The organism is Rhodococcus sp. H36-A4, from assembly GCF_027158005.1.
Lineage (GTDB): Bacteria > Actinomycetota > Actinomycetes > Mycobacteriales > Mycobacteriaceae > Rhodococcoides.
The window spans coordinates 173015-230685 of record NZ_JAPVLQ010000004.1; the positions used below are offsets into that span (position 1 = coordinate 173015).

General features: G+C 62.1%; 56 protein-coding genes and 1 riboswitch (2 of these 57 running past the window's edge). Of the genes, 24 read left to right on the forward strand and 32 right to left on the reverse strand.

Annotated elements, in window-relative coordinates:
* The 6 genes from O1W68_RS12635 to O1W68_RS12660 all read right to left on the reverse strand — a co-directional run.
* Positions 1 to 1273: the 5' portion of a peptidoglycan D,D-transpeptidase FtsI family protein gene (locus tag O1W68_RS12635; RefSeq protein ID WP_269304503.1), read on the reverse strand. Its footprint begins 563 nt before the window's first position; only the first 1273 of its 1836 coding nucleotides appear in the window; the start codon lies at positions 1271 to 1273; the stop codon falls past the left edge of the window.
* Between the two features lie 110 nt (positions 1274 to 1383).
* A complete protein-coding gene (locus O1W68_RS12640; RefSeq protein WP_269304008.1) occupies positions 1384 to 2112 on the reverse strand; it encodes a hypothetical protein in 729 nt (242 codons plus the stop codon).
* Positions 2109 to 3071 (reverse strand): 16S rRNA (cytosine(1402)-N(4))-methyltransferase RsmH, encoded by a 963-nt coding sequence (rsmH, locus tag O1W68_RS12645; protein ID WP_269304504.1) that lies wholly within the window; start codon positions 3069 to 3071, stop codon positions 2109 to 2111. The genes O1W68_RS12640 and rsmH overlap by 4 nt, the downstream gene beginning before the upstream one ends.
* 325 nt (positions 3072 to 3396) lie before the next feature.
* The gene (gene mraZ, locus O1W68_RS12650) at positions 3397 to 3828 is read right to left on the reverse strand and encodes a division/cell wall cluster transcriptional repressor MraZ (RefSeq protein WP_269304009.1); all 432 of its coding nucleotides are present in this window, start codon (positions 3826 to 3828) and stop codon (positions 3397 to 3399) included.
* A 454-nt stretch (positions 3829 to 4282) separates the two neighbouring features.
* A complete protein-coding gene (locus O1W68_RS12655; protein WP_136172024.1) occupies positions 4283 to 4723 on the reverse strand; it encodes a DUF3040 domain-containing protein in 441 nt (146 codons plus the stop codon).
* Positions 4724 to 4966: 243 nt separating this feature from the next.
* Positions 4967 to 5416, reverse strand: coding sequence for an SAV_6107 family HEPN domain-containing protein (locus O1W68_RS12660; RefSeq protein WP_269304012.1), 450 nt, complete (start codon positions 5414 to 5416; stop codon positions 4967 to 4969).
* A gap of 227 nt (positions 5417 to 5643) precedes the next feature.
* Here O1W68_RS12660 and O1W68_RS12665 point away from each other — a divergent pair, with 227 nt between their 5' ends.
* From O1W68_RS12665 to O1W68_RS12685, 5 genes are all read left to right on the forward strand, one after another.
* A complete protein-coding gene (locus tag O1W68_RS12665; protein ID WP_269304013.1) occupies positions 5644 to 6237 on the forward strand; it encodes a GNAT family N-acetyltransferase in 594 nt (197 codons plus the stop codon).
* A gap of 23 nt (positions 6238 to 6260) precedes the next feature.
* Positions 6261 to 7871 (forward strand): phytoene desaturase family protein, encoded by a 1611-nt coding sequence (locus O1W68_RS12670; RefSeq protein ID WP_269304015.1) that lies wholly within the window; start codon positions 6261 to 6263, stop codon positions 7869 to 7871.
* A gap of 11 nt (positions 7872 to 7882) precedes the next feature.
* On the forward strand, positions 7883 to 8719 hold the full coding sequence (locus O1W68_RS12675; RefSeq protein WP_269304016.1) for a carotenoid biosynthesis protein: 837 nt from the start codon (positions 7883 to 7885) through the stop codon (positions 8717 to 8719).
* A gap of 97 nt (positions 8720 to 8816) precedes the next feature.
* Positions 8817 to 9467 (forward strand): LppM family (lipo)protein, encoded by a 651-nt coding sequence (locus O1W68_RS12680; RefSeq protein ID WP_269304018.1) that lies wholly within the window; start codon positions 8817 to 8819, stop codon positions 9465 to 9467.
* A gap of 72 nt (positions 9468 to 9539) precedes the next feature.
* Positions 9540 to 10757 carry a glycosyltransferase gene (locus O1W68_RS12685; RefSeq protein ID WP_269304020.1) on the forward strand — a complete coding sequence of 406 codons (1218 nt, stop codon included), beginning with the start codon at positions 9540 to 9542 and terminating at the stop codon, positions 10755 to 10757.
* Between the two features lie 24 nt (positions 10758 to 10781).
* Here the strand turns inward: O1W68_RS12685 and metF are convergent, their stop codons facing one another.
* On the reverse strand, positions 10782 to 11750 hold the full coding sequence (gene metF / locus O1W68_RS12690; protein ID WP_269304022.1) for a methylenetetrahydrofolate reductase [NAD(P)H]: 969 nt from the start codon (positions 11748 to 11750) through the stop codon (positions 10782 to 10784).
* Between the two features lie 191 nt (positions 11751 to 11941).
* On the opposite strand from metF, the gene O1W68_RS12695 reads away from it, so the two are divergent.
* The 4 genes from O1W68_RS12695 (at position 11942) to O1W68_RS12710 (ending at position 17457) form a co-directional block, all read left to right on the forward strand.
* Positions 11942 to 13012: a polyprenyl synthetase family protein gene (locus O1W68_RS12695; RefSeq protein WP_269304506.1), complete on the forward strand. Its 1071-nt coding sequence runs from the start codon at positions 11942 to 11944 to the stop codon at positions 13010 to 13012.
* An 80-nt stretch (positions 13013 to 13092) separates the two neighbouring features.
* The gene (gene crtI, locus O1W68_RS12700; protein WP_269304508.1) at positions 13093 to 14682 is read left to right on the forward strand and encodes a phytoene desaturase family protein; all 1590 of its coding nucleotides are present in this window, start codon (positions 13093 to 13095) and stop codon (positions 14680 to 14682) included.
* Between the two features lie 206 nt (positions 14683 to 14888).
* Positions 14889 to 16430: an alpha-(1->6)-mannopyranosyltransferase A gene (locus O1W68_RS12705; RefSeq protein WP_269304510.1), complete on the forward strand. Its 1542-nt coding sequence runs from the start codon at positions 14889 to 14891 to the stop codon at positions 16428 to 16430.
* Positions 16423 to 17457 carry a phytoene/squalene synthase family protein gene (locus O1W68_RS12710; RefSeq protein WP_269304024.1) on the forward strand — a complete coding sequence of 345 codons (1035 nt, stop codon included), beginning with the start codon at positions 16423 to 16425 and terminating at the stop codon, positions 17455 to 17457. Before O1W68_RS12705 ends, O1W68_RS12710 begins: the two co-directional genes overlap by 8 nt.
* Here the strand turns inward: O1W68_RS12710 and O1W68_RS12715 are convergent.
* Positions 17429 to 17800 (reverse strand): Rv2175c family DNA-binding protein, encoded by a 372-nt coding sequence (locus O1W68_RS12715; RefSeq protein ID WP_269304026.1) that lies wholly within the window; start codon positions 17798 to 17800, stop codon positions 17429 to 17431. The genes O1W68_RS12710 and O1W68_RS12715 overlap by 29 nt on opposite strands.
* 170 nt (positions 17801 to 17970) lie before the next feature.
* Between O1W68_RS12715 and pknB the strand changes: the two genes are divergently transcribed.
* Positions 17971 to 19962, forward strand: coding sequence for a Stk1 family PASTA domain-containing Ser/Thr kinase (gene pknB, locus O1W68_RS12720; RefSeq protein ID WP_269304028.1), 1992 nt, complete (start codon positions 17971 to 17973; stop codon positions 19960 to 19962).
* 51 nt (positions 19963 to 20013) lie between these two features.
* Here the strand turns inward: pknB and O1W68_RS12725 are convergent, their stop codons facing one another.
* Both O1W68_RS12725 and O1W68_RS12730 read right to left on the reverse strand, forming a co-directional pair.
* Positions 20014 to 21399, reverse strand: coding sequence for a class II 3-deoxy-7-phosphoheptulonate synthase (locus tag O1W68_RS12725; protein WP_136172012.1), 1386 nt, complete (start codon positions 21397 to 21399; stop codon positions 20014 to 20016).
* A gap of 82 nt (positions 21400 to 21481) precedes the next feature.
* Positions 21482 to 21967: a polyadenylate-specific 3'-exoribonuclease AS gene (locus O1W68_RS12730; protein ID WP_269304031.1), complete on the reverse strand. Its 486-nt coding sequence runs from the start codon at positions 21965 to 21967 to the stop codon at positions 21482 to 21484.
* Positions 21968 to 22064: 97 nt separating this feature from the next.
* Here O1W68_RS12730 and O1W68_RS12735 point away from each other — a divergent pair, with 97 nt between their 5' ends.
* Entirely contained in the window at positions 22065 to 23387 is a 1323-nt protein-coding gene (locus O1W68_RS12735; protein ID WP_442972367.1) for a glycosyltransferase 87 family protein, read from the forward strand.
* A gap of 2 nt (positions 23388 to 23389) precedes the next feature.
* Here O1W68_RS12735 and O1W68_RS12740 read toward each other — a convergent pair whose 3' ends face one another.
* The 6 genes from O1W68_RS12740 to O1W68_RS12765 all read right to left on the reverse strand — a co-directional run bounded on the left by O1W68_RS12740 (position 23390) and on the right by O1W68_RS12765 (position 28045).
* Positions 23390 to 24118: a lysophospholipid acyltransferase family protein gene (locus O1W68_RS12740; RefSeq protein WP_269304033.1), complete on the reverse strand. Its 729-nt coding sequence runs from the start codon at positions 24116 to 24118 to the stop codon at positions 23390 to 23392.
* A gap of 113 nt (positions 24119 to 24231) precedes the next feature.
* Positions 24232 to 25206, reverse strand: coding sequence for an ROK family protein (locus O1W68_RS12745; RefSeq protein ID WP_269304035.1), 975 nt, complete (start codon positions 25204 to 25206; stop codon positions 24232 to 24234).
* 105 nt (positions 25207 to 25311) lie between these two features.
* On the reverse strand, positions 25312 to 25758 hold the full coding sequence (locus tag O1W68_RS12750; protein ID WP_269304036.1) for a hypothetical protein: 447 nt from the start codon (positions 25756 to 25758) through the stop codon (positions 25312 to 25314).
* Positions 25759 to 25773: 15 nt separating this feature from the next.
* Positions 25774 to 27048 carry an ArsA family ATPase gene (locus O1W68_RS12755; RefSeq protein WP_269304037.1) on the reverse strand — a complete coding sequence of 425 codons (1275 nt, stop codon included), beginning with the start codon at positions 27046 to 27048 and terminating at the stop codon, positions 25774 to 25776.
* Positions 27049 to 27074: 26 nt separating this feature from the next.
* Positions 27075 to 27512 carry an SRPBCC family protein gene (locus O1W68_RS12760; protein ID WP_269304039.1) on the reverse strand — a complete coding sequence of 146 codons (438 nt, stop codon included), beginning with the start codon at positions 27510 to 27512 and terminating at the stop codon, positions 27075 to 27077.
* A gap of 140 nt (positions 27513 to 27652) precedes the next feature.
* Positions 27653 to 28045 (reverse strand): polyketide cyclase / dehydrase and lipid transport, encoded by a 393-nt coding sequence (locus O1W68_RS12765; protein ID WP_269304040.1) that lies wholly within the window; start codon positions 28043 to 28045, stop codon positions 27653 to 27655.
* A gap of 135 nt (positions 28046 to 28180) precedes the next feature.
* Between O1W68_RS12765 and O1W68_RS12770 the strand changes: the two genes are divergently transcribed.
* Positions 28181 to 29989: an AMP-dependent synthetase/ligase gene (locus O1W68_RS12770; protein WP_269304041.1), complete on the forward strand. Its 1809-nt coding sequence runs from the start codon at positions 28181 to 28183 to the stop codon at positions 29987 to 29989.
* A 55-nt stretch (positions 29990 to 30044) separates the two neighbouring features.
* On the opposite strand, the gene O1W68_RS12775 is transcribed toward O1W68_RS12770, so the two are convergent.
* The 4 genes from O1W68_RS12775 to O1W68_RS12790 form a co-directional block, all read right to left on the reverse strand.
* Complete coding sequence (locus tag O1W68_RS12775) at positions 30045 to 31169, reverse strand: glycosyltransferase family 4 protein (RefSeq protein ID WP_269304043.1); 1125 nt, start codon at positions 31167 to 31169, stop codon at positions 30045 to 30047.
* Positions 31170 to 31183: 14 nt separating this feature from the next.
* Positions 31184 to 32524 carry a peptidase MA family metallohydrolase gene (locus O1W68_RS12780; protein ID WP_269304045.1) on the reverse strand — a complete coding sequence of 447 codons (1341 nt, stop codon included), beginning with the start codon at positions 32522 to 32524 and terminating at the stop codon, positions 31184 to 31186.
* A complete protein-coding gene (locus O1W68_RS12785) occupies positions 32508 to 33569 on the reverse strand; it encodes a C40 family peptidase (RefSeq protein ID WP_269304047.1) in 1062 nt (353 codons plus the stop codon). The genes O1W68_RS12780 and O1W68_RS12785 overlap by 17 nt, the downstream gene beginning before the upstream one ends.
* Before the next feature lie 365 nt (positions 33570 to 33934).
* Positions 33935 to 34492 carry a C40 family peptidase gene (locus tag O1W68_RS12790; RefSeq protein ID WP_269304049.1) on the reverse strand — a complete coding sequence of 186 codons (558 nt, stop codon included), beginning with the start codon at positions 34490 to 34492 and terminating at the stop codon, positions 33935 to 33937.
* Positions 34493 to 34508: 16 nt separating this feature from the next.
* A riboswitch (cyclic di-AMP (ydaO/yuaA leader) is annotated at positions 34509 to 34672 on the reverse strand.
* 533 nt (positions 34673 to 35205) lie between these two features.
* On the opposite strand from O1W68_RS12790, the gene O1W68_RS12800 reads away from it, so the two are divergent.
* Positions 35206 to 36936, forward strand: a complete 1731-nt coding sequence (locus O1W68_RS12800) for a DEDD exonuclease domain-containing protein (RefSeq protein ID WP_269304053.1) — start codon at positions 35206 to 35208, stop codon at positions 36934 to 36936.
* A gap of 53 nt (positions 36937 to 36989) precedes the next feature.
* Positions 36990 to 37265: an Lrp/AsnC family transcriptional regulator gene (locus tag O1W68_RS12805; RefSeq protein WP_269304055.1), complete on the forward strand. Its 276-nt coding sequence runs from the start codon at positions 36990 to 36992 to the stop codon at positions 37263 to 37265.
* Positions 37266 to 37292: 27 nt separating this feature from the next.
* Here the strand turns inward: O1W68_RS12805 and trpD are convergent, their stop codons facing one another.
* Together trpD and O1W68_RS12815 are read right to left on the reverse strand one after the other, a co-directional pair.
* Positions 37293 to 38366 carry an anthranilate phosphoribosyltransferase gene (gene trpD / locus O1W68_RS12810; RefSeq protein WP_269304057.1) on the reverse strand — a complete coding sequence of 358 codons (1074 nt, stop codon included), beginning with the start codon at positions 38364 to 38366 and terminating at the stop codon, positions 37293 to 37295.
* Between the two features lie 72 nt (positions 38367 to 38438).
* Entirely contained in the window at positions 38439 to 38924 is a 486-nt protein-coding gene (locus tag O1W68_RS12815; protein WP_269304058.1) for a hypothetical protein, read from the reverse strand.
* 151 nt (positions 38925 to 39075) lie between these two features.
* Here O1W68_RS12815 and ctaE point away from each other — a divergent pair, with 151 nt between their 5' ends.
* From ctaE to qcrB, 4 genes are all read left to right on the forward strand, one after another.
* Positions 39076 to 39687, forward strand: coding sequence for an aa3-type cytochrome oxidase subunit III (gene ctaE / locus O1W68_RS12820; protein WP_269304059.1), 612 nt, complete (start codon positions 39076 to 39078; stop codon positions 39685 to 39687).
* Positions 39688 to 39788: 101 nt separating this feature from the next.
* Positions 39789 to 40664, forward strand: coding sequence for a cytochrome bc1 complex diheme cytochrome c subunit (gene qcrC, locus O1W68_RS12825; protein ID WP_269304061.1), 876 nt, complete (start codon positions 39789 to 39791; stop codon positions 40662 to 40664).
* On the forward strand, positions 40661 to 41845 hold the full coding sequence (gene qcrA / locus O1W68_RS12830; protein WP_269304064.1) for a cytochrome bc1 complex Rieske iron-sulfur subunit: 1185 nt from the start codon (positions 40661 to 40663) through the stop codon (positions 41843 to 41845). Before qcrC ends, qcrA begins: the two co-directional genes overlap by 4 nt.
* The gene (gene qcrB, locus O1W68_RS12835) at positions 41842 to 43626 is read left to right on the forward strand and encodes a cytochrome bc1 complex cytochrome b subunit (RefSeq protein WP_269304066.1); all 1785 of its coding nucleotides are present in this window, start codon (positions 41842 to 41844) and stop codon (positions 43624 to 43626) included. The genes qcrA and qcrB overlap by 4 nt, the downstream gene beginning before the upstream one ends.
* A gap of 440 nt (positions 43627 to 44066) precedes the next feature.
* On the opposite strand, the gene O1W68_RS12840 is transcribed toward qcrB, so the two are convergent.
* The 3 genes from O1W68_RS12840 to O1W68_RS12850 form a co-directional block, all read right to left on the reverse strand.
* Entirely contained in the window at positions 44067 to 44459 is a 393-nt protein-coding gene (locus O1W68_RS12840) for a hypothetical protein (RefSeq protein WP_269304068.1), read from the reverse strand.
* A gap of 144 nt (positions 44460 to 44603) precedes the next feature.
* The gene (locus O1W68_RS12845; protein WP_269304069.1) at positions 44604 to 44783 is read right to left on the reverse strand and encodes a hypothetical protein; all 180 of its coding nucleotides are present in this window, start codon (positions 44781 to 44783) and stop codon (positions 44604 to 44606) included.
* The gene (locus O1W68_RS12850; RefSeq protein WP_269304071.1) at positions 44780 to 45142 is read right to left on the reverse strand and encodes a PadR family transcriptional regulator; all 363 of its coding nucleotides are present in this window, start codon (positions 45140 to 45142) and stop codon (positions 44780 to 44782) included. Before O1W68_RS12850 ends, O1W68_RS12845 begins: the two co-directional genes overlap by 4 nt.
* 360 nt (positions 45143 to 45502) lie before the next feature.
* On the opposite strand from O1W68_RS12850, the gene O1W68_RS12855 reads away from it, so the two are divergent.
* Complete coding sequence (locus O1W68_RS12855; protein ID WP_269304073.1) at positions 45503 to 45724, forward strand: hypothetical protein; 222 nt, start codon at positions 45503 to 45505, stop codon at positions 45722 to 45724.
* Positions 45725 to 46030: 306 nt separating this feature from the next.
* Here the strand turns inward: O1W68_RS12855 and O1W68_RS12860 are convergent, their stop codons facing one another.
* Positions 46031 to 46447 carry a cytochrome c oxidase subunit 4 gene (locus tag O1W68_RS12860; protein ID WP_269304074.1) on the reverse strand — a complete coding sequence of 139 codons (417 nt, stop codon included), beginning with the start codon at positions 46445 to 46447 and terminating at the stop codon, positions 46031 to 46033.
* A gap of 18 nt (positions 46448 to 46465) precedes the next feature.
* Positions 46466 to 47545, reverse strand: coding sequence for an aa3-type cytochrome oxidase subunit II (ctaC, locus tag O1W68_RS12865; protein WP_269304514.1), 1080 nt, complete (start codon positions 47543 to 47545; stop codon positions 46466 to 46468).
* 227 nt (positions 47546 to 47772) lie between these two features.
* Here ctaC and asnB point away from each other — a divergent pair, with 227 nt between their 5' ends.
* The gene (gene asnB, locus O1W68_RS12870) at positions 47773 to 49698 is read left to right on the forward strand and encodes an asparagine synthase (glutamine-hydrolyzing) (RefSeq protein ID WP_269304516.1); all 1926 of its coding nucleotides are present in this window, start codon (positions 47773 to 47775) and stop codon (positions 49696 to 49698) included.
* A gap of 95 nt (positions 49699 to 49793) precedes the next feature.
* Here asnB and O1W68_RS12875 read toward each other — a convergent pair whose 3' ends face one another.
* The 3 genes from O1W68_RS12875 to O1W68_RS12885 all read right to left on the reverse strand — a co-directional run bounded on the left by O1W68_RS12875 (position 49794) and on the right by O1W68_RS12885 (position 52392).
* A complete protein-coding gene (locus O1W68_RS12875; protein WP_186628493.1) occupies positions 49794 to 50768 on the reverse strand; it encodes a carbohydrate kinase family protein in 975 nt (324 codons plus the stop codon).
* 127 nt (positions 50769 to 50895) lie between these two features.
* Entirely contained in the window at positions 50896 to 51246 is a 351-nt protein-coding gene (locus O1W68_RS12880) for a HesB/IscA family protein (protein WP_269304076.1), read from the reverse strand.
* Positions 51247 to 51312: 66 nt separating this feature from the next.
* Positions 51313 to 52392, reverse strand: coding sequence for a glycerate kinase family protein (locus O1W68_RS12885; protein ID WP_269304077.1), 1080 nt, complete (start codon positions 52390 to 52392; stop codon positions 51313 to 51315).
* A 126-nt stretch (positions 52393 to 52518) separates the two neighbouring features.
* On the opposite strand from O1W68_RS12885, the gene O1W68_RS12890 reads away from it, so the two are divergent.
* The 4 genes from O1W68_RS12890 to O1W68_RS12905 are packed head-to-tail and all read left to right on the forward strand — an operon-like array spanning position 52519 to position 55608.
* Positions 52519 to 53175, forward strand: coding sequence for a DUF3043 domain-containing protein (locus O1W68_RS12890; RefSeq protein WP_269304079.1), 657 nt, complete (start codon positions 52519 to 52521; stop codon positions 53173 to 53175).
* Between the two features lie 4 nt (positions 53176 to 53179).
* Positions 53180 to 53755 (forward strand): bifunctional adenosylcobinamide kinase/adenosylcobinamide-phosphate guanylyltransferase, encoded by a 576-nt coding sequence (gene cobU / locus O1W68_RS12895; protein ID WP_269304080.1) that lies wholly within the window; start codon positions 53180 to 53182, stop codon positions 53753 to 53755.
* The gene (cobT, locus tag O1W68_RS12900; RefSeq protein ID WP_442972351.1) at positions 53752 to 54843 is read left to right on the forward strand and encodes a nicotinate-nucleotide--dimethylbenzimidazole phosphoribosyltransferase; all 1092 of its coding nucleotides are present in this window, start codon (positions 53752 to 53754) and stop codon (positions 54841 to 54843) included. Before cobU ends, cobT begins: the two co-directional genes overlap by 4 nt.
* A gap of 12 nt (positions 54844 to 54855) precedes the next feature.
* Entirely contained in the window at positions 54856 to 55608 is a 753-nt protein-coding gene (locus O1W68_RS12905; RefSeq protein ID WP_269304521.1) for an adenosylcobinamide-GDP ribazoletransferase, read from the forward strand.
* Positions 55609 to 55610: 2 nt separating this feature from the next.
* Here the strand turns inward: O1W68_RS12905 and O1W68_RS12910 are convergent, their stop codons facing one another.
* Both O1W68_RS12910 and gcvT read right to left on the reverse strand, forming a co-directional pair.
* Positions 55611 to 56714 (reverse strand): branched-chain amino acid aminotransferase, encoded by a 1104-nt coding sequence (locus tag O1W68_RS12910; protein ID WP_269304081.1) that lies wholly within the window; start codon positions 56712 to 56714, stop codon positions 55611 to 55613.
* A gap of 32 nt (positions 56715 to 56746) precedes the next feature.
* Positions 56747 to 57671: the 3' portion of a glycine cleavage system aminomethyltransferase GcvT gene (gene gcvT / locus O1W68_RS12915; protein ID WP_269304083.1), read on the reverse strand. It continues 191 nt past the right edge of the window; 925 of the gene's 1116 nt are visible here — the last part of the coding sequence; its start codon lies off the right edge, out of view; it ends in the stop codon at positions 56747 to 56749.

Genomic DNA, 57671 nt, shown 5'->3' on the forward strand with positions numbered 1-57671 from the left:
CGCCCGACCATTGGTCGCGGCTCGGGACGCTGCCGGCACTCTCACCCGGCAGACCGACGTCACTACGCTGACCGAGCCCGAAACGGGACAACATGTCGGAGTATCGATCCTCGCCCACACGCTGGGCGAGCATCAGAGTCCCGACGTTGGAGGACTTTCCGAACACTCCCGTCGTCGTGTACGGAGCCACGCCGTGCTCCCATGCGTCCTTGACCGAAACGCCGGACATGAAGATATTTCCAGGTACTTGCAGAACCTCGTCGGGTGTGGTCAGACCGTATTCGATCGCGGCTGCCGCGGTGATGATCTTGTTCACCGAACCGGGCTCGAAGGGGGTCGTGACAGGGAGGTTGCCCATCTGCTTGTTCTTGTCGTTGTTGCCGACCCCTATACCTGGGTTGAAGGTGTTGTCGTTCGACATGGCGAGAACCTCGCCGGTGTGCACATCCTGCACAAAAGCGGAAGCATCCTTCGCGCCGGACAGATCTTTTGCCAACTGCACCTGCTGCTGCACGTAGTACTGGAGATCGGCGTCGATCGTCAATTCGACACTCGAGCCGTTGACGGCGGGTTGCTTGTCACGCCAGCTACCCGGAATGACCGCGCCGTCGGACCCGCGGTCGTACGTCTGAGATCCGTCGGTTCCTGCGAGTGTGGAATCGAGCGAATCTTCCAGCCCCAGCAGACCGTGTCCGTCGTAACCCGTTGCTCCCACCATGTTCGCGGCGAGCGATCCACCCGGGTATTCGCGGATGTCCTGTCTTTCCAGTCCTACTTCTTCGAATTCCTCGCTGATCTTGGTTGCGACCGTCGAATCGACTCCACGCACGAGGTAGGTGAATTCTTCGTTGCTCTTCAGCTTCGCGAGGATGTCCTTTTCGCTCGCGATATCACCGAGTTCATCGTGAAGTCCGGCAGCAATGGCCTTCAGACGATCGTCGGTTCCCGGCTTGGTCGGATCCTTGGCTCGCGCCTCGTCCAACTCTTTACGAACACGGACCGGCTGGAACGTCAGCGCTTTGGCCTCCATCGTGAACGCGATCGGCTTGCCGTTGCGATCGGTGATAGCGCCTCGGGTAGCAGGATCGACCAGCGTGGTCGTGCGTTGCGACGCCGCCTCTGCCGACAGCCGAGACCCATCGATCCCCATGATCCACAAGAGCTGCAACGCAACGACTGCGAGCACACCGAACATCAGAACTCGGCCGAAGCCGCTCCGGAAGCCGAACGACGACGCGTCGAACCGCCCTCGGCGAGGGTTTCGAGGCGGCAGGGACGATCCTGATGGTCGAGTCGCGGGCCTCCTGGCGCCGTCTCGCGCGCCGACCCCCGGTGCTCGACGTGTCGACCGTGGACGTCCAGCTGTTCCGGTGGTCGGCCGTGTCACTGCCGACTACCCGACGCGCTCTCCGGCGACGGACTTTCCGACTGGGTACTCATGGGAACCAATTGTTCACCGAGAGACCCGGCACGAGCGTCAATGGAAGTGTTCGGCGTGGCGGGTGTTGGACGTGTGGGAGAGGAAGCGGAGCGCGGAGTGACCGATAGGGATGACTGTGTCGGCGAAACACTCTGCGAATCCGGAGGATCCAAGGGCGCGACCGGCTTGCCTTCCGCGGGAGCCGGCGTCCCGATCACCTGCACGGAACCATCGGGCGCGACGACGAGACGCGCAACATTCGCTGCGGGTACCATCCCCATTTCAGCGGCACGCCTCGCGAGTTCTGGTGCCGAGTCGGCTAATTCGACGTCGCGTTGAAGCGAGGCACGTTCCTGAACAAGTCCCTCGTTGTATGCCTTGGCGTCGGACAGGTCGTAAGAATCCCCCGCCGATCGAGTCGTCAGCAGCAGCGTCAGACCGAGCCCGAGGGACAACAGCCCGATGATCAGAGCGACGAACGGGATACGGGCCGTCATCGACGCCCCGGACAGCGATAAGCGAGCAGCACCGTGACTGGTGGCCGTTCCGTCCCCGGAGTGCACCGTGGCTCGCTGCTGACGACGCTCGTAGGCGCGCAGCGCAGCACCGGAGCGTGCAGCGCCAGTCTCCGTCGAGGTCGCTCGTGTTCGACGCGTGCGCCGAGTTCCTGCCGAACCCGCGGTGATTGTCATGCCGCTCTCCTTGCGATGCGCTCGGCTGCACGCAGGCGCACAGGCGCCGAACGCGGGTTGTCTTCGATTTCTTGATCCGAAGCGCGTTCGGCCCCTCGGGTAAGCAGGGCGAACTCAGGACCCATCCCGGGGAGCTCGACCGGAAGGCCCTCCGGGCTGCGCGATTTGACGCGCGGAGCCAGTTCCTTCTTGACTACTCGATCCTCGAGCGACTGGTAGGACATGAACACCACTCGTCCGCCGATCGAGAGTGCATCCAGACCGGCAGGCACTGCCTTCTCCAGCGAATCGAGCTCACCGTTCACCTCGACGCGCAGAGCTTGAAAAGTACGCTTCGCCGGATGTCCGCCCGTGCGGCGCGTCGCTGCCGGAATCGACTCGTAGAGAAGTTCCACCAGGGCACCGCTCGTGGTGAAGGGTGTGATCGCTCGACGACGAAGTATCGCCGATGCGATACGACCCGCGAACCGCTCTTCGCCATAGGTACTGAGCACCCGCGCGATGTCGCCATGACTGTAGGTATTGAGGATGTCCGCGGCAGTAATTCCCACCGTCGAGTCCATCCGCATGTCCAGAGGCGCGTCTATCGAATAGGCGAATCCACGTTCGGCCTCGTCCAACTGCATCGACGAAACACCGAGGTCGAACAGAATCGCATGTACCGACTCGTACTCGGGCAGACCTGCCTCTTCGAGCGCGGCACCGATTCCGTCGTATGTCGTATGCACGAAGGTTGTCCTGTCGGAGAATTCGGACAGGCGCCGACTCGCGAGATCGAGAGCGGCCGGATCCCGATCGAGACCGATCAGACGGACACCGGGGTAGGTGCGCAAAAAGTGTTCGGAGTGGCCCCCGAGCCCGAGGGTGGCGTCGATCATGACGCTGCCTTCTCCACCGGGGCCTACTGCGGTCAACGCGGGACCGAGCAGTTCGTCGGCTCGGCCTAACCGAACCGGAATATGCTTGGCACGTGGGGTATTCGATGCATTGGATCCCTGCGACGGTCCTACGGTATTTCCAGGACGGTCAGGAGGGTTGTCCGGGACGGGCGGCTGAGACTCGCCTTCCACAATGATTCCTCCCGGTCTTGCTTGGCGCACCTTGTGCTCGGCGAGCGGATGGAAGAGATGAACGGTGTCGAATGCTTCGAGGTCCCTGTCCGATAGGGATCCTGGCGTTGGGGAAGAACGTCAGGTTCCTGATCTGTGAAACCTGGCGTTGGGGAAGAACGTCAGGGTTCTGATCGGGCAGAGGCCTCGCGGCACTCGGCGGTGATTCGAAGGGCTACATAATCCCTCCGAGGGATTCGTCGAAGGCGTCGGAGAAACTCTGCTCGCTTTCCGCCGAGTAGCGAGTCCAGGACTCTTGGTTCCAGATCTCGATGAACTCGATGGAGCCGTTGACGACGACTTCGCGTCCAAGATTCGCATAGCGCCGATGGTCGGCGCTGATCATGATCCGCCCCTGCCCGTCGAGCTGCTGCTCGTCGGTGCCGGCACCCAACTGCCTGATGTATGCACGTGCGACGGGATTCGACCGCGAGGCTTCGGTGAGCTTGCGAACCCGCTCGGCAAACTCTTCCGGGGTGTAGACAGCGAGGCTGTGATCCTGCCCTTTGCTCACCATCACACCTCCAGAAAGCGCTTCGCGGAACTTCGCCGGCAACGTCAACCGACCCTTGTCGTCGAGCTTTGGCGTGTAAGTACCGAGGAACACTCGACACCTCCTACCTCAACCCTTCGCTGTCCACCACTTTACCCCACTTCCCCCCACTATCAATCCCAAGCGAGGATTCATTTCCTGTCTTCTTCAGAAAAACCCAGCTCAAAGCGGTGGAAGACTGTGGGGAGGATTTCTGCCTGCGGCGCGCCCAGCTCGGGTCCCGGACTCTGATCAGTGAGCAGAGGCCAAGAAACTGAAGATCGGATCCCCGTCACGAGCACTACAGATCGTCGAACGATCGGTGGTGGGTCCAAGTGGGGATTCCCCGGTTCAGCGTCGGCCCGTTGGCGAAAGCGATGTAGACAGCAAAAAAGCGGCGCCCCACCTTTCGGTGGAACACCGCTTTCGCGTTCTTCAGCATCGCGCGTTGCTAGTGCCGCGCGATCTCTGTCGTCAACCGCTGCGGGCGACGATCACGTCCATCGGACTGCAATCGCGCGCACAGTGTTCACTCCTGCTCGAACCGCCGACGGAACCGATCTTCCATGCGCGACGCGAAGCCTCCGCCTTTACGGGCAGACTTGGACTTCTGCCCCGAGCTTCTCGGACCGGACCCGGAATTGGATCCGCTCACACTCGATGCGTCGCCGTCGGACGGCGTTGCAGCTTTGCGTGATCCGCCGAGAAGAAACAGCACGCCTGCCCCGAACATCAGGACGAAGCCAACGAGACTTATCACAGGAAAACCGCCGGGCTTGAATGGCAGAGCCACCCCGGCGATCAGAAGAACAAGCCCCAACGCGAACAATGCGGCCGCTTGAAAACGGCGTTTGCTCGATGCCGTACGCATGCGTCCGCTTCGTACGTGCGAGGCGAATTTGGGATCCTCGGCGTAGAGAGCGCTCTCGATTTGATCGAGCATGCGCTGCTCGTGCTCGGAGAGTGGCACGGTACCTCCCCCTGAACAGAAATTGAAAGTCATTTCGGGTGCGAAACGACGGGAAGCTGACCTTGGCGGCTACCTACTGTCGATAATACGAGCAGAATCGCCTGCTTACCACCTACTCGCGATATGCGTTCCTGAGAATGTCCAAAGTTTCCCAGCCCAACGCCACAATCTGCACTCGGAAGTCGCTGATCTGCAGCAGCTGCCACAGGCATCGGGACGCCTACCGGCGACCGAACACGGCGCTCAAGCAGATATCGGATGCGGGCCGACTCCCAGTCTGTCGAGTCGCGAATCGGCTCCGATGTACTCCTCCACCACCTGAAGGAATCGACCTACTTCGCGGTAGAACTCATCAGCATCGTTCTCGTCGATCGGTCGGGACAGGCCCGCCTGGACCGCCGCTCTGGTCGCCGAGAAGCCAGAGAAGTACTCGGCCCAGCAATCGAGCACGGGGGCCGCCTTGGCCATCAACACCCAAGCGCTTCGCGAGCGCGCTCGCGAAGCGGCGATCGGCGTCGCCTCCAGGACCGATGCCGCGCCGCGCAGAGCCGCCATGTAGCAGTCGAGAAACATCTCAGCGGCATCCGCGGCGCCGACCGACCGAGACAGCAGAGCATCCGCTCGGCCGAGCAACGCTCTGGCGCGAGGCGATACCGGCGGACGCACGTCAGCACGAAGAACTTTGGTAGCCATACTCGAACACCTCCCGTTCGATTCGCCTCACGTGGTCGTCCGATCTGACACTTCGGATTCGGTGGTACGGATTAGGTACTACCGACACGCCCGGACAACGATGAAGCTCTAAAGTCGGAACCCGGCGAGTCTCGCTTCCCTCGAGCTCTTCGCCGGATCGCCGACATCGAACATTCGTTCGACATATTCAATATAACTGCGCCCACCGACAAGTAGTCAAGGAAAGGTTGAGAACAGTCGCTACCGATGCGGAAACGACCCCTTATCTCGTCGACCTTTCCTCTCAGGAAATTCGTCGCCGCCTCCCCGAAGCTCTGGCTATCTACGTCGAGGCCATGGGTTACCCCAAGGGCACCGAGTACCACCGCGCACCCATGTGGATCGAGCATGTGTCGCGGCCAGGCTGGCGGGGAGTCGGAGCAGTGCTCCCCACCCCCGATGCACCCCTGGTCGCCGTGGCGTACGGCTATCACGGTGCCCGCAGTCACTGGTGGTACCAGCAGGTGCGCGACGGGTTGCGCAGGTCCGGACACACCGGCGAGTACATCGACGGAGTACTCGACGACTACTTCGAGTTGACGGAGCTGCACGTCACACCGAGCGCCCAGGGCCATGGACTCGGCAGAGCACTCACTCGCAGACTGCTACTGGATCGACCCGAAAAAAGCGTGCTGCTGTCCACCCCCGAGGTCGAGCACGAGGAAAATCGCGCCTGGCGGTTGTACCGCCGACTCGGATTCGAGGACGTGCTGCGCAACTTCACGTTTTCTGGCGATCGACGGCCCTTCGCCGTGCTGGGTCACGCGCTGCCGTTCGAATGAAGAACGACCTATAGCCTGGACCGGTGATCGACGCTGTGGTAGTCGGCTCCGGCCATAATGCTCTGACTTCGGCTTGCTATCTAGCTGCAGCTGGACTGTCCGTCGAGGTGCTCGAACGAGACACCATCGCCGGCGGCGCGGTCTCGTCCGTGGAGAGATTCCCAGGACACCGCGTGGATCGCGGGTCGTCTGCGCACATCATGGTGCGTCATACGGGAGTGATCGAAGAACTCGAGCTCCCCAGTTACGGACTGCGCTATGCGGAGTGTGATCCGTGGGCTTTCGCGCCAGGAGCTCCGAACTCCACCGAGGAAGCCCTGGTGTTCCACCGCGACCTGGATCGAACATGCGAGTCGATCGCGCGGTCCTGCGGGAGCGCCGATGCGATCGCTTATCGGCAGTTCGTTGCGGTGTGGGGCCCACGAAGTGCAAGGACGATGCGGGCGTTCTCCTCCGCACCCACCGGCCCGGGCTTGCTTCGCTCCTTCTGGGGTCTCGACGCCCCCGACGGCGGAAGCGCATTGTCCCGGGAATTCCTCACTACCGGCGACGCACTGCTCGATTCGTTGTTCACGAGTGAGCGCCTGAAAGCTGCACTGGCGTGGTTCGGCGCGCAATCGGGACCACCCATGTCCGAGCCGGGCACTGCCCCCATGGTCGGCTTCGCGGCGTTGATGCACACGCTTCCGCCCGGGCGTGCGATCGGTGGAAGTGGTGCACTCACCGAGGCCCTCGTTGCTCGGCTGACGGCTACGGGCGGGTCGGTTTCCCTTGGCGACGCGGTCGAAGCAGTCTCGCCGAGAGATGGACAGTGGACGACCACGACGTCTTCTGGACGATCGATCCGTAGCCGAATGGTCATTGCAGGCTGTCACATTCTGACCACTCTCGATCTTCTCGCGGCAGGCGGCCACGATCCTCGCGCGATCGAAGCCTGGCGCCGACATATTCGGGTCGGCCCCGGTATCGGGATGGCAGTTCGTCTGGCCACCGACTCGCTGCCGCAGTATTCGAGCGCAGCGGACGCTTCAGACGCGACGACGGGTCTACAGATGTTGGTTCGCGACCGTGCACATCTTCGTCTGGCCCATGGGTCCGCGTCTGCAGGTGAACTCCCACCGAGGCCGGCGGTACTCGGCATGTCGTTCACCGCGATCGATCCCACCGTTGCACCCGCAGGCCAACATCAGATTTCACTGTGGTCGCAGTGGCAGCCCCACACCCTGTCCGGAGGACGCCAGTGGCGTGAATCGGACCAGGTACGCGCCGACGATCTCGCTGAGCTCGAGGCGGACCGAATTGTTGCCGAGCTCGAGTCCTACGCACCGGGCTTCGGTGCGTCTGTGCTCGAGCGACATGTCCAGTCACCCGTCGATATCGAACGCGAGCTCGGCTTGATCGGGGGAAATATCATGCACGTAGAGATGTCACTCGATCAGATGATGATGTGGCGACCAGTCCCCCAACTCGCCGGATATCGAGTACCTGGAGCTCCAGGAATGTACTTGACGGGCGCCTCGACCCACCCGGGTGGCGGAGTGTCCGCGGCGAGTGGGCGCAGCGCGGCGCGAATCGCGCTGGCCGATGCGCGAGCAGGCAGACTCCGCCGTTGGATCGGGAACCGCAGACGATGAACAGGTTGGTCATGGCACTCGTGGGTGCCGCAATACTGGCCCAGATTTCGTACCCCCTCGTGACCGGTTCGCGACGCGATATCGTCACCGTCGCAGTCGTCGTTCTCCTCGCGTTGTCCGCGCTCGTACACGCCGCCTTGTCCCGCGGTGTCGGGTGGGCTCTGATGCTGTTCGTGACGACTGCCGGACTCGGCCTGATCGCCGAAATAGTCGGGACCGCAACGGGGTTCCCTTTTGGAAGCTACGGATATGCAGCTGATCGACTCGGCCCCGACATCCTGGGCGTGCCCGCGGTGGTCCCACTTGCGTGGACCGCAGGGTTTTATCCGATCTGGTGCGCAGTCTCCTATGTGTTGCAACGATCCTCGACCTCCCCGGAGTGTCGAAGAATCCACCGCGTCGTGATCACCGCGGTCGGGATGGTCGGATGGGATCTCTACCTCGACACACAGATGGTGACAGATGGGCAGTGGACCTGGACGTCGCCGATCGCTGGACTACCCGGAATTCCTTCGATTCCGGTGAGCAACTATCTGGGGTGGTTCGTCACCGCAGCCATTATGGCGCTGATCGTCGATACTCTGGGGCGCCGGTTCCAAACTGAGCGCACCACGCTGTCGCCGATTTCCGACACCGCTCCTCTGGTGCTGTTCACCTGGACGTGGCTCGGCTCGGCGCTTGCTCACGCCGCGCTTCTGACCGGACCGGAACTCAGATACTCGGCCGTCTACGGATTTTTCGCGATGGCGGTCGTCGGAGTTCCGCTCGCATGGACTTGGGCGACGTCGAGATGGACCACTTCGGGAAAACCGACCGCTGAACCGCGAGGACGCACGCGGACTCGGTGACGTTCTTTCGGCTCCCTGGCACAGACGGTGTCCTACGTCTGGCACGATGTCGAACGTGCAGTCGACATTCCGTGCAGGAACCCGTAACCGTCGAATTATGTCCGCTCTTGCATTAGCGCTGTTCGTAGCGCCGATGTTGGCCGGTTGCCTTCGGGTACAGGTGTCTATGGGTGTCTCTGCAGACGACCGAGTGTCGGGGCAGATCGTGGCCGCGACCATACCGACGTCCGATACCGACACCGGCCCGGTGCTCACGCCTCCGTCTTCGCTCGCCAGCAAGATCCGTGTAGCGGAATACAGGCAGGACGGATATGTCGGCACCCAAGCACGTTTCAGCGATCTCTCCTTCGGCGACCTTCAAACCCTCGGTTCCATGTCGGATCAGGCGACCGGGAGCTACCAGCTCGTGATGCAGCGAGCGGGCGACACCGTAACGCTCGAAGGTAAGGCCGATTTACAGACGGTCCCCGAGCAGGGCACCGATGTTCAGTTCACCATCGCATTCCCCGCTCGAATCGGGACGACCAACGGTACCCGTGAAGGGGACAACATCATCACTTGGAAGTTGCCCGCGGGCGAGGTGACGAGCATGCGAGCCGAGGTCAACTATCCCGATCCCAACACCCGAAGTTTCGCGGGCTGGGCCGGCATAGTCGGCGGTGTCACTGTAGGTATTGCGGCGATCGTCGGAGCCATGGCCTGGGTGACCAGAAACCCGCCGGTGCGCCTCGTCGAGTCGAAGAAGTAGGTCGAGTCGAAGAAGTAGACCGCAGACGCTGAACGCCACACCGTGAGCATCTTCGTCAGCAAGGAATCGATCGTGACTACCGCCGGCCGAGTGATCGCCGGGGTGACTGCTGCCGGTGCGGTGCTGTCGGTATCGACGGCGGCCATCTCTATCTTCAACGCCGTCACAGTGCCTCGCCTGTCCCGCGCAACCGATTCCGACGTCCACGACTCGATCGTGGTCTGCGTTCCCGCCCGCAACGAACAAGAACAACTCCCCTTGCTCATTGCCGACCTTCGAGCTCAGCGTCGGTGCCGTGATCTTAGGATTCTGATACTCGACGACGGTTCGTCGGATGACACCCTCGCGGCGGCCCAAGCAGCTGCCGGCGACGACGCCCGCGTCAGCATCGTCGAATCGCGCGCCGAGCCACCTCCAGGTTGGACAGGCAAGGCAGCAGCGTGCCGGACCCTTGCCGGTCTCGCGTTCGAGATGAACGATCACCTCGACGCAATCGTGTTCGTCGACGCCGACGTTCGTCTCGCCCAGGACGCGATCGCAGCAGCAGCGTCGGCACTGCGCGGCCTCGATGCTGCATTGGTGTGTCCATGGCCGAAGCAGATCAGCGGAAGCGTCGTAGAACACCTGGTACAACCGCTACTTGGCTTCTCGTGGATGTCGACGCTACCGATTCGGCTGGCCAACGGTTCGCTCCGTCCGTCGACTACCGTCTCGTGCGGTCAATTCATGATGTTCGACGCGGCGGCGTACCGCGACATCGGTGGGCACGAGTCGGTGGCAGCCAGCGTGACCGAGGATCTCGACATTGCCCGCACCTTGCGTCGTAGTGGTCGGCGCACGATTCTCGTCTCGGGGGCCGGTCTGGTCGAATGCCGTATGTACGACGGTGTGAACGATCTACGCGCAGGATATTCGCGCTGGTTGTGGAACGCTTTCGGCGGTACCGGGGGTTCGATCGGTGTGTTGTCCGCCGTCTCGGTGATGTATTTGCTTCCACCCGTCGCAGCCCTGGTGGGATCTGGTTCCGTCCGAAGGTGGGGCCGGATCGGCTACGTCGCAGCCGTGGTGTCGAGATTCGCTGCAGCGCAAGCCGAATATGCAGACATGCCCGGTCGATCGACCGACGTTCTTCGCTGTGCTGTCGAGTCGAGCGCCCAACCGCTGTCCGTGGCCACCTACATCTGGCTCATGATCGATTCGCATCGGTCGCACGCCCGCGGAAACCTGATGTGGAAGCAGCGCCCACTGATCGCCGAGGACCAATCCCAAGCGGTCGAAGGACGTTCCTAGACGCTCACCGGTTTCAGGTCCAGATCACACGCGTGCTGCGCAGAGTCCCAGATTGGTCAGCACTTCCCGCGTCGCACGCGCGAAGTTCAGGGTGATGAAGTGCAGTGCCGGCGCGCCCTCGGCGATGAGACGCTCGCATGTCGACGTCGCCAATTCGATTCCGACTTCGCGAACCGCAGCTCGGTCTTCTTCGGCCCCGGTCCCGGCCGCTCTGGTGAAGCGCTCGTCGATCTCGCTGGGAAGCGCCGAGCCCGACAGCGACAGAGCCCTACGAACCGTACGGAGCGAGGTGATCGGCATGATCTCGGGAATGATGGGCTTGCACGCCTGCTCGGGGTCGAACGCCGCAACGCGGTCGCGCAACCGCAGATAGTCTTCGACGTCGAAGAACATCTGCGTTATCGAGTATTCGGCTCCGGCACGAAGTTTGTTCACCAGAACACGGGTGTCCTGTTCGAGATCGACTGCCCGGTAGTGCCCCTCGGGGAACGATGCGACGCCGACGTGAAAGTCTCCGAGCTCTCGAACGAGGCTGACGAGCTCCTCTGCATATTCGACACCCTCGGGGTGCTTGGTCCAGTCGCCGAGCGGATCGCCCGGCGGATCGCCGCGAAGCACCAGAATGTTGGAGATCCCGCGGTCTGCGTATGCGCCGACCATGGATCGAAGCTCATCGATGCTATGAGACACCGCGGTCAGGTGCGCCACCGGCAGCAACGTCGTGTTTTCGGAGATCTCTCCCGTTACTCGGACTGTCCGGTCTCGGGTCGAGCCGCCTGCGCCGTACGTCATGGACACGAATGCCGGCTGCATCTGCTCGAATTCGCGGACAGCACGCCACAGCCTCGCTTCCGCGGCCTCGTCCCGTGGTGGAGAAAACTCGACCGAGAATGGAATCTTCGACTCCGTCGATGTCCTCAGACGATCGACTATCGATGGGGTTCGGGTGACCCACCCCTCACTAGACCGCCCCCTGACGGCATCTGATGTCACGGGCACATCATAGTTTCGTGCGAAACTCCGGTGACAGGAGGCTCACGATAGCGGGATCGATCAGCGGTGACGGCTAGTGTGAAAGTGATACATCCCCACCCCGCACTCGACTGGAGGATCCCCTGTCCAGAGACTCGACTCTTCCCGCTCCCCGTCGAACGAGTGACCCCGACCCAGCCCTACGAGAAGCGATCACTGCGCCGGTTGCACTCGTCGAGTCCGCGTTGGCCGAGTTCTTCCATTCCCGACGCGACCAGGTGGCCCGGGTCGGCGGCGGTTACCGTTCTGCCGTCGCAGACCTCGAAGACTTCGTATTGCGTGGTGGAAAGCGAATCCGGCCCTCGTTCGGCTGGATGGCCTGGCTCGGAGCAGGCGGCGATCACCGTAGCCCGCAGGCCGCATCCGTGCTCCGTGCCTGCGCATCTCTGGAATTGATACAAGCGTGCGCGCTCATTCACGACGACATCATCGACGCTTCGCTCACCCGCCGCGGCTTTCCCACCGTGCACGTCGGTTTCACCGAGAGGCATCGTGCGGCGGGCTGGTCCGGCTCCTCAGAGCGCTTCGGTGAATCTGCCGCGATCTTGCTCGGCGATCTGGCATTGTGCTGGGCCGACGACATGCTTCGAGAATCCGGAATCGGACACGACGCGATGGGGCGAGTGTCTCCGGTGTGGTCGGCTATGCGCACCGAAGTGCTCGGCGGTCAGTTGCTCGACATCGAAGCCGAAGCCGGTCTCGACGAATCCGTGGAGGCAGCGATGCAGGTCAATCGCTACAAAACTGCGGCGTACACCGTCGAACGCCCGCTCCAGCTGGGTGCCGTGTTGGCCGGGGCACCGGAGAGCCTCGTCGACGCATATCGATCCTTCGGAACCGATATCGGCCTCGCCTTCCAGCTTCGTGACGACCTCCTCGGTGTCTTCGGCGATCCGGCAGTCACCGGCAAGCCATCCGGCGACGACATCCGAGAAGGCAAACGCACAGTCCTGATGGCAGTGGCGTTACAGCTCGCCGACCGAGACAGGCCGGAGGCGGGATCACTGCTCAGGTCGAGCCTCGGAGTAGTCGATCTGACCGAGGACACGATCGCGATCATCCGTACGTTGCTGATCGAACTGGGAGCAGTCGCGGACGTCGAACGCCGAATTTCCGAACTCACCGACCGCGCACTCGACACGCTGAAGGCGAGTGCAGTCGAACCGCACGCCGCCGCGCAATTACGCGCAATGTCCATAGCCGCCACGCAGCGCACCTACTAGATCGGTAGAGAACATTGTCTCAGCAGCCACGCAACCGAAATCGCCTCCGGACCGTACCGGGTCAAATCGAGACCGTCGTGGTGGTCGGTGCAGGACTTGCGGGGTTGTCTGCTGCTCTGCATCTCGCCGGCGCAGGCAAACAGGTGATGGTCTTGGAACGCGAAGACTCGGTCGGGGGTCGAGTGGGAACCTATACGGTCCGCGACACCGACGGGAGTCGTCTCTACGACATCGACAATGGTGCGAGTGTCCTGACGATGCCCAACCTCATCGAGAACGCGCTGGCGGCAGTCGGTGAGTCCTTCCAATCGACAACACCGGCAATCCAGCTGAGCGCGCTGTCTCCGAGCTACCACTCCCGCTACGCCGATGGCACCGCTATCGACGTGTTTGCCGATCCGAGCGCAATGGCAGCAGAAGTCGAGCGCACGTGCGGATCGACGGAAGCCGCTGGCTACCTGCGACTCCGAGAGTGGCTCGCCTCCATCTTCGAGGCCGAATTCGACCGGTTCATCGACTCCAACTTCGATTCGCCGCTCGATCTGGTGTCCTCGCGTGCAGCGCTCCGCGACACGGCCACTCTCACCAGGCTCGGTGGATTCGGCCGACTCGGACCCCGCGTCGAATCGTTCCTGAAAGACGAGCGACTTCGACGGGTGTTCACTTTCCAGGCACTCTATGCAGGCATGGCGCCGGCGAAGGCTCTCGCTGTCTACGGCGCGATCGCACATATGGATACCTCGCTCGGCGTCTACTTCCCGGTCGGTGGGATGTCCACGATCGCCGCGTCGATGGCCGATGCACTTTCCCGGAACGGTGGTTCGGTTCGCACCGGCGCAGAAGTATCGACTCTGATCGTCGCCGGCAATCGAGTCACCGGCGTCGCGACTGCGGACGGTGAAACCTACGAGTGCGACGCGGTGGTTCTCACACCGGATCTACCGGTAGTGGACGCACTGCTGGATCGAGCGGGAGTTACCTCCAAGGGAAGATCACGCGGCTACGGTGTCGTGTCACCCTCGGCGGTCGTTTTTCACGGCACCGTCCCGATCTCGTCCACCGCGTCGTGGCCGAGTAGGTCACATCACACGATCGATTTCGGAGCCCAGTGGGCGAGCACGTTCCAACGAATCACCGCGCGCAGTGGACGCGGAAAGCTGATGGAGGATCCGTCACTGCTCATCACCCGTCCGGGGGTCAGCGACCCATCACTACAGCTGGTCCGTGACGGCGTGCAGTGCGAACCGGTGTCGATACTGGCACCGTGCCCGAACCTCGACGGAGCGCCGTTGGACTGGGCGGCGTTGGCTATGCCGTACGTGCGCGAATTGCAGGGCGAATTGGAACAACGTGGCTATCACGGTCTCACCGCCGATATGACGATCGACCATGTCGACACTCCGCAGACGTGGGCCGATAAAGGCATGCTGCACGGCAGTCCGTTTTCCTCGGCACACGTGTTCAGGCAGACGGGCCCGTTCCGACGGAAGAATCTCGTGGCAGGGCTCGACAACGTGGTGCTGGCCGGGTCGGGAACCACCCCGGGTGTCGGAGTGCCCACAGTTCTCGTTTCAGGCAAACTTGCGGCCGAACGCATCCTCGGAACCCCCGCTGACGCGTCGGCTGGATCGGCCGTAGTTCGGAGCACGGCCGCCGACGCTCTAAACTGACTCCGGTCCAGCGCGGATTCAGCGTTCGCACCCGCCACGCCAGCAACTTAGTCCCCGAGAGGAGAGTGACCCGACTTATGTCTTCGGTCTCGTCGAGTTCCACCGCCTCGGGTACCGCGGGAGAAGATCCCGCAGCAACTGGGCAATCTTCAGCCGATACCGTCCGTGTCGGCACCGGACTGCATGCCTCTCGCTTTCACACGGTGATGCTGTTCCTTCGGAGTCCAGAAGGACACTCGGCCATCCTGGGTTTGGTCGGTTCCGTGCTCATCACGTTCGGTGGATTCGGTGCAGGCAGTGTGCGAAGACGCGATCCGCTGCTCGAGTCGATGCATTTGTCTTGGCTTCGATTCGGCCACGGCCTCGTTCTGTCGAGCATCATCGTCTGGATCGGCGTCCTGCTGATGATCATCGCGTGGGTCCGTCTGGGTCGTGCCACGCTCGGTGGTCGCACCACACTGGGCGAACTCCGCTGGATCGTCCCCGCCTGGACAGCCCCTCTTCTGTTCGCAGTGCCCATGTTCAGCCGAGACGCGTTTTCCTACCTTGCGCAGGGTGCCTTGCTGCGCGACGGCTTCGACCCGTATGGCGTTGGACCCGTTGCCAACCCAGGCATTCTCCTCGATAACGTCAGTAACGTCTGGACCACGACGACCGCTCCTTACGGGCCACTGTTCCTCCTCCTCGGTCAGGCGATCACCAGCATCACCGGTGACAACGTCATTGCCGGCACGATGCTGCTACGCATCACGATGCTCCCCGGTCTGGCACTGATGGTGTGGGCTGTCCCCCGGCTAGCCCGGCACCTCGGGGGCTCGGCACCACTCGCTTTGTGGCTGGCGGTACTCAATCCTCTCGTTCTGGTCCACTTGATCGGCGGAGTCCACAACGAGTTGCTGATGGTCGGCTTGATGACCGCAGGCATCGTGCTCGTTCTCGAACGGCATCACGTCGGTGGTGTCGCACTCGTCGCCTTGGCCGTTGCGATAAAAGCCACAGCAGGTCTCGCATTGCCGTTCATGGTGTGGATCTGGATGATTCACGAACGCGAGCGTGCGATCCAAGAGAATCGGACACCGCTGTCACCAATTGCCGCATTCGCGAAGACTGCAGGTATCGGCGCAGGTGTGTTTGCAGCAGTCTTCGTTGTCGCGTCCGCCGTCGCAGGAGTCGGAATAGGCTGGCTCACCGCACTGTCCGGTTCGGCAAAGATCATCAACTGGCTTTCTCTGCCTACGATATTGGCCCATCTCACCACGGTCAGCACGTCCTGGTTCCTCGATGTACGCCTCGGACCTGTCCTCGACGTGACTCGCATGCTGTGTGCCATCGCCCTTGCTGTCATCATCGTCGGCACCTGGTGGCTCTACCGCAAGACCGAGCGCGACGCCGTCAAGGGGATCGTCATCGCGCTGGTTGCGATCGTCGTGCTCTCCCCTGCTGCGCTGCCCTGGTATTACTCGTGGCCACTCGCGCTTGCTGCTGGTTTCGCACTGTCGACACGAACGCTGATGATTCTCGTCGGTCTGTCGACGTGGCTGATGCTTGTATTCAGACCCGATGGATCCATCGGCCTCTACACTTTCGCTCACGTCGCGCTCGCAACGTTCGCGGCCGTCGTGGCAGGGCTTTCACTCACCCGAGTAGACCCTCTGCGACTGCGTGCCGGACACACCGACCGCAAGCCGAAGATCGAATCCGACACTCCAGCCGAGAACACCGAAGTGAGTAAAGCGGACCATGGGTGAACTAGACGCTATCGACCCGGCCCTGCACGACGCGTATCGCCTGTGCCGTGACCTGAACGCGCAGCACGGAAAGACGTATTTCCTCGCGACGCGCCTGCTTCCCAGCGACAAGAGGGCAGGAGTGCACGCACTGTACGGCTTTGCTCGAATGGTCGACGACATCGTCGATGTCGACGTGGACTCGGCCGACGTCGAGCTCGAGACGACGACCGCCGCCCCGATCGGCACCACGGTGTCGCAATCCGATCGCGATGCTGCCGCCAAACTCGACGTCCTCGAGCAACGGGTACGCAATGCTCTCGGCGGCGCAGTCTTGGGATCGAGCCGATCGGACAGAGTTCTACAAGCGCTGGCGGACACCACAGCGCGATACTCCATCCCACACGAGTACTACTTTGCGTTTCTTCACTCCATGCGCATGGACATCCCGGGCACACCGATGTTCAAGTCCCGCTATCGGACGATAGCCGAGCTCGACGAATACATGTACGGCTCCGCCGCAGTGATCGGTCTGGAGATGCTCCCGATCCTCGGCACCTCGACGAACATGGCCGACGCAGTACGTCCCGCCGCGGCACTCGGTGAAGCTTTCCAGCTGACGAACTTCATTCGGGACATGGGTGAGGATCTCGACCGCGACCGGATCTACCTTCCGACAGACGAACTGGAGGCATTCGGCGTCGACGAGGAGCTACTGCGAGAGTGTCGGCAATCAGGTCGCACCGACGCCCGAATCAATCGAGCGTTGGCACACCTCATCGCGCACACCCGGGCGGTCTATCGAGACGCCGAACCAGGAATCGACATGTTGGCACCGTCCGTCCAACCAGGAATGCGCACCGCGTTGTTGCTGTACGGAGGGATCCTTCGTGAAGTCGAAGACGGCGGCTACCGGGTGCTCATCGAACGCGCCCGGGTTCCACAATGGCGTCGAGTATCGGTTGCGGCGCCGAGATTGGCTGCCACCGGATGGACCATGGTTCGCGAAAGGGCACGGCTCAGAAGGCCATCGCTTGAGCGCGCCTGATGACCTCTCGCATCAAATCCCCGTGCAGTGCTTCGGCGGGAGTTCCGGGAAGACTGGAGTCCTCCTCGAACAGCCACTTCAAGATTTCCTCGTCCTGATACCCGCCATCGTGCAATACCGCCAGGAGCCCCGGCAGACCTTTCACGATCTGACCGCTTCGGGCGTCGAGGAACACTTCGGGGACGCCGGGAACCCTGTTCCGCTTGACTGCGAGGAGCTGGCGGTCGCGGAGCATCTGCTCGACTCTGGCCTTCGGCACTTCGAGAACCTTGCTGACATCCGCCAGCTGCAGCAGGGAGACGGACGGGTCGAGGACATCGTCGGAATAAGGGATTGTGCTCACTCCGGTAACGTTAACGGGTTCGAGCTCGTATACGAAAAGCACTGCTGCAGGGCTGGCGCCCGCAGAGAATCCCGCTAGGCGACACGTCGTGCTGCGAGACAGTGTCGATATCTACGCTGTTTATCATCGATTCCGTCTTGAAGAAAAGTGAAATGAGGTGCTCCACGGTGATGACCGGAGGGTCCGTGTCGGTAGGTTCATTGCTGGACCGGCGCTACCGAATCGACGCACCGATCGCCCGCGGTGGAATGTCGACGGTGTACCGAGCGCTCGATACACGCCTGGATCGGCCGGTGGCGGTAAAGATCATGGACCCCGCATTCGCCGCGGATCCCCAGTTCGTCGCACGCTTCGAGTTCGAGGCACGAGCGGTGGCCAGGCTGACCAATCCGGGCCTCGTCGCCGTCTACGATCACGGACGCGACGGCGAGTTCGCATTTCTCGTCATGGAGTTGGTCGAAGGCGGAACGCTGCGCGAACTGCTCCGTGAACGCGGTCCGATGCCCCCGCATGCCGCAGCTGCCGTCGTACGGCCGGTACTCGAGGCGCTCGGAACAGCGCATCGCGCCGGACTCGTCCACCGCGACGTCAAGCCCGAGAACATACTCATCTCGGACTCCGGTGACGTCAAGATCGCCGACTTCGGGCTCGTGCGGGCCGTCGCAGCGTCGAATACGACGTCCAGCAGTGTCATTCTCGGCACGGCGGCCTACTTGTCTCCCGAGCAGGTGACCACCGGTTCGGCCAATGCCGGCAGCGATGTCTTCGGTGTCGGGGTCGTGCTGTTCGAGCTACTGACCGGCCGGACGCCTTTCACTGGGGACACCTCGCTGTCCATCGCCTACCAACGCATCGACAACGATGTCCCCCGCCCCAGCGAGATCATCGCCGGGGTACCGGGAGAATTCGACGATCTGGTCCGCCACGCCACGATCCGCGATCCGGCGGGCCGATTCCAGAACGCCGACGAGATGGCCCGCGCGTTGGCGAGCGTCTGCGCAAAGCTCGAACTGCCTTCGTATCGGGTCCCCGCACCCAGGCGCTCTGCCGAACACAGCAGCGCCGCCGCGATGGGTGCTCCGACCACATTCGCTGGACAGCGTCACGAGCCGCAGGCCCCTGCCACGGAGGTAGTAGCCCTCCCTCAGGCCGAGGCTGTCCATCACACCCGCGTCCAGACGGCACCGACGTCGAGGCCGGAGTACGACTACGAAGACACCCCGCAGCCCGCTGCGGTAGGCCGTCGCCAATACCAGTTTCCGGATTTCGACGCGGACAGGCACCGGTCTCGAAGAACTATTGTCATCTGGCTCACCATCGTGGCATTGCTGGCGGTGTTGGTCGGGTTCGGCGGATGGTGGATGGGTTCCGGACGGTACACCTCGGTACCCGTAGTGGAGGGATTGGACATCGCGGCCGCCACGAACACGCTCGAATCCGCCGGGTTGACGAGCACTATTCGCGGCACGTATTCCGACAGTGCGCCGCTCGACACCCTCATCGGAACAGATCCGGGCTCCGGCTCACGGATCACCAAGGGTGAGGAAGTTTCTCTACTCGTCTCCCTCGGCGCGCCGACCGTCCCCGACATCGCTCCGAACACCGCTGTCGGCGATATGCAGCGCCAGCTCCGCGATCGCACCTTTGTGCCCGCCGACGGAGGAGAAACGTTCAGCACCATCGCGCCGGTCGGTGCCGTCGCGGCGCTGAACCCCTCACCTGGCACCGTCCTGTCCGTCGGTGACACCGTCAAGGTACTGCGATCCAAAGGTGCTCCCCCCGTGACGATTCCAGACGTCGCCGGCAGGTCCACGGAGGAGGCAACTGCCGAGCTGGCCACCGTCGGTATATCCGTCTCGGCGACTCAGTTGGCCTTCGACAAGTCCACCGACGGCGGGAAAGTAATTGCCACCGACCCAGCAATCGGGGGCACCGTCAACGCCGGCAGCACGGTGACCTTGAAGGTGTCCAATGCGATCACCGTGCCGTCGCTCCTCGGACGCTCGGTAGGATCTGCTCGCGGCACACTCGAACGGCTCGAACTGGGTGTCCAGGTTCGGCAAGTCGTGGACACCGACGGGTCACTGGTCATCACCCAGAACCCGAGCCCAGGGTCCAGAGTGGCCCCGGGTTCTTCGGTGTCCGTCGTCTCCCTCCCCTGATCGGACAGTGAGCTGATCGCACTGTGAGCAGGGAGACGCTCATGCGAGTGCTCAGCCGCGCAACATCTCCGCAACCAGGAACGCAAGCTCGAGCGACTGCTGCGTGTTCAGCCTGGGATCACATGCTGTCTCGTAGCGACCGGAGAGGTCGAGGTCGGAGATATCCTGTGCGCCACCCAGGCATTCGGTCACGTTGTCACCGGTCAGTTCGACGTGAATACCGCCTGGATGTGTTCCAAGCCCGTTGTGGATCTCGAAGAACCCTTGAACCTCGTCGACGATCCTGTCGAAGTGACGTGTCTTGTATCCGGTCGACGCCTCGTGAGTGTTGCCATGCATCGGATCGCACTGCCAGATGACCTGGTGCCCTGTTGCTTGCACCTTCTCGATGATCGGGGGCAGCAAATCCCGCACCTTGCCGTTGCCCATGCGCGAAATGAGAGTCAACCGTCCCGGCTTGTTCGTGGGGTCGAGTCGTTCGACGTATTCCACGGCCATCTCGGGGGTAGTGCTCGGCCCGATCTTCAAGCCGATGGGGTTGGAAATGAGTTCGGCCAGTGCGATGTGGGCACCGTCGAGTTGGCGCGTGCGATCGCCGATCCACAAGAAATGCGCCGAAAGGTCGTAGAGCTTGGGGTGATCGTCGGTGTTGTCCAGCCGCAGCATCGCGCGCTCGTAGTCGAGCACCAGCGCTTCGTGACTCGCATAAATCTGCGCGGTGTGCAGGTTCGGGTCTTTGACGCCACACGCATCCATGAAGCGGAGGCCTCGATCGATCTCGCCTGCGAGGGCTTCGTAGCGCGCACCTGCAGGCGAATTGGCGACGAATTCACGGTTCCAGTCGTGGACCTTGTGCAGATCCGCCATTCCGGCACCGGTCAGCGCTCGCACGAGGTTCATCGCAGCACTTGCGTTCGCGTATGCACGGACCAGTCGCGATGGGTCGTGGCCTCGCACTGCCTCGTCGGCTACCAACGAGTTCACCATGTCTCCGCGGTAGGACAGCAGTCCGAGTGCGTCGGTATTGGCAGACCGCGGCTTTGCGTACTGCCCCGCGATTCGCGCCACTTTGACCACGGGCATGCTCGCGCCGTAGGTAAGAACCACGGCCATCTGCAAAAGCGTGCGGATATTGCCCTTGATATGCGGTTCGGTGTTGTCTGCGAAAGTCTCCGCGCAGTCGCCACCCTGCAACAAGAACGCCTCACCACGCGCGACGGCGGCGAGCTTGTCCGACAACGCCTCTACCTCGCCCGCAACCGTGATCGGAGGGACGCTCTCGAGCACCTTGCGCATGTCGGCTGCCTGCTCGGGGTCCCACTGCGGCTGCTGCGCCGCAGGCTTGGCCAGCGCGTCGTCCAACTGAGAGCGCAACGTCGGAGACAGCGGAGGAAGTTCGGGCAAGCGGTCGATGGGTACGTCGACAGTCCAGTTCACGTACCTAGGATATTCGCTGGCCGCAGCGTGGTCTCCGACGGGTTGTCCGTCCGTGCCGTCGGGAACACATATTCAGCCAGAATCAGGCCGACGCAGCCTCGATAGCGGTGAACTTAGCCAGGTTGTGCCGCGCGTCGGCGAGGGCGTCGTGGGCATCATCGGGGACCGCAGGCAATGCCGGGCTCCCCCGATCTTCCCAATGCTGCCGGAGCTCGCGGCTGAATCTCGGCAGCGACCTCGGTAGTTCGGTCATCGATCCCCAGAGTTGGCACAGTGCGACGTGGTCGTAGGCAGCCACCCAAGCCCACAACTCCACCTCGGCACCTGGATACGGCACCAGGAACTCGAGCAGTTCGTCGCGAATTCGGGATCTGCCCATCCACAGCGGCGACGAGTACGGTGGCAGCTTGGGCAGGACGTTTCGCCGGACCCATTTGCCGGCGCGGGAGGGATCGAACTCGGAGGAGACTGCATAGAACTCACGGCCGTCCTCGGAGACCACAGCGATCGAGACGAGCTCGATTGTGCGACCATCCTCGATGAACTCGGTGTCGTAGAAGTAGCGCACGCAGGACACACTAGCCCCGGCGGTAGCGCCGACAAAGATCGCCCGCCATCAGAAGGAACACCCGTTGACACCTCCCGAGACCTCCGACCCGATCGATATCGGCGTCGACGACACCGCCACGCCGGCGAACGGCGTCCGATCCACGGCGCCGGTTGCCCGAAGGACAGCCGTGGCGATCTCGTGCATCGTGGTCGTTGCGGGCGTCGCTGCGGGCATCGCCTACAACTTGTTCACGCTTCCCGGTCTTCGTGGGCTGGACGTTCTGGGTGACTACTACAGGATCGATCTGGACGTCTATCGGATCGGCGGCGGCATCTTCGCCTCAGGCTCACCGCTGTACGGTGAGATGCCCGCGACCGCGCTGGGAAACACTCTCCCGTTCACCTATCCCCCGATCGCGGCGGTCCTCTTCAGCCCGTTGTCGATGATCTCGCTCTACTGGGCCGGCATCGTGGTGACTGCACTGTCTTTGGCGCTGCTGGTGACCACAATCGTACTGACGCTGGTTTCTCTCGGGTACTCTCCCAAAACCTTGTTGCTGTGGGCAGCCGGCGCAATCTTCGCGATGTCGATGATTCTCGAGCCCGTCTTCTCCACACTCGACTACGGACAAGTCAACATCATCCTGATGGTGTTCGTTGCTGCGGATTGTCTGCCGAAGAAGACCCCATGGCCTCGTGGTGTCCTCATCGGATTCGTCGCAGCCGTGAAATTGACGCCCGCTGTGTTCGTCCTCTTCTTCCTGATTCGCAAGGACTTTCGGGCGGCCGTCATCTCGGGCGTGAGTTTTGCCGCGTTCACCGCCATCGGCTTCCTGGCAACAATGTCCGATTCGGTCGAATACTGGACGCACACCCTCGTCGACTCGGACCGAATCGGCAAACCTGCCTACCCAGCGAACCAGAGCATCACCGGAGTTCTTGCACGGCTAGGACTCGACGACTCGATGCGGTCGGTGTTGTGGATCGCGCTGTCCTTCGGTGCGCTTGCACTCAGCGCGCTCGCTATGCGGAAGGCGTTCGAGGCCGATCTCACTGCCATAGCCCTCGGCGTGAACGCCGTTCTCGGGCTACTTGTTTCGCCGATCTCGTGGTCACACCATTGGGTGTGGGTCGTGCCGTTCCTCGTTGCACTTGCGACTTCTGCTTATCGTCAGCGAAGCGCCTGGCTGGTGTTCCTGGTCGGCATCGGCCTCGTGCTGTTCCATTTCGCGCCACACTGGCGCCTCGCGCCAGGTCGCTCCTCGGGCCTCGGGTGGCCACTGTGGGACCAGTTGGCAGCGTCGTCGTACGTCTGGTGGGGAATTGTGGCAATAGCCACGGTGGCCTTCTCCACTTGGAAAACCTCACGGCGGAAGGCCACGAACAGCTCACACGAACTCCCGCCGACCGAGCCGACACCGGCCGACTCGCATCGGTGAGCTCAGCTCGCTTTGGAGTCCGGGAGACGCTCGGGGTCGATGCCGGCCACGGGCGCTACCGGGGCGTTCTTGAGGGATGCGGCGTAGACATCTACGTACTCCTGACCGGACAACAACATCAGGTCGTACATCACTTCGTCGGTCACCGCTCGCTCGACGAACCGATTACCCGCCATGCCTTCGAAACGAGAAAAATCGATAGGTTTGCCGATCTTGATAGTGACTTTCGACGGCTTCCAGATCTTCGAACCGATGGGATTCATCTTGTCGGTTCCGATCATCGCCACCGGCACCACCTGTACTCCGGTCTCCAGAGCCAGTCGGGCCATACCGGTCTTGCCCTTGTACAGCCTTCCATCCGGTGAGCGTGTGCCCTCCGGATAGATGCCGAGCAGTTTGCCCTTGGCGATCACCCGAGCGCCGGCGTTGAGCGCATCCTGTGCAGCATCGGCACCCGTCCGGTCGATCGGCACCTGACCGACCGCTGTGAAGAACCACTTCTGGAATGCACCCTTGAGTCCCGAACCTGTGAAGTATTCACTCTTGGCCAGGAACGTGATTCTTCGCTGCACTTTCAACGGCAGATAGAACGAATCGAGAACTGCCTGATGATTACTCGCCAGAATTACCGGCCCCCGCGCCGGGATGTTCTCGGCGCCTTCTACTGTCGGTCGGCCCATCGCAATCAGAATGGGACCGATAAGCACGTACTTGACCAACCAGTACCACATGGGGTCCTTCCTGATTCGAGACTGTCTGTCCCCGCGGATTCGACGTTGACTCTACCCACCGTTTATGACACCAACCACAACAACTCGGCAGCCGCGACAGAGGTCACACGCAGCTAACGCGCATCGATAGGAAATCCGGAACGCGCAAGGTCCGCCGCACCGATCATGCCAGCCGCTTCACCGAGTTGTGTGCTCACGATCCGCGCAAGCGGCCGGTGACCAGCACCGGTGATGAGTCGCGCATAGTGCCCCCGCGCCTCGTCCAAGAACTGACCCGAGGAAGTCGCCACCCCGCCTGCGATGACGATCAAATCCGGATCATAGACATCGCTGACCAAAGCAAGACCGACCCCGAGCCAACGAGCGAAGTCGGCCATAGTACGTCGCGCGATCTCATCGCCGTCCTGCGCGGCGGAGGCGATACGGCGGCCGGTGAGTGATCCCGGATCGAGAAAAACCTCGCGCGCCAGAATCGTGGACGACGGTTGGTCGGCAGCGAGGAATTCGACGGCCGTGTCGACGAGCGCAGTTCCGCTGCAATACCGTTCCCAACATCCGCGCTTTCCGCACGGGCAGGCACGACCGTCGGGGACGACCTGGATATGCCCCAGCTCCGGTGCAACACCATGACTACCTCGATAGATGCGACCTTCGATCAGGAGTGCAGCCCCGATTCCCGTGCCTATCGACACCATCACCACGTTTCGACCGCCTGCCGCAGCACCGAAACGATATTCGGCCCATGCGGCCGAATTGGCATCGTGTTCGAGAAGAACCGGCAGACCGATGCGCTCGCTCATCCGACTGGCCACCGGCGTGTCGATCCACGGCAGGTGCGGCGCGAATCTTACCGAGGTTCGGTCCGAGTCGATGAAACCTGCGACCGCAAGCCCGACCGCGGAAACAGGATGACGGGCGGCGAGTTCCTGGACGGCTCGATCGAGACCGTGCTCGAGGGCCGCAGCCGAATGAGGCGTGGGCGACTGGGCGGAATCGATGACCTGACCGGACGAATCAACGACGGCGGCACGCAGGCTGGTGCCACCGACATCGATGCCGATGGTGAGCAATTCTCGACGCCGCTTCATTACTGACCTTTCCAGTGCCGCCAGCCCCCGAAAAACGACATCGACGCATCTACCGATTCTCACCGGATCTTTCAGATCTCGAATCTCGCCGCTGTCCCGATCGGACTACACCGGATCCTTGACAGTGACGGTAATCGGTACGAATCCGCCTCGTCGAACTACCGGCTCTTCCGTGTCCTGTGCCTCAGCCTGACCCGCCGGGTGATCCGGACCATGCCCGTCGGTGGCGGTCGCGGTGTCGGCTCCTGGGTCCTGGGTTGTCACTGTCGAGGCGTGCGTCGCTTGCGCAGCCGGACCATCCATGTGCTCGGCAACCAATTGCCGGATCATTGCGATGACGGTGGCACCCTCGGTCGCGAGAACTGTGAGTAGATCGTGTTGCTCGCCCCTGATCAACGCAGACAATGCACACACCGGGCACCAACTGCATCCCTGACGTGGGCGCTCCTGCTGATCGGCGACGGCTTGGCGGAGCATCGGCTCGACGCGTGTGAGCACGGTTTCGGCCAACGCCCACAGCTCGGCTGCGACGTCGGAATGCTCGGTGGTCATCTACAGCGTCACCTTTCAGGCCGGCCACAGGGCCGGGTCGGGCCGGAAACGGACCACGAGATTTCCGGATTCGAACTCGGCGCCGAAAACTACACAACGACGCAGCACCGAAGCCAGGCGGACCCGCTTGCGGGTTCCGTCGGCACCGATGATCACGTCGTCCTCCACTCGCCCGAGACTGACCGTCGACGGGTCGACGACCGGGAGACGCAGCGTCATCGTGTACACCGATTCCAACCCCGATCCCGACTCGTGCGCCACCACTGGTTTATCGAACTGGCGTGCGGCGACCTCGGCCCCACCCGATCGCCCGGACCCCGCTCGGTTATTCACTGTGACGACACCCACCCGAGTCTCCAGCGCGCGGAGAGATGCCAACCCTACCGGTTCGTCTGCACTTTGTTCCACGACCAGCAACGAACAACCCCGCGCAAGCTGCTCGACGTCGGCAAGGCGGGCCTGCTGGGCTGCGCGCCAACTCTCGAACCAGAATACCGCCGGGTGCACACCTACCAGCCCCATCGACGGTGACTCGAGGTCTGGCAGAACCTTGTTGACGATCACCTCGGCGACCGGCAAGCCCATCAATGCAGCCGCCGACATCGTCCGACGTGCCTCCGCGACCCCGACCGAATCCGGCGTCAGAACGATTGTCGCCGTCGTTCGCCGGTGATCGAACAACAGCTCACGAACTGCGTCGGCGTCTGCGAGGACGCGTTCCATCGCTGCGACCAGAACAGTCAGACGTGGGTCCGTCCCGGTACCCGCGACGACCCGATCGTGTTGGGGCCAGAGGCGTTCCAGATAGCCACACAGCAGGTCTGGAAGCGCCAGGGTGCGCAACGCATCAGCGGTTGCCGGAAGGTCGACGAACACTGTGTCCCAAATTCTTTCGTCCACCAGTTCGACCAGCCGATGCAACCCGAGGAGTTCCTGGGCTCCCGGCGCGCCCACGATCTCTTCGGGGTCGATACCGCCGAAACGAACGCCGTGTTCGTGCCCCGTTCCTGCCAACGACACGATGGCCGAGATCGATCGGTAGCTCGCCTCCAGTAGCGCCAAGGTATTCAACTCGAGAACATCGAGTCCCTCGGCGACCGACCTGGGCCGATTACCGGCCGGTGACGTCGAATCATCCGAAGGTGGGCGTCCGAGAACATCGAGCAACGAATGTGCCTGATCGAATGACACCACCAACACTCGACGCCCCGACCTGGCGTCCGCGATCGCAGCCTTGGCAGCAAGCGTCGTCTTTCCCGCTCCGCCCTTTCCGACGAACAGTCGGACCATGGTGCGGGCGTCGGTGCGAGGCTCGCTCAGCCTTCGACCCGCTTCTTCAGCTCTTTGAGCGCGGTGTCGGTGATGACCTTCTCCGCTTTGCGCTTGAACAACCCGATCATCGGAATGTTCAGATCTACCGTCAACTCGTAGACGACATCGGTCCGTCCGTCACCGGTGGCCTTCAACGTGTAGGACCCCGACTGCGACTTCTGCATTTCACCCGATACGAGCTCCCATGCCACCGCCATTCCATCCGGTGCCCAGTCGTAACGAAGTTCGTAGGTGTCCTTGACCATTCCAGCGTCGAGGACGAACTTGACGCGGTCCGCTCGACCGTTCGAGCCGGTAGCCAGCACCTCCACTGACTTCGCTGCCGAGACCCAGGACGGATACGCGTCGAAGTCTGCGATCACGTCCATTACCTGTGAGGACGGAGCGTCGACGGTGATCGACCTCTGAGTTTTCTCGGCCATGCTGTTGGTCCGCTTCCTCTCTCATTCGGTGTCGATGGGCTTGTCTCACCCAGGCATCGGCGCTCGCCGTCGACGCCCCTCATCACACACGATCGCCTACTGTCCGCACAACGGGGACCGCAAGTGAGCGCGCTTCGCCTCTAGATTCGTGCGTGATCCGGACGTTCGCCCGCAGCGCGGCCTGCCTCCAATTCACGCTTGAGCGCGAATGCCATCGATTTTCCTGCAATCCTTCGCCTACGGTTCTCGCCGACAAGGTCTAGTCCTTCTCGTCCAGCGGGTGGCTCTGCGTGCAAAAAATAATGGACGATCACGCCGTCGAGGACCGGGACTTCCTCGAGCCACACTTCCATCGTCCCGGTCAGCGCTCCGTCGATCGTCCAACGGATGCCTTTCTCGCCCCGATCTTCGGACACCTCGATCCGCAGGTCAGGCCACCACGACCGCCAACGATCTCTCGGCGCCATCGCCTCGGAGACGCGCGCGCCCGGAACAGCAATGAAAGTTTGATCCGCTACTTGGATACTGCTCATCGAAAGAGCTTCACATATATCTTTCGCGGCGCTGCACCTGAGGCGGTCGAACTGCTACTTGAAGCCGGACTACAGTACAAACAATCCGAGCTACTCGTGAGTAGAGCTAACCGATCCGTTGTTGGAGGTACCCCCGTGCGTGAGTTCACTGTGCCCGCCCGATTCGAAATCGAGGACGGGGAATCGGCAGTCGATTCCGTTTTCACCCGCCGGGCTTCGGCACCCGAGTCCGTGGCGTTTCTCCGCCAAGAGAACGGCAACTGGACCGACGTCACTGCCGAGCAGTTCGCTACTCAGGTCGTATCGGTTGCCAAAGGACTGATTGCCTCCGGTGTCGAGCAGGGTGATCGCGTCGCATTGATGTCCTCGACGCGCTACGAATGGTCGGTACTCGACTATGCGATCTGGGCGGCAGGCGGCGTGACGGTTCCGGTCTACGAGACATCATCTGCCAATCAGGTCGAGTGGATTCTCTCCGACGCCGAGCCGGTTCTACTCGTGCTGGAAAACGGGCAGCACCGCGACGAAACCGCCGACGTCGTCACAGCGTCGACGACGGTACGTAGGACGTTCCAGGTGGACGGTACAACAGCCGATACCGGCGCGATCCACGAATTGACCGAACTCGGCGCGGCCACTGCCGATGGCGTGGTCGAGGCGCGTGTCGCTGCCCTACGTTCGTCCGATCCGGCGACCCTCATCTACACCTCCGGTACTACCGGCCGCCCCAAGGGCGTACAGCTCACCCACGCCAATCTCCTTGCGGAGTCCAAGGGAATCCGCGAGACGACGCTGAAGACACTGCTGAGGGGCGGCACGCGGACCCTGATGTTCCTGCCGCTCGCGCACGTATTGGCCCGCGCCGTCACGATTGCGGCCTTCGATGCGGGGACCACAGTCGGCCACACGAACGACATACCCAACCTCGTCGCGACGTTCGGGTCGTTCAAACCCGACTTCATCCTGTCGGTTCCTCGAGTGTTCGAGAAAGTGTTCAACACCGCGAAGCAGAAGGCACACGCCGACGGCAAGGGAAGGATCTTCGACGCGGCCGCCGACACAGCTGTCGCGTGGAGCCAGTCGAAGGACGACGGCTCCACCGGAATCGTTCTTCGGGTCAAGCATGCAGTGTTCGACAAACTCGTCTACTCGAAACTCCGTGCGGCTCTGGGTGGCAACTGCAAGCTGGCAATCTCCGGCGGCGCTCCGCTCGGCGCACGACTCGGCCACTTCTATCGCGGAATCGGGGTACCGATCTACGAGGGATACGGACTGACCGAGACCAGTGCTGCCTTTGCGGTGAATACGATCGGGTATCAACACGTCGGCAGTGTCGGTCGACCCCTCCCCGGCAATACCGTCCGTATCGCCCCCGACGGCGAAATTCAGCTGCGCGGCCCTGTTGTGTTCGCCGGCTACTGGCGAAACGAAGAAGCGACTGCCGAGTCCCTGGACGACGGATGGTTCTGTACCGGCGACCTCGGTTCGCTCGACGCCGACGGGTACATCACGATCACCGGCCGCAAGAAAGAATTGATCGTCACCGCAGGTGGGAAGAACGTCTCGCCCGCAGGTCTGGAAGATCAACTGCGCGCGCATGCCCTGATCAGTCAAGCAATCGTCGTCGGCGATCAGAAGCCATTCATCGGCGCGCTCTTGACGCTCGACACCGACGCTCTGACCGGCTGGAAGGCGCGCAACTCCAAACCCGCAGATTCATCTGCTGCCGACCTGACCACCGACCGGGACCTGATCGCAGAGATCGATGCGGCGATCGCTGAGGCAAACAAGTCGGTCTCACACGCCGAAGGGATCAAGAAGTACCGGATCCTGCCGAACGACTTCACCGAGGAGGCGGGCGAGGTGACACCTACGATGAAGCTCAAACGCAATGTGATCACGAAGTCCTACGCGGACGACGTCGAAGCGATCTACTCCAAGTAGTCACCGCCCTGTTCCCTTGTGTGCCGACCACGCGCACAAGGGAACAGGCCGCGGGTCAGAGCAGTCCGCGCAACTTGTGCGCGAGAGTGTCCCAGCGCCAGTTCTTTTCGACCCACTCACGTCCGGCCGCGCCCATCGATGCGGCGAGCGTCGCATCGGACAGAATTCGGACGATCGACTCGGTGATCTGCTCGACCGAACGACCATCGACTACAAGTCCGGTTTCGTTCTGCCGCACCGTCTCCGGTGCGCCACCGGACATGCCGGCGACGACCGGCACGCCGCACGCCGATGCTTCCAGGTAGACGATTCCCAGGCCCTCGACATCGAGCCCCCAGCCGCGAGTTCTGCTCGGCATCGCGAAGACATCCGCGATCGTGTGATGCGCGGCCAGCTCCGCCGAAGGGACTGTGCCAGTGAAGATCACGTGTTCCTCCACGTCGCAGCTTCGGGCCAGCCCGCGCAAGGTGCCCTCGTACGGCCCGCCACCGACGATGACCAGAACCGCACCGTCGATCGCTTCTCTGATCCCCTGCATCGACCGGATGAGAAAATCCTGTCCCTTGCGCGGCACCAAGCGGGAAAGACACAGAATCGTCGGGCGATCCCCCAACCCGTAACGAGCCCGAAGTTCTGCTCGCGCAGCGGAATCCGGTTTGAATTTATCGGTGTCGACACCCGGCGGCACATGCTCGAGCGCGGCCTGCGGACCGAAAGCCGACGCGAACCGTCCTCGCGTGTACTTGCTTACATACGTCACGGTGTCGACAGAGTTGCCGATCGCACGCAGCGTTCCGCGACCACCTGGAATCATCGACCATCCCACTTCGTGACCATGGGTGCTGGCGATGATCGTCTCTGCCCCGGCGCGTCTGACTATTGGAGCCATCACAGCGAGCGGCGCTGCCGCACCGAACCACACACTGTCACAATCGTGCGACTTCACAAGCCGCGCAGCTCTTCGCGCCACCAGCGGCGTCGGGAGCATCAACGTCGTGGGATGCCGAACTACCTCGTACGGCTGGCCCGCATCGAACGCGACATGACTATCGCCCCGCCATCGGGGGGCATACACCACCAGTTCTTCGGGTGGGAACCTATCCGCAATGCTCTGGAGATAGGACTGAATACCTCCGGGACGCGGGGGAAAGTCATTCGTTACCAAGAGCGTCCGACCCATTGCACTACCGTAGGTCAGCTCGCATTCTGCGCAACCCAAGCCCCCCAGTCCGCGATGAACGTGTCGGGTCTCGACCCGACAGTCGCTTCGAGACCCGCGCTGATCTCGGCGTCTGCGTGCGGACCGGTTGCCAACTGCGCGTAAAGATCTCGGAGCACCTGCTCGCCGTACCGCTCGGCGACGAACGCTGCCAGGGACCATGCGGATTCGTAGGCGAGGGTGGAACGGAGCCCACCTGCCGAGAAATCGGAGTCTGCCGGGAGAACCGTGGGCGGTCCACCTGCCCGGACTGCACGACTCAGGGTCGGCGCCAGCGTGGCGAAGTCGACACCCGATCCGCGATATCCCGAATAGTCCGCGAACCCCTCGAGCATCCACGTCGGGGATCCGTCGACAGTGTTCGCGCGAGCGGCGATGTGCGTGAGTTCGTGACGCAGGACCGAGCGAGTAGTGAAGTCGGTCAATCGCTCTGCGGCGGAGGGAGAGAAGATGACACGCTGCCCAGTCACCGGATCGCCGGGCACGACAAAATCAGAGACGGACACAGCCGCCACGTCCGGACCTGCAACTCCCCCTGCCGAAGCGAGGAACTCGTCTGTGGAACTCGTCGTCACTACCAGCGTCTTGCGCGGCCAGTCGTCACCCACGAAGTCCGCCACTGCCTCGACAGCGGCCGGCAACTCGGTGGCAAGCCGAGAGGTGAGAAGATCCTGCTCTCGTTTTCCCAACACCATCGATGTTCCCCCGGCCGTCGCGATCGGCGTGACCGTCACCGGCCCGAAGTCCCACGGTCCTCGCCAGGTATGCCGGTCGATACCGGGTATGTCCGTGTCGGACACCAGTCGCCATCTGTCGTCGCGCTCGGCCACCAGCAGCGAAATGGGTCTGCGGGTCGGTAGATCATCCGGCCCGTCGACGCCATACCGAAGAACCACCGACGGCGCCCACACATCGGCGGCCGCCACTCGCTCGGCTACCTCGGACGGGACGGGCGTTTCCGGCTCGTCCACGATCTCGTAGCCCCACTCGGACAGCGGCACATCCGAGAGGTCGGATGCGGTGCGGATCAGCGATTGCAGGAACTCAGGTGATGCTGCCGGGTCGACCAGAGCTTCGAGCGCGGCAGCGTCGTTGGAGGAGACCGCATCCGCCCAATCCGCCAGAAGCTCTTCTACGCCCGCCTGACGCTGATCCTCGTACGGATTCGAGGGCATCGGCGGCGTCGACTCGGCCGGCGGGCCGGACGCTGTACACCCCGACATCCATACGAGGGCACCGACGAGGACTGCCGCCGACAAAGAGCGGCGGACAGTAATCGAGTGAATCAAGCTGGCGCTATCAGTACCGGCGCGCACCGTAGAACGGGAACGAAGCCATCGACTGAACCTTCACCGGCACACCGAACGTCGATGCATGCAGCACGTTGCCGTTGCCGGCATACAGACCGACATGGGATGCGTCCGGATAGAAGAGAACGACGTCGCCTGGCTGAAGGCTCTTCTGATCGACTGGGGTTCCGCCGGCCGCCTGTGCCTGGCTGGACCGCGGAAGCGTCTTGCCGACCTGCTTGTAGGCCCACACGACCAGCCCTGAGCAGTCGAAGCCATCGGGCCCGGTAGCGCCCCAGACATATGGTTTACCTATCTGCGTCAAACCTGCCTGCAGAGCACCGGACCCCGACCCCGGAACCAAACCCGCGATTATCTTCGACAGATCGAATCCTGGAGGTAGCGGGCTGCCTGCGTAGTCACTCCGTTCGGCGCCGGACAGCGCACTGAACGCCGCCATCACCTCTGCCGTTTGCCCTTGAAGTTCGCTCTGCTTGGCCTGCAGATCATCGCTGACCATCTTCGCCTGATCTGCAGCCGTGCGCGCCTCGTCTGCAGCTGAACGTGAGGCTTCCTCGGCCGCAGCGGCATCGGACGTCGCCTGCTTGAACTGCCCCACCTGCCGGGAAGTCTCCGCGGAAATGATGTCGAGGGCCGACATTTGGTCCAAAAGTTGCTGCGGTGAATCGCTGACCATCACGGCGAACAGCCTGTTTGTCCGACCACCCTGATAGTTGACGTTGGCAACTTTGTCCACGGCGGGCTTCAGCTCGGCCAACGCCGCCTCGGCGACCGCGAGCGCGCTCCGATGGGCCTCGACGGCGGCGTCTGCTTCACGCTGTACTGCGGTCTTGGCATCGAGATCTATTTGCGCGTTGTGCAGAGCTTCGGTCGTTTGCTCGGACTCACGCGCAAGGTCCGACAACCGCGTCTGAGCATCGGATGCGCTGTCGATGCCAGGTTGCGCCTGGGCTGTTGCGGCCGGCGCCACGAGTAGACACAGCGCACACGCTGCAGCGGCGAGGACGCTGCGCTTGGATCGGACAACGTTCTTGACTGTCGGTGTCGCCACAGAAGGTGACTCTCCGTTCTTGCAGGTGTGTCGATGAAGCAATGGCGCAGTGCAGATTTGCTGCGACGTTCGCTCACCAGTGCACAAACGACTGAAGTGCGCATGATTGACTGATAACAAACTCTACCCATCAGTTTCGTTACATGGGCGAGAATGAAGTCGGATACAGCGGAACTTTTCAAGCATTCGGACTTTTTGCACAGTCAGGACTCGGCAAGATTACGGAATCATCACGCCTGTGTCCAACCATGACCGAATCAAGGTGCGGACACGCACGTCTCGAGCCCTCCGAAACGACGAAACAGCATCAGGTCCACGGCCGACGCGACCGGGTCCTGATGCTGTTTGCGCACCGATCACACGAATCAGTATCGACGAGCTCCGTCGAACGGCATCGACGACACCGGTGCAACCTTGACGGGAACACCTGAGGTGGATGCATGGATTACGTTGCCGCCGCCTGCGTAGATACCCGAATGCGACCCACCGTAGAAGGAGACGACATCTCCCGGCTGGAGGTCGGACTGAGATACCGAAACACCAGCGGACGCCTGGTCGTAGCTCGTACGGGGCAAGCTGACACCGGCCTGCTTGTATGCCCACTGCACCAGACCCGAGCAATCGAACGAGTCAGGACCGGATGCACCGTAGACGTACGGGGAACCGACCTTGGACTCTGCGGCTTGCACAGCCTTCGCAGCAGGCGTGACCTGGGGAGCGATAGGTGCCGGCGCGCCGGGTAGCCCGGGGACGGCCGGCAGCGGGGGCATGCCCGGGATCTCTGGTATTTCGAACGTACCGACACCCGGGATCGTGATGGGGGCCGCCATTGCGGGGGCAGCGGGCAGGATGACCGCGCCGGCAGTGATCGCGCCGGCTACGAGTATTCGACGCAATTGGCGGGTTGAAGTATGTGACGCCACGAGAGGTTGTGCTCCGTTTCTTCCACTCATCCGCCGACCGAGTTAGCTGACGGGTTCGGGCTGGGAAGATCAGCCCTACCCACCGTTCGCATAATTGCGATCCGGCGGGATTCACCCCAGTAGAAATCGGGTTCCCGGTACGGCCACTCTGTCGAGTGCCCGATTAGGCGGTGACTTGCGACGCCACTCCTGTCTGGACTGGCGAGACTCCGCAAGGTCTCAGGAAGGTTACGAAATGGCATAGCTCCGTGTCGACCCCAACGCGCCGAAGAGTCACGAATATCTGAAAATCGGACTACATCGCACGTAGATCCGCGCTTGAATCACAAGACGGTAACGACGAGCTTCGGGAAGCGTCGCCTGCTTCCACGACCAGACGTAAACGCGGGACGAGACCGACGTCTGCCAGAACCCCGATTGCGCCCAGTTCCGCCTGGTCGATGTCTATTTTCGAGCCTTCGTGACCGACTCCGACATCGACCGAACCGGCCGCTCCCGGAGGCCCCAGAAGGACAGTTACGACGCAGTCTCCGCACGCGATGTCGCGAACCTTGCAATCGCTGCAATCCACAATCATGTGATCCTCGTCTCTTTTGTGTTTCGGCTCGAAATTCCGACCCGTTTCGGGTGAACGTAGCGACGGGGTACGACACGCCTTCCGCTGAGGAGGCAACACACGATTCTGTCGGTACCGCCATCTACCGTCCTGTTCCGTGACTCTTCCGATCCAGCTGACGTTCGATGAACTGGACACACCGTTGCATCAGACGACTTTCGTGATCGTCGATTTGGAGACGACGGGTGGCAGCGCCGATACCGAAGCAATCACCGAAATCGGGGCGGTCAAGGTCCGTGGAGGTGAGGTGATCGGAGAGTTCGCCACACTCGTGGATCCAGGCCGGTCGATTCCGCCTTACATCGTCGAGCTGACCGGAATCACGTCCGCGATGCTGATCGACGCCCCGCGCATCGAGCGTGTACTTCCCGGCTTCCTGGAATTCGCCCGGGGCGCAGTCCTGGTCGCCCACAATGCGGGGTTCGACACCGGTTTCCTCCGAGCCGCCGCCAGCCGACTGGACATCGCCTGGCCCAAGTTCCAAGTGTTGTGCACCGTCAAACTGGCGCGTCGTGTGCTTACCCGCGACGAAGCACCATCAGTGAAGTTGTCGGCTCTCGCATCGTTGTTCGACGTCGGCACCACGCCGACTCACCGCGCCCTGGACGACGCCCGCGCGACGGTCGACGTGCTGCACGCGCTGATCGAGCGCGTCGGAAATCAGGGTGTGCACAGCTACGCCGAACTCGTGGACTATCTCCCGAACGTATCCGCCGGACAGCGCGCGAAACGTTCTCTCGCGGCCCACCTCCCCCGAACCCCGGGGGTATACCTGTTCAAGGGCCCCGGCAAAGAGGTTCTGTACGTCGGTACCTCGACCAATCTGCAACGTCGAGTCCGGACCTACTTCACCGGTTCGGAAACTCGCGGACGGATGAAGGAGATGGTCGGCCTTGCTGTCGATGTCGACTACGTGGAGTGTGCTCACGGCCTCGAGGCAGGCGTACGCGAACTCCGGTTGTTGAGCGCGCACATCCCGCCGTACAACCGCCGATCGAAGTTCCCCAAAAAGGGATGGTGGATCACCACGACGGTCGAAGCATTCCCCCGGCTTTCCATCGTGAGAACACCGACAGCCAGCTCACTCGGGCCCTTCACAGCGCGGAGTGATGCCGCAGACGCTGCGGCGCTCATCGCCGAATTCGCTTCGATCCGTACCTGCTCCACTCGCATCCCACGCACCGGAACACACGGACAGAGCTGCCCACCGACCGCGGTAGGTGGTTGCGCGGCAGCGACAGCAGGTGTGCTGTCGTCCGACGAATACTCGGTTTATCCCACGCGATTCCACGCTTTGATCGACGGCGTCGACAACTCCATGCTGGACGCGGCGCGAGCACGGATCGTACAACTCGCCGACACCGAGCTTTTCGAATCGGCAGCCCGTCTGCGTGATCGACTCACCGTTCTCGCCGACATGATCCGAAGAATGCACCGTCTCGCCGCGATTGCAGCAATCACCGAACTCGTAGCCGCCAGAAGAACTACGGAAGGAGGATGGGAACTCGCAGTGATTCGCAACGGGCGGCTGGCGGGCGCGGCTACGACCGCGCGTCGCGTGCACCCGATGCCGGTCGTGGAGGCCATCACCACCGCAGCCGAGACCGTCATCCCGGACACCACCACGTTGCGCGGCGCATCACCCGAGGAGGTGGGCCTCATTGCCCGGTGGCTGGACTCCGACGGCGTCCGCATAGTCAGGACCACCGACGGGTACGCCGAGCCGGCATACGGCGCTGGCGCCTGGAAAGACTGGTGCAGCATCTCTCGCGCCGCATCCCGTCACGAGTACCGCGCGTCGCCGTACCCGGACCGGCACGCACTCTAAGCTCGCGGGGAGTCGAAACGTACGCGTGTTCGCGCATCCAATGAGGGAGACCCATGATCCACGCCATTGTCATGATCGACGCCGAGGCAAGTGCCATACCTGAGACCGCGCAAGCAGTCGCGGACGTCGACGGTGTTTCGGAGGTCTATTCGTGTGCGGGAGATGTCGACCTGATCGCCATCGTCAAGGTCCGCGACCATCAGCAGATCGCCGAGGTAGTGACGCAACGGATCAACAAGGTGGCCGGCGTCCTGAATACCGCGACGCACATTGCATTCCAGTCGTATTCGAGCACCGATATCGACGCGGGGTTTTCGATCGGCGAGTGAGGCACTTCCGCGCCTGAGCCGGTCGGATCAATCCAGCTCGTTCGACCGGGTCACCCATCGAGCCAGCAGTGCGGCTGCCGCACCTGAGTCGACGGCCTTCGTTGCGCGCACCAACCCTGCAGAAAGCGCACCGATGATGTCGCCGGCGTCGATTCCTTCGTCTATTCCGGCATGAGCAGTCAGTGCGGCTGCCGCGTTCAGCAGAACTGCGTCGCGCACCGGGCCGGTCTCTCCGGCTAGAACAGCGTGCACCACCCTCGCGTTGAACGCAGCGTCACCGCCTTTGAGCGCCGACAGCGGTTCGTAGTCGAACCCGAAGTCCTTCGGATCGATCGTGGTAGCAGTAACCGAGCCTCCGGAGACGACGTGCACGCTGGTCGTGGTGGACATCGTTATCTCATCGAGGCCGTCGTCACCGCGGACCACGAGAGCGCTCGTGCCACGGCCGGCGAAAACCCCTGCAACAACCGGCACCAAAGCTTCGAATGCGCACCCGATCAACCCTGATCGTGGCCGACCGGGATTGGTGAGTGGGCCGAGAATATTGAAGACCGTCGGAATGCCGATTTCCTTCCGCGGCGGGCCTGCGAACCGCAGCGCGGGATGAAAGACCGGGGCGAAACAGAAACCGATACCTACATCGCGCACACTTTCGGCAACTCCACTCGGTCCGAGACCGAATTTCACTCCCAGCGCTTCCAGAACATCGGTGGTACCGCTCTGCGACGAGGCCGCTCGATTCCCATGTTTGACCACTGGAGCACCCGCCGCGGCAGCCACGATCGCGGCCATCGTGGAGATGTTCACCGTATCTGCGCCGTCGCCACCGGTACCGACGACGTCCACCGATTTCGGTTCACTGTCGACGAGCGAGGCATGCGCGAGCATTGAGTCGGCGAGCCCTCCCACCTCGGCCGGAGTGGGCCCCTTCATCTTGAGGGCCACACCGAAGGCGGCAATCTGCGCGGATGTGGCGTGGTCGGACATGATCTCGTCCATCGCCCAAGCCGTATCGGCACTCGATAGATCGACCCACGACGTCAATGCCCCCAGAATGCTCTTCCAGGTCCTGCTCGACTCGTCGTTGATCGGTGTGGTCATCTTTTCCCGTGCCTTCCTGAACTGACGGCCATCTCTCCGGCACCAGTGTGGCCCGACGGATGTGGCGACAGCTTAGTCAGCGACACGGCCTGCGTCGGAATCAGGCTGCAGGGCGTCCCACCCCAGCACGAGTCCGCCGCGGCGTTGCGCGAGCCCAGCCATACGAGAACGCTCCTGTGAGCAGTGCAGCGCGTCCAGCACTTGAACGCGCTGCAGGATTATCGGAATTCCTCCATCGACGGCAGGCTGATATCCGGTGATCTCGGGCGCTTCCATCGTCATCGAACCGCGGGCCCGCTCGTAACCGTCCTGGGCAGCGATCGCCGCCGCGTCGTCGATCATGTCCGGCGGCAGGATCAGGTGGTGCCGGAGGACTATCTCTTCGTCCTCAACCCATGCATTCTGTTGTGCGCCGCGTTCCAATGCCGCAGAACATGGCTCGGCGTCGTCGAAGGACGATGCCACGACGAGCAAATCGGTCCTGGCTGGGTCGAGTGGGATCGACCGTGCGCGCGAAAACCATCGTCGGAACCAACCCGTCTTACCGTTCGTTGACATGAGGTAACCCTTCCACGAAGCCCTTACCCGAGCGCGACTGGTGCCGCCGACCAGCACCTCGACGGGGGAAAGAGCCTGTACCGATGGTCGCGACGCGCCAACACAGGACCCGGGTATGCAATCGGTACTACGGGCAGTCATACTTCTCTTTGTGACGAGCGCTGTAGGGACTCAGGGATCGGCAATCACCCAACGCGTGCACTCGCTGAACCGTCCTAATATGGTCAGCGTCGGCACCATAGTGTGGTTGTCGAGCGAACTAATGTTTTTCGCTGGACTTTTTGCGATGTACTTCGTCGCGAGGGCGCAGGCAGACGGCATCTGGCCACCGGAACCGACCGAGCTGAACCTCGGTCTCGCGGTACCGGTGACAACCGTTCTGATCGCATCCTCCTTCACCTGCCAGCTAGGCGTATTCGCCGCTGAGCGCGGTGACGTCTTCGGACTGCGACGCTGGTACATCATCACGTTGGTTATGGGGACGTTGTTCGTCGCCGGCCAGGGGTACGAGTACTACCACTTGGTGGAAGAGGGCACCACGATCTCTTCGAGCGTCTATGGCTCGGTCTTCTACATCACGACCGGATTCCACGGCCTCCATGTGATCGGTGGACTTATCGCCTTCGTCTTCCTGATCACGCGAACGCTGGTCAGTAAGTTCACGCCCGCTCAGGCAACAGCTGCGATCGTCGTGTCGTACTACTGGCACTTCGTCGACATCGTCTGGATTGCGCTGTTCGCGACCATCTACTTCATCCGCTGATGAATATCGGCCAAGCAAGTGTTTCGACTTCGTCGACAACAATGAACGTCAGGAATCAGCCCCAGGCGTTCAGTCCGTCCCGACACGACAAGGGATAGAAGATGAGCTCATCTCCCCCAGCATCACCCGGCGACAACACAGATATCCCGTCAGCCGGTTCTCCTTCAGCAGTGAAGAGTCGGCGGCAGCGCAAGGTTCGCCGCCGTGTGACAGGCGCAGTAGTACTGATGATGGGTCTCATCAGCGCGGGATTTCTTGCGTCGGCTCTGACCCCCACCCCACAGGTGGCGACGGCCGATCAGGATTCAGCCGCTTTGATCCGCGAAGGCAAGCAGTTGTACGACACATCGTGTGTCACCTGCCACGGTGTGAACCTGCAGGGTGTGCAAGACCGCGGGCCCAGCTTGATCGGTGTCGGTGAAGCCGCTGTGTACTTCCAGGTCTCGACGGGTCGGATGCCCGCGGTCCGTAATGAAGCGCAGGCTGAACGCAAACCGGCGAAGTTCGACGACAAGCAGATCGACGCGCTCGGTGCGTATGTCCAGGCCAACGGTGGCGGCCCGACCGTGCTCCTCGACAGCAACGGCGAGGTTGCGCAGTCTTCGCTTACCGGCGGTGACATTGCCCGCGGCAGCGAGCTCTTCCGTCTCAACTGCGCGTCATGCCACAACTTCACCGGCCAAGGTGGCGCGTTGTCCTCGGGCAAGTACGCACCTTCGCTCGGACCTGCTTCCGAGCAGGAGATCTACACGGCCATGGTCACGGGCCCGCAGAACATGCCCAAGTTCTCGGACCGTCAACTGACGCAAGAAGAAAAGATCGACATCATCTCTTACGTGAAGTCAGCGCAGGATACGACTGCACCGGGCGGCTGGGGACTCGGCGGCTTCGGCCCGGGTACAGAAGCCCTTGCAATCTGGATCATAGGAATCGGTGCCGTTGTCGGCGCAACGTTGTGGATCGGAGCGAGGTCATGAGTGACGGTGATTCCGGACGCGCGGACGCCGGGCAGACCGGTGGGAACGATGTGGATGTGAACAGAAAGTATTCCGACGAGGAACTCGCCGGAATGACGCGTGACCAGCTGGTGAAGCTGGGCACCAATCTCGACCACGTCGATGTTGCATTCCGTAGAGATCGATGGGCAGTCCAAGGCACCCGCGCTGAGAAGCGCGCCGAACGCAACGTTGCGTTCTGGTTCGCTCTTTCAGGCGTCTCGGCTGTCGCGTTCATCGCGATCTACCTGTTCTGGCCTTGGGAATATGCCGGAATCGGTGAAGAGAGCTACTGGAAGTACACCCTTTACACCCCGCTGATCGGCCTGACCATGGGTCTCGCGATCCTCGGTGTCGGTGTCGGCGCTGTCCAGTTCACCAAGAAGTTCATTCCCGAAGAGGTATCCATTCAGGATCGCCACGACGGATCTTCGTCCGAGGTGGATCGACAAACTGTCGTTGCCCAGCTGAGTGATTCGCTCGACACGTCGACCATCGGACGACGCAAGGTAATCAAGCGCTCGTTGTTCTTCGGCGGCGGCGCGCTCGGAATCATGGCCATCCTGCCCCTCGGTGGTCTGATCAAGAACCCGTGGGCCGAGGGTGACAAATCTCCTCTATGGGTCTCCGGCTGGACTCCGCGCTACCCTGGAGAAACGATTTACCTTCGGCGCGATACCGGTCGTCCCCACGACGTCGTTCTGGTCCGCCCAGAGGATATGGATGCCGGAGCCATGGAGACAGTATTTCCGTTCCGTGAGGCCGACCGCGACGACGATCACGCCTTGCTCAAATCGCTTCGTGGAATCCGCAACGCGACCATGCTTATCCGTCTCCGCTCTGAGGACACGGCCAAGGTCATCAAGCGCAAGAACCAGGAAAGCTTCAATTACGGCGACTACTTCGCCTACTCGAAGATCTGTACCCACCTGGGTTGCCCGACGTCGCTGTACGAGCAGCAGACCAATCGGATTCTGTGCCCGTGCCACCAGTCGCAGTTCGACGCACTCGAGTATGCCAAGCCGATCTTCGGACCGGCTGCTCGCGCTTTGCCGCAGCTGCCAATCACTGTTAACGAAGAAGGTTTCTTAGTAGCGGACGGGGATTACATCGAAGCCCTCGGACCCGCCTTCTGGGAGCGTAGACCGGAGACTGATTCATGAGTCCTTCACTGCAAGCCCTCGCTGCCAAGCAGGCCGACGACGTCGACAGTCGTTACCATCTGGCACCGGGCATACGTCGACAGATCAATAAAGTCTTTCCGACTCACTGGTCATTCCTTCTCGGCGAGATCGCGCTCTACAGCTTTGTGATTCTGTTGATCTCAGGCACATTCTTGACGCTGTTCTTCGACCCCTCGATGAGCGAGGTCGAGTACAACGGCATCTACGAACCGCTCCGCGGCGTCACGATGTCTCGGGCATACGAAACAGCATTGAATATCTCGTTCGAGGTCCGCGGCGGTCTGTTCATGCGACAGATCCACCACTGGGCAGCACTGATGTTTGCTGCTTCGATCATCGTTCACATGATGCGCATCTTCTTCACCGGTGCCTTCCGCAGGCCGCGTGAAGCCAACTGGGTCATCGGCTGCTTGCTTCTCATCTTGGCGATGTTCGAGGGCTTCTTCGGCTACACGCTTCCTGACGACCTGCTGTCCGGCACCGGTCTTCGTGCCGCGTTCTCCGGTATTTCGATGAGTGTTCCTGTCATCGGAACCTGGTTGCACTGGTTGGTGTTCGACGGTGACTTCCCAGGGACGATCATCATTCCGCGCCTGTACGTCGCTCACGTTCTGTTGCTCCCCGCCATCATCTTGGCGTTGATCGCAGCACACCTCGCTCTCGTCTGGTACCAGAAGCACACGCAGTTCCCCGGACCCGGCCGCACCGAGACCAACGTCGTCGGCGTCCGCATCTTGCCGGTCTTCGCCGTCAAGTCCGGTGCATTCTTCGCCGTCACGTTCGGCATCCTTGCACTCATGGGTGGCCTCATCCAGGTGAACCCGGTCTGGAATATCGGACCGTACAACCCATCTCAGGTCTCGGCCGGCTCCCAGCCCGACTTCTACATGATGTGGACCGACGGCTTGGCACGACTGTGGCCCGCTTGGGACATCTACATTGCGGGTCGCTACACGATCCCCGCAGTCTTCGCTGTCGCGCTGATCATGGGTCTCGTCTTCACTGTGATGATCATGTACCCGTGGATCGAGAAGCGTCTTACCGGCGACCGGGCACATCACAACCTGCTTCAACGTCCGCGCGACGTACCGGTCCGAACTGCGATCGGCGCGATGGTCCTGGCGTTCTACCTTGTCCTGACCATCTCATGCGTGAACGACATCATCGCTTACAAGTTCGACATCTCGCTCAACGCGATGACGTGGATCGGTCGAATCGGAATGCTGATTCTGCCTCCGATCGCGTACTTCGTTGCGTACCGGTTCTGCATCGGACTGCAGCGCAGTGACCGCACTGTTCTCGATCACGGCATCGAGACGGGCATCATCAAGCGTCTACCGCACGGTCAGTACGTCGAGGTCCACCAGCCACTTGGGCCGGTCGACAGCCACGGACACCCGATCCCGCTCGAATATCAGGGTGCAGCAATTCCGAAGAAGATGAACAAGCTCGGTTCTGCTGGAAAGCCTGGATCAGGTTCGCTTTTCCGACCAGATCCGGTTGCCGAGAGCAAGGCTCTGGAAGAGGCTCTCCACCATGGCGAGGTCGAGCAGCTGAACATGTTGAAGAACTATCAGCTCCAGCTCAACGGTCACTCGAACGGCAACGGTCACTCGAACGGCAACGGAACCAACGGCAACGGAACGAACGGCAACGGAACCAACGGCAACGGAACCAACGGCCATTCGAACGGCCATGCCAACGGCAACGGCTCCGCGAAACATGCTGTCGATCGTGAAGACAGTGAGAGCGAGACCTAGAAGTTCTCGACGAACATGAAAAGGGCGGCACCCATCGGGTGCCGCCCTTTTTTGCGTCACAGGCCCGTATCGAATGCGGTCTCCAGTCCCCAAGTCCCAGGGGGGCTTTGATCAGAAGAGCGCCCCTCCCCTCCCCCACCGGGCACAGGTTCGAGGTCCCGCAGTGTCTTGAAAAGCTCGTACCGGCCCTGTCGTCGGCTTACGCCCCGCCGTTCTGGTGCGACATCACCAATCGGCAATCAGTCACCCGTGCCTCCTGTTCGGTTTCACGCGCAGCCCGATTGTCACGCGCCCAGGTAGGTGCCCGCAGTCTCGCAAAACTGTAGGTATTCGAGATGGCGAGACTGGTCAGGGTTGGATACTTGGCGGCCCGAAATAAGCTGGGCCCGAACTGTGTTCCGCGAACGTGCGAGCGTCGACCGCGGTCCAGACGGTCCTTTTCACTCGGCGGGTTCTGGCTTTCCAGCGACTTCCTGACGGCGGTCGTGCGCCTTCTTGATCGCTGCGTAGCGAGCGAGCCCGATGGTCATCACCAGACCGGTGAGGACTATGACGATGACAGCGGAGAAGACCTTCGTGGTGGGGTTGAAGTCTCTCCACCACGCGAGGGCGACTGCGGCGCCAGTGGTGAGCGCGGCGCCAAGCGGTAGCAGTGCGGCAAGCCACTTCACGGTTATCCCAGCATGCGGGTCGCCTGCAGCGGCCAGTGCCCCGCGACTGAATGCGAGTGCGCAGAGGTATGCGAAAACACCTGACATTGCGTAAAGCGGGAGGACGAGCTCGCCCGGGTCGAAGGCAGTCCTTCCGGAAAACATCAGGAATACTGCGCTCACCACGAATCCTAGGCTACGGCGATTCCAACAAGTGCTGCTGGGATGACCAGGTGCAGTCGTAGCGCCTGACCGGATACTCCACGATCGTGTGCCCACTGTCTGAACATCTCGGGTCGGTCGTTGCCAAGTACTGCGGTCGGACTGTTAACCGTCGGCGTCCGCTGCGCTGAGTTCGTCTTTCAGCTCGGTCAGCATCTCCTGGCGGTCGGTTCTACGGACCCCCATTCGGCGCCACCGTCGGTTTGCCTCGGTGAGGATGTCGCCGAAGAAGGTACTGTCCTCGGTCTGGCCGGACTGGTCGTGGTCTGTCAACGCGTTGCTCATGCCGTTTCCTTCTGGTCGCTGTGGGTCGAATCTTTGGATTGCAAAATCGCGGTGACGCTCGTGGATACGGTGAGCCATTCCGCTGTCCCGCGTTCGAGCGTGTCGATGCCGCCTTCGGTCAGTGAGTAGTACTTACGCGGTGGCCCGGCCGGTGATGGCCTCTTCTCCGAGACCACGAGCCCGGCCTTTTCCAGCCGCGTCAAGAGCGGGTACACGGACCCTCCGGACACCAACAGGTCCTGTTCTGCCAACCGTTCAGTGAGCTCGTATCCATACACCGGCCGCAGCCGCAATAGCGACAGAAGGCACAAGTCCAAAACCCCGCGAAGAACGAGGCTTCGCCTCTCGGTAGCTATCATGCTGAACATGCTAGCTGCCGCTAGCATGTTCTGCAAGGTACTAATGGTAAGCCCCCCACGATGCGAGCCGCCGGGCAACGGCTGGCGGTATTGGACTACGAGGTCGTCAATTGAGGCACGGCCTGGGTCGCTGCCAGCGAAGGGCCCGTTGGGGCACTGCTGCACGAACGGAAGGCGTCAGCCAAACAGCACCTGGAAGCGTCGCCACCGGCACCGCTACCCGATGCTCGTACTCGCGCTACCCGCTTGCCAGAACCCTGCTATCCGAAAGGCATTGCCAACAATGAAAGTTCTTCGCCAACTTGCGGCTGGGCGCGCAGCCCGCTGGGTTGATCCCTCTAATTCGATCTGGCGGATCCGGTGATCACGGGGGCCGGTATCGCTCGCCCGTTCTACGACTCCGGGGTGGCACATCAGTTCAACGGTGACTACCTCGTATTCGAGACGGTCTTCGAGCACCGCTTCGCCCCAGGTTTTCCCGGTTCACCTGGGGTGGGCTCGGAGAGGTCGAGTTCGATCCGAGCGAGCACCACGGTGACTACACGACGGGAAGCGTCCGGTGGGTATTCACAGTGGGTCTGAGCGAGGTGCATCGACAGATACGCCACTGGGATCACATCGGCTCGATTCGAGCGGCCCTCGATCGCTCGACACCGGGAGGGCCAACAGTAGAGGTCATCGAACCGTCCCAAAAACTCTGCTGTTCGGCGGTTCTGGCGAGCAAGCGTAGGGCGAACGACGCGGCGCTTACGAGCCGCCCAGGTGGCTCCCTCCGCTCCCAGCGCCGGATCGAGATTGGTTCGGGCAGGCAGACAAAGCAAGGCGCTGATCGTCCCTGTAGGGACGATCAGCGCCTTGGCTCGAGTCTAGAGACCGACTACGTGCAGGTCAGTGCTTCTCTGGTCCGATGTGGTACTCGAATACCAGTCCGGCCGCTGCGGCGATAACCAGTGCGATTCCCAACGCCATGAGCCACGGCATGAAGAACGCAAAGCCGACTGCCGTGACCGCTGCAGCGCCTGCAAGGCTGATCGGCCAGAAGCTACCGGGGCTGAAGAAGCCCAAGTCGCCGGCGCCGTCGCTGATCTCCGCATCGTCGAAGTCTTCTGGACGCGTGTCCAAGCGTCGAGCGACGAATCGGAAGTATGTCCCGATAATAAGGGTCAAGCCGAACGACAGGACAATTGCGGTCACGCCTGCCCACTCGACGCCGGTGCGGGAGAACCCGGTGAATACGGCGTACACAATCCCAACGAGAAGGAAGAAGACAGTCAGGATCTCAAAGATCTTGGCTTCGATTTTCATATCAGCATTCTTCCTTTGTCAGTTGCCGTCAGCAACGGATTCAGACTTCTGCGTGCGGTCTGTAGTGAACGGGATGGTGCTGGTCGAAACCGGTGACTGACCGATTGCTTCCAACGCCTGCGCGTTCGTCAAAGCCTCGCCGCCTTCGCTCTTCGGCTTACGCGATTCGATGTACTGCTGGAAGTCGTCCGGGGATACCGCACGAACTTCGAAGTTCATCATGGCGTGATAGGTGCCGCACATTTCGGTGCATCGACCGACGAAGGAGCCTTCTCGTTCGATCTCCGAGATCTGGAAGACGTTATCGGAGTGGTTTTCCTCCGGGTTCGGCATCACGTCGCGCTTGAACAAGAACTCGGGGACCCAGAAGCCGTGAATTACATCGGACGAGGCCAGTACGAATTCGATGCGCTTGCCGGTCGGAAGCACGAGCACAGGAATCTCGTCGCTGGTGCCGACTGTCTCGATCTTGTTGTAGCGCAGGTACGACAGATCCTGCGGGCTCACACCGTGGATAGCTCCCGGTGCGATCTCGCCGTCCTCGCTGCCTTGGGCTTCACCCTCGGGTGGGGTGGCTGCAGCTTCTGCTGCTGCCTGAGCCTCGAGGTCGGTGCCCTCGTACTTGACGACGCCGTCCTTGAGGTCGACGGTCTGGTAACCGAACTTCCAGTTCCACTGGAACGCGGTCACGTCGACGGTGACGTCGGGATCCGACTGCTTGTCACCAACGTAGTTCTGCACGACCACAGTGAAGTAGAAGAGCACGGCGATGATGACGAACGGCACGGCTGTGTAGAACAGCTCCAATGGCACGTTGTACGCCGTCTGCCGAGGGAACTCTGGAGAGTCCTTCTTCTTACGGTGGAAGATGACCACCCAAAAGATCAATGCCCAGACGATGATGCCCATCACAAGCGCCGCCACCACGGACCAAGTCCACAATTCACGAATACGTGTGCTCTGTGGAGTGATGCCCGACGGAAAACCGAAGCGCAAAACTTCACTGTCGATGGAACAACCCGACAACAGCACAGCGGCTAAGCCGAGAACTGTTGTCAGCCCGGCTCGCCGAAGGATCCGACTCTGCGCCACGTTCACGCCTTCCTGATCGCCCACCACTGAAGAATAAGGGCCTCCACATGGAGATGCCCTAGTACTACGCAGCGTAGACCAAAGCTGCCACAGGACCACTGTTGGGTCACTACCTTCGAGCGCGTCGCGTCTGCGGCATACTCGGACCCGGGCGCTCGCCTTACGACTACCAACCCGCGTCGGGCGAGTGTCGGTTGAACCGATCCCTAATTGGAAAAGAGGTAGTGGACTCTGTGTGTGGACTACTAGGCCTGCTCACGTCGGCCGGCACGGACGACGCAGGAGTCGACCTCGTCGGTTCCGCCATGCATTGCATGCGTCACCGCGGGCCAGACGAACCTGGCACTTGGCACGACGAAGACGTAATTTTCGGATTCAACCGATTGTCGATCATCGATATCGAGCATTCGCACCAGCCACTTCGCTGGGGGCCCGCCGAAAATCCGACGCGCTACGCCATGACGTTCAACGGGGAGATCTACAACTACCTTGAACTACGTGAGGAGTTGACGCGCGAGCACGACGCTGTCTTCTTCACCGAGGGCGACGGCGAGTCGATCGTTGCGGCATTCCACTACTGGGGTCCCGACGCTCTGCGCCGATTGCGAGGCATGTTCGCCTTCGCAATCTGGGATACCGAGACTCGCGAGCTGTTCCTGGCCAGAGATCCGTTCGGTATCAAGCCACTGTTCATCGCAACCGGGCCCGGCGGTACTGCATTCGGGAGCGAGAAGAAGAGCCTGCTCGAACTGACCGATCTCATCGGTATCGGTACCGAACTCGACCCTCGTGCGATCCAGCACTACACCGTTCTGCAGTACGTTCCGGAGCCCGAGTCGTTGCACCGAGAGATCCGGCGACTCGAATCGGGTTGTTCGGCGACCCTCTCCCCCGGCACACAACCGAAGATCACTCGTTACTTCACTCCGAAGTTCCCGGTGAAGCCGTTCGTAGCCGGAACGGAGGCGGCGAGGTATCAGGAGATCACCGACGCGCTCGAGGACTCCGTCGCCAAGCACATGCGCGCAGATGTCACAGTCGGCGCTTTCCTGTCCGGCGGAATCGACTCGACAGCGATCGCAGCGCTGGCAATACGCCACAATCCGAATCTGATCACCTTTACGACCGGATTCGAGCGCGATGGCTATTCCGAGGTAGATGTCGCCGCCGAGTCCGCTGCGGCGATCGGTGCCAAACACGTCGTGAAGGTCGTCGGACCGGAGGAGTTTGCATCCTCGATCCCCGAGATCGTCTGGTATCTCGACGATCCGGTGGCCGATCCCGCACTGGTGCCGCTCTACTTCGTGGCCAAGGAAGCCCGAAAGCATGTGAAGGTCGTGCTCTCCGGTGAGGGCGCGGACGAATTGTTCGGCGGCTACACCATCTATCGAGAACCACTGTCCCTGAAGCCTTTCGAGTATCTTCCACGCGGATTGCGTCGTGCCGCAGGTGCCCTCAGCGACAAGATCCCCGACGGTACGCGCGGCAAGAGTTTGCTTCATCGCGGATCCATGACGCTCGAGGATCGTTATTACGGGAATGCCCGAAGCTTCGGCGATGCTCAGCTCCGTGCAGTTCTTCGGGATTTCCGTCCGGAGTGGACCCACACCGATGTGACGGCGCCGATCTACGCGCAGAGTCGAGGATGGGATCCGGTTGCGCGTATGCAGCATTTGGATCTGTTCACGTGGCTACGTGGCGACATCCTGGTCAAGGCCGACAAGATCACGATGGCCAACTCGCTCGAACTGCGGGTCCCGTTCCTGGACTCCGAGGTTTTTGCCGTCGCCGAGAGGTTGCCGCTCGATCAGAAGATCACCAAGGACACGACGAAGTACGCACTGCGCAAGTCGTTGCAGGGCATTGTCCCGGGGCATGTTCTCAATCGCGCCAAGCTGGGGTTCCCTGTTCCGCTCCGACATTGGCTTCGGGGTCCCGAATTGTTCGACTGGGCGCACCAACAAATCGCCGAGTCCGAGACGGATCACATCCTGAACAAGGCTGCGATCACCGCGATGCTGAACGAGCATCGCGACGGCAGGTCCGATCACAGCCGTCGACTGTGGACCGTTCTCATCTTCATGATCTGGCACGGGATTTTCGTGGAGAAGCGCATCGTTCCGAAGATCAGCGAGCCGACCTACCCGGTCGAAATCTGATCTCTCGGGACACAGGTTCCGCTGGATTACAGAAAGGGACCGTCACAACCGTGCAGACGGTTGTGACGGTCCCTTTCTTTGCGATCAACGCCAGGCTAAGCCGGGAGCAGCGCGCCGATCTGCTCGGCCGCGGTAGCTCCGTAGGCGGAGCTCAGACGCTTGAGTGCGTCGTCTCGTACAAAAGTCCACTCTTGAGTGCCGGTGGTCTCGAGGACGAGGACCGCCACATAGGAGCCCAGCTGTGCTGCCCGCTCGACGGAAGCGCCGGCGAGATGTGCCATGAGGAAGCCGGCCCGGAAACCGTCGCCCACTCCGGTCGGATCCACTTTGCTGTTCTCGGGAACCACATCCACGTGCGTGCGTACGCCGTCGGGAGTGACGATCTCGACGCCGGACTTGCCTAGCGTCGTGACCCGAATTCCCACCTTGGCCGCGATCTCCGTCTCGGACAGGCCCGACTTCTGACGCAGCAGTCCCCACTCGTATTCGTTGGTGAAGAGGTATGCCGCACCCTCGATGAGATCGACCGCTTGTTCACCGGTCAGACGCGCGAGTTGCTGTGACGGATCTGCGGCGAAAGGAATGTTCAGCGATCGGCACTGCTGAGTGTGGGCGATCATCGCGTCAGGATCGTTGGCGCCGACCAATACCAGTTCCAGCGTTCGTTCTGCGGACAGCTCTTCGATCGAGATTTCGCGCGCTTCGCTCATTGCACCTGGGTAGAACGACGCGATTTGAGCCATGTCCACGTCGGTGGTGCAGACGAAGCGCGCAGTGTGGGCCGTCGCCGACACGCGTACCGCGGTGCAATCGACTCCGTTGGACTCCAGCCAAGACCGATACTCACCGAAGTCCGGCCCGACGGCACCCACCAGGAGCGGGGATCCGCCCAGCACGCCCAGGGCGTAGGCAATGTTGCCGCCGACTCCACCTTTTCTGATGACCAGATCATCGACAAGGAAGCTCAGCGAGATATTGGAGAGCTGGTCGGCAACCAACTGCTCGGCGAACTTGCCCGGGAAACGCATCAGATGATCGGTAGCTATCGATCCCGATACCGCGAGAGTCACGTGGTTGAGCCTTTCGATGGTGGTCGGAGCGAGATCCATGCTACTGCGCGGCGCCCCGGAACTTGGTGCGAACACAACTCTGACCGGTACCCGAAAATGCAGTACCGGTCAGAGTTGGTGGTTCAGATCAGTTGAACGAATCGCCGCAGGCACATGAGCCCGTTGCGTTCGGATTGTCGATCGTGAAGCCCTGCTTCTCGATGGTGTCCACGAAGTCGATGGATGCACCCTCGACGTACGGAGCACTCATCCGGTCGACAGCCAGCGTGACTCCGTTGAAGTCCACTGCGAGGTCGCCGTCGAGGCTGCGATCGTCGAAGAAGAGCTGATAGCGCAGGCCCGCACAGCCACCAGGCTGCACAGCGACGCGAAGCGCGAGGTCGTCGCGTCCTTCTTGGTCCAGCAACGCCTTGGCCTTCAATGATGCAGCTTCAGTCATCGTGACCTTGTGCGTGATGGTTTCGTTCGAGACGGTCATGGGCTCTCCCTATCAGTCGTACTCAACCCGTGAACGACTCAACCGTACTCCGCGTACAGGTATTCCTCACAGCCCGCCGCGTAAAGGCGGCGTGCCTTGATCGAAGCGTTGCGCTGCGTACGCGGCCAAATGCTCGAGTTGTGGTCCGGCATCACTCATCGCCTTGTCCACCGAACCGGCGAATTCGGCTACGGAATACGCTCGCGAAAGACCTGCTGCTTTCCACTGTGCGGTCTCGAGAGCTACTTGACCTGCAAGGACTATCGTCTGCGCTCCGGATATCGCGCCCGCGGATGCAAGTTGAGTGACGAGCTTTCCGCGAAGGGACTGACTGTCGAACTTTCCTTCACCGGTGATGACGAGATCGACCGACTCGAGTAGATCGGCTTGGTCGGTGTGTTCGGCCACCACGGCTGCGCCGGACTCCCGCTGCCCGCCCAGCGCAAACAGTGCCGCACCGATACCCCCGGCAGCGCCCGCACCTGGCAACTCGGCGACGTCGACTCCCGCCACGCGTTCCAAGATTACTGCCCATTCGCGGTTGAGCTCTTCGAGAACGACGACCATGGCGGCATCCGCGCCCTTCTGTGCCCCGAAGACGTGTGCTGCGCCGTGCTCGCCCAGGAGCGGGTTCTCGACGTCGGTGGCAGCGACCAGTTCGACCGACCGCAGTCGTGCTGCGGCATCGACGAGTCCACCGAGTGCACGAATCATCCCCCGTCCGCCGTCGGTACAACTACTGCCGCCGAGACCGACGAACACCGTCTCGATGCCGTCGACACCCAGGGCAGCATCGATGAGCTGGCCGACACCGTCGCTACTTGCCCGCCAGGCGCTGCTGGTGGTCGGCGGACCGTCCAGGAGGCTCAATCCACAGGCCTGCGCGACTTCGATGAACGCTGTGTGACCGTCGAGCAACCACCGCGCCCGAACCCGTTTCCCGAGTGGTCCGTAAACGTCGAGTTCGCGCACTTCGCCACGCTTGCCCGCCAACACGTCGACGAATCCCGGACCGCCGTCGGATTGGGGCGCCAACACGAGTTCGTCCTCCGGACGTCCGAGCCGCCAACCCCGGGCGATCGCGTCGGCCGCCTCGTTCGCGCTCAGTGTGTTTCCGAACGAATCAGGGGCAATCATCACTCGCATCGTCGAAAGTCTAGGTCGATGCTCGAGATGCGGCATGTCGAGGGCGCCGTGCTCGAGGAGCCTTCGCGGACGTAAGTTGGCGTGGCCGATGTTCACCTATTCGCTTCCATCCCATAGCCTGGGTGAGTGAAGTTGCTACGCCGCGGAAACTCTGACAATTCGGACAAGCATGATTCGGCCTCGACCGAGTCGGCACCGACGGATGTGTCGCCGCCGAACGAGATCGTCGGCAAAGGTCGCCCCACGCCGAAACGACGTGAGGCCGAAGCCCGACGCCGCGGTCCGGTCGCGCCACCGCCGATGACGAGCAAAGAGGCCCGCGAGCGTCGCAAGGCGAACAAGGGAACCAAAGTCGACCGTAAAAAGGCATCCGAGGAGCGCAGAGCCTCCTCCGCCGACCGCCGCGCGCGGATGCTCGCCGGCGAGGACAAGTTCCTGCTTCCGCGGGACAAGGGCCCCGTCCGGGCGTACGCCCGCGACCTCGTCGATGCCCGCCGGAATTTGGTCGGTTTGTTCATGCCGCTCGCGCTTCTGCTGATCTTCGCGCTCTTCCTCGATCCGGCTGTTCAGGCGTACGTCACGCTGGCGATGTTCGTGATGATGCTGTTCATGGTCGGCGAGGGAATTTTCATCGGCCGCCAGATCAACAATCGCGTTCGGGCTCGCTTCCCCGAAACCACCGACGGTGGGTTCAAGCTCGGGTGGTACGCGTTCGTTCGTGCTTCGCAGATCCGCAAGATGCGTGCACCACAGCCTCGCGTCAACCGCGGCGCGGCTGTCTGACACTATGACGCTGCCCAGGCGCACACTGCTGCTCGGTGGCGCGCGATCGGGCAAGTCCGGCCACGCCGAACATCTCGCCGCAGGAGCAGAAGACGTCAGATACGTGGCCACCGGACGAAGGCGCCCCGCTGACGCCGATTGGGATGCGCGGATCGAAGAACACCGAGTACGGCGGCCGGCCACCTGGACAACTGTGGAATCGACCACGAACCTGCCCCAGCTGATCGTCGACGGAACACCAGGAGTCACGCTCGTCGACGATCTCGGCACCTGGCTCACCCACACCATCGACGATCGGGCGGCCTGGGACAGCCCTCGCGGCACGATTGCGGCGGAGATCGACGCGCTCGTCGAGGCCGTCGCGCAATGCACGGGCACCCTTTTGCTGGTCACTCCCGAAGTGGGGTTGTCCGTTGTACCGCACACTCGATCGGGCAGATTGTTCCAAGACGAGATCGGCGCGCTCAATTCCCGGCTCGCCGAGGTGTGCGACGACGTCGTACTCGTCGTGGCCGGCCTTCCCCTCACACTCAAGTGTGCCGGGGTTCCCCCTTCCCGAAAGGCTGAGCAGCAACCGTGACGTCCGAAACAACCGAGAACTCGACGCCGTTGCGCCCGGTCGCTCCGCCGTCGCCGCAGACCCGCTCTGCGGCGTCGGAACGACAGAAGTCGTTGACAAAGCCTGCCGGCAGTCTCGGTCGACTCGAAGAGATCGGTGAGTGGATTTCGGCGTGCCAAGATCAGTGTCCGCCCCACGCGCTGGTCCGACCCCGGGTAGTTGTGTTTGCCGGTGACCACGGTGTTGCGGCGCACGGGGTTTCGGCCTATCCCACCGAGGTGACCATTCAGATGGTGGCCAACATCGCGGCCGGTGGGGCCGCGGTCAATGCACTGGCCGCCGTGGCAGGCGCAACGGTCCGTGTCGTCGATATCGCTGTCGACTCGGATACGGACACCACGATCAGCCGATACAAGGTCCGACGGTCCAGCGGTTCGATCGATCGTGAGGATGCGTTGTCGGAGTCCGAGGTTCGGGCTGCGATCGAGGCCGGTCGTGCGATCGCCGACGAGGAGATCGACAGCGGTGCCGACTTGCTGATCGCCGGTGACATGGGAATCGGAAATACCACTCCGGCAACGACATTGATCGCAGTACTCACCGACACCGAACCGGTGGCCGCCGTAGGTCGCGGCACTGGCGTCGACGACGCCGGTTGGATCCGCAAGACGGCAGCGATTCGTGATGCGATGCGGCGTGCCCGTCCGGTCGTGAAGGATTCCGTCGCGCTGCTACGCGTTGCCGGTGGCGCGGATCTTGCTGCCATGGCCGGGTTTCTCGCCCAAGCTGCGCACCGTCGTACGCCTGTCATTCTCGATGGGCTCGTCGTGACGGCTGCGGCCTTGGTTGCGGAGGAGTCGGCGCGAGGGGCACGTGAATGGTGGATCGCCGGCCATCGCTCGTCCGAACCCGCACACTCGATTGCCCTGCGCCACTTGCGAATCGAACCCCTTCTCGAGCTCGACATGCGACTCGGCGAGGGCTCGGGCGCTCTCACCGCCCTACCGTTGGTGCACGCGGCAATCGCGGCGCTGAAGGACATGTCGACCTTTGCAGATGCAGGTGTGAGTAACCGAGCCTCCAATCCCGAAGCGCCGTCCGAGGCCTGAGAAGTGCATTCGATATGGGTGGGCCCTCGTCTGGCCCTGTCCTGGTTGACAGTCCTTCCGGTGCGGGGTCCACACCACATCGATCGGGATGCTGCCCGTAAAGCCATATCGGCCGCGCCTGTCGTCGGACTGCTGCTCGGGGTGTTTGCGGCAGGCGCTTCGTGGTGTGCCGACGCACTCTCGCTCGGCGGACTGCTCGGCGGACTGCTCGTCGTCGGCGCGCTTGCCCTGCTGACACGCGGCATGCATATCGACGGCTTTGCCGACACGGCAGACGGTCTCGGTTGCTACGGCCCTCCTGAACGAGCCCGTGAAGTCATGCAGAGTGGAAGCGCCGGGCCGTTCGGGGTCGCTGCACTCGTCCTCACCCTCGCAATTCAGGCCACCGGCTTCGGCCTGCTGGCGGAGCAGCAGGCTTTCTCCTCGATAGTGCTGGCCGTCGCAGTAGGTCGTGTCGCTGTCGTACTCGCGTGCAGACGTGGGACGCTTCCAGCCGTCGAGCACGGGTTCGGAGCACTCGTTGCGGGCACGCAAAGCCGCACAGTGATCGGTATTTGTTGTGCCGCAGCGCTTGTCGCAGCGGCCGGCTGCGTGGACGGTCGCTGGTGGCAAGGCCCCGCCGTCGTCGCAACTGTGTTGTCGATCGGCGTAGTTCTTGTGCGCCACTGTGTCCGACGGTTCGGTGGCCTCAGCGGCGACGTACTCGGCGCGGCTCTGGAAATCACCACAACCCTCACCGTGGTGGGTTTGCTGATCGGATCCTGAACTCAGCCGAGCTTGGTCATCCACCCATGAGTGTCGGCGAAGGTGCCGCGCTGAATGCCCGTCAAGGTATCGCGCAGGGCAAGAGTGATGTTGCCCGGTTCGCCGTCGGCGATGGTGAACTCACCGTCCGCTGATTTGACGCTGCCGACGGGAGTGATGACTGCCGCGGTTCCGCATGCGAATACCTCGGTGATGTCGCCGGACTCCGCCTTCTTCTGCCACTCTTCGGTCGAGATGCGTCGCTCCTCCACCGGGATTCCGGAGTCGGTCGCCAACGCCAGGAGCGAATCGCGGGTAATTCCAGGGAGCAGCGACCCGGACAGTGAGGGCGTGACCAAACGGGCATCGGAACCGGAGCCGAAGACGAAGAACAGGTTCATACCACCCATTTCCTCGACGAAGCGACGCTCGATCGCGTCCAGCCAGACAACCTGGTCACAGCCTTGATCGCTGGCCTGCGCCTGCGCAAGCAGCGATGCCGCGTAGTTGCCGGCAAATTTCGCCGCTCCGGTACCACCGGGAGCGGCGCGTACGTATTCGGTCGACAGCCACACGCTGACCGGTTTGACACCACGAGGGAAGTACGCGCCGGCAGGAGAGGCAATGAGCATGTACCGGTAAGCGTCCGCCGGCCGGACACCGAGCCCCGCTTCGGTAGAGAACATGAACGGGCGAAGGTAGAGGGCATCCTCGCCACCGGCGGCCGGGATCCACTCGCGATCCACCGCAAGCATCTCCTCGATCGAGGAGATGAACAGCTCAGTGGGGAGCTCCGGCATCGCCAACCGTCTGGCCGAGGATTTGAATCGCTCGGCATTGGCATCGACGCGGAACGAGGAGAGATCCCCGTTGGGCTGACGGTAGATTTTCAACCCTTCGAAAATCGCCTGCCCGTAGTGCAGGACCATCGCCGCGGGATCCAACTCGATCGGCCCGTACGGCGCGATGGTCGCGCCGAACCAGCCCTTCTCCGAGGTGTAGTCGATCACTGCCATGTGGTCGGTGAAGAACTTCCCGAACCCGGGTGCAGCCAATACTGCTTCTCTGACCTCCGAAGGAGCCGGAGAAGGATGCTGCACACGAGTGAATTCGGGAACGCCTGTCATGCAGTGAGCTTATCGAACGCGTCGAGGCCCGCTCACTTGGTGTTCGCTGCAACGAAAGGCGGGGCGACGATCTCACATCGAATTGCCCGGCCACGAACATCGACCTCGACGATGCCACCCGGCGTCACCCCCGCCGCGGCGTCTATTAGTGCAAGCCCAATTCCTGCCCCGAGCGTGGGCGAGAACGTCCCTGACGTCGTGACGCCGACCACGCCGCCGTCCATCACGACGTTCTGTCCCTGACGCAGCACTCCGCGGTCGAGTGCTTTGACGCCACGGAGCACTCGCGCCGGGCCTGCTGCCTTTTCTGCAAGCAGAGCGTCCCTGCCCCAGAATCGGTCCTTCTTCCATCCGATCGCCCAACCACATCGGGCTTGAAGCGGCGAGATGTCCAGCGAGAGCTCATGTCCGTGGAGTGGATAGCCCATCTCGGTCCGCAAGGTATCTCGCGCACCGAGCCCTGCCACCTGACCGCCGGAAAGCTTCACGACGTCGACCAGGGCACGGAACAGTGCTTCGGCGTCGTTCCACGAGCAGACCAATTCGTAACCGTGCTCACCGGTATAACCCGTGCGGCACACCCGGACCGGTGCCTCGTTGCCGTCGGCATCGGACCACTTCGCGTCGACGAAAGCCATGTACTCCAATTCCACTGGGAGACCCAGCTGCTCGACCACAGCTCGCGAATCGGGCCCTTGCACCGCGAACACGCCGAAGTCACGATGCTGGTCGCGAACGACGACGCCTTCGGGAGCTTCGGCGCTCAACGCGGCGACGACCGATGCGGTGTTGGCGGCGTTCGGAATCAGGAATATCTCTTCGGGTGAGACGAAGTAGGCGATCAAATCGTCCACCACTCCCCCGGACATGTTGCAACACAACGTGTATTGCGCCTTTCCTGGGCCCACCCGGGTGAGGTCGTTGGTCAGCGTGGAGTTGACGAAGTCCGCCGCACCG

Bases quoted from the DNA above. Each gene is read 5' to 3' on its own strand.
- O1W68_RS12640 (WP_269304008.1), bottom strand. From the start codon at position 2,112: ATGACAATCACCGCGGGTTCGGCAGGAACTCGGCGCACGCGTCGAACA.
- O1W68_RS12660 (WP_269304012.1), bottom strand. From the start codon at position 5,416: ATGGCTACCAAAGTTCTTCGTGCTGACGTGCGTCCGCCGGTATCGCCT.
- O1W68_RS12675 (WP_269304016.1), top strand. From the start codon at position 7,883: ATGGCACTCGTGGGTGCCGCAATACTGGCCCAGATTTCGTACCCCCTC.
- O1W68_RS12680 (WP_269304018.1), top strand. From the start codon at position 8,817: ATGTCCGCTCTTGCATTAGCGCTGTTCGTAGCGCCGATGTTGGCCGGT.
- O1W68_RS12705 (WP_269304510.1), top strand. From the start codon at position 14,889: ATGCTGTTCCTTCGGAGTCCAGAAGGACACTCGGCCATCCTGGGTTTG.
- O1W68_RS12710 (WP_269304024.1), top strand. From the start codon at position 16,423: ATGGGTGAACTAGACGCTATCGACCCGGCCCTGCACGACGCGTATCGC.
- pknB (WP_269304028.1), top strand. From the start codon at position 17,971: ATGACCGGAGGGTCCGTGTCGGTAGGTTCATTGCTGGACCGGCGCTAC.
- O1W68_RS12740 (WP_269304033.1), bottom strand. From the start codon at position 24,118: ATGTGGTACTGGTTGGTCAAGTACGTGCTTATCGGTCCCATTCTGATT.
- O1W68_RS12745 (WP_269304035.1), bottom strand. From the start codon at position 25,206: ATGAAGCGGCGTCGAGAATTGCTCACCATCGGCATCGATGTCGGTGGC.
- O1W68_RS12750 (WP_269304036.1), bottom strand. From the start codon at position 25,758: ATGACCACCGAGCATTCCGACGTCGCAGCCGAGCTGTGGGCGTTGGCC.
- O1W68_RS12755 (WP_269304037.1), bottom strand. From the start codon at position 27,048: ATGGTCCGACTGTTCGTCGGAAAGGGCGGAGCGGGAAAGACGACGCTT.
- O1W68_RS12760 (WP_269304039.1), bottom strand. From the start codon at position 27,512: ATGGCCGAGAAAACTCAGAGGTCGATCACCGTCGACGCTCCGTCCTCA.
- O1W68_RS12765 (WP_269304040.1), bottom strand. From the start codon at position 28,045: ATGAGCAGTATCCAAGTAGCGGATCAAACTTTCATTGCTGTTCCGGGC.
- O1W68_RS12775 (WP_269304043.1), bottom strand. From the start codon at position 31,169: ATGGGTCGGACGCTCTTGGTAACGAATGACTTTCCCCCGCGTCCCGGA.
- O1W68_RS12805 (WP_269304055.1), top strand. From the start codon at position 36,990: ATGATCCACGCCATTGTCATGATCGACGCCGAGGCAAGTGCCATACCT.
- trpD (WP_269304057.1), bottom strand. From the start codon at position 38,366: ATGACCACACCGATCAACGACGAGTCGAGCAGGACCTGGAAGAGCATT.
- O1W68_RS12815 (WP_269304058.1), bottom strand. From the start codon at position 38,924: ATGTCAACGAACGGTAAGACGGGTTGGTTCCGACGATGGTTTTCGCGC.
- qcrC (WP_269304061.1), top strand. From the start codon at position 39,789: ATGAGCTCATCTCCCCCAGCATCACCCGGCGACAACACAGATATCCCG.
- qcrA (WP_269304064.1), top strand. From the start codon at position 40,661: ATGAGTGACGGTGATTCCGGACGCGCGGACGCCGGGCAGACCGGTGGG.
- qcrB (WP_269304066.1), top strand. From the start codon at position 41,842: ATGAGTCCTTCACTGCAAGCCCTCGCTGCCAAGCAGGCCGACGACGTC.
- O1W68_RS12845 (WP_269304069.1), bottom strand. From the start codon at position 44,783: ATGAGCAACGCGTTGACAGACCACGACCAGTCCGGCCAGACCGAGGAC.
- O1W68_RS12850 (WP_269304071.1), bottom strand. From the start codon at position 45,142: ATGATAGCTACCGAGAGGCGAAGCCTCGTTCTTCGCGGGGTTTTGGAC.
- O1W68_RS12860 (WP_269304074.1), bottom strand. From the start codon at position 46,447: ATGAAAATCGAAGCCAAGATCTTTGAGATCCTGACTGTCTTCTTCCTT.
- O1W68_RS12880 (WP_269304076.1), bottom strand. From the start codon at position 51,246: ATGACCGTCTCGAACGAAACCATCACGCACAAGGTCACGATGACTGAA.
- O1W68_RS12885 (WP_269304077.1), bottom strand. From the start codon at position 52,392: ATGCGAGTGATGATTGCCCCTGATTCGTTCGGAAACACACTGAGCGCG.
- cobU (WP_269304080.1), top strand. From the start codon at position 53,180: ATGACGCTGCCCAGGCGCACACTGCTGCTCGGTGGCGCGCGATCGGGC.
- O1W68_RS12910 (WP_269304081.1), bottom strand. From the start codon at position 56,714: ATGACAGGCGTTCCCGAATTCACTCGTGTGCAGCATCCTTCTCCGGCT.